Raw genomic sequence first — 41,914 nt, forward strand, 5'->3', positions numbered from 1 at the left:
TTTCTACATCAGCGATTGCGTCATCCGATTTGATTGCGTCCCCAACTTTGAAATTCCACTGAGCAATCACACCTTCAGTCATCGTATCACTCAACAAAGGCATCGTGATTACCGTTACGCCTAAGTCTTCAGCAGTTACTGAAGAAGAAGCATCAGCTGCTGGTTCTTCTGAAGAATTTCCAGAATCCTTTTTTTTAGAATCTTTCTCTTCTTTTTTATCGTTCGATTTCTGGTCATCAGCTTTGGAATCACCTGCTCCTTCAGCTAATAACGCTTGATAATCTTCACCTTCTTCACCCAAAACTGCGATTACTGCATCAATTGCTACAGCTTCGCCTTCTTTTGGGCCAATATATAATAAAGTTCCTTCTTGGTAAGATTCAAAATCCATGGTTGCTTTATCTGTTTCGATTTCTGCAACTAGGTCACCCGAATTTACTTTGTCACCTACTTTTTTGTGCCATTTTGCAATAACACCTTCTGTCATGGTGTCACTCATTTTGGGCATTTTTACTACTTCAGCCATTGTGTAAAATTTATCTTATTTAGTTAAAGTAATTAAACATTAGTCTTTGACAAACGGATAATCCGCTTGAACATAAACATCTTTGTAAATTTCGTCTGCATCAGGATATGGAGATTCTTCCGCAAATTTAACTGCATTATCTACAGTTTTCTTCACTTCTGCATCTACTTCTGCAAACCAAGCGTCATCCGCATATTTATTTTCTACAATCGCATGTTTTGTAGCCAATAATGGGTCACGACCTTTAAACTCTTCTAATTCTTCTTTCGTACGGTATTTAGCCGGGTCAGACATCGAGTGTCCTTTGTAACGGTAAGTACGGATTTCTAAAAACGTTGGACCTTCACCTGCACGAGCACGTTGAACAGCTTCGTCCATTGCGTTATGCACAGCAACAACATCCATTCCATCTACAGGAGCAGAAGGCATATCGAAACCTAATCCCATTTTGTAAATATCCTGCATGTTAGTCGTACGTTTTACAGAAGTTCCCATCGCGTAACCATTGTTCTCACAAACAAAAATTACTGGAAGTTTCCATAACATCGCCATATTTAGGGTTTCGTTAAAAGCTCCTTGACGAACAGCACCATCACCCATGTAACAGATGTTCACATTGTTTGTGCCTAAATATTTTTCAGCAAAAGCAATACCAGCACCTAAAGGAATTTGACCTCCAACGATACCGTGTCCACCCATCATCTTGTGTTCTTTAGAGAAAAAGTGCATTGAACCACCTTTACCTTTTGAACATCCAGTGATTTTTCCAAACATCTCAGCCATACATGCGTCCGCAGAAACACCTTTTGCTAAGGCATGCGCGTGGTCACGATAAGCTGTAATCAATGAATCTTCAGGTTTGATGACCGACATTGTTCCAGCAACTACTGCTTCTTGACCAATGTATAAGTGACAAAAACCACGAATTTTTTGTTGGCCATAAAGCTGACCTGTTTTTTCTTCAAACTTACGCATGAGTAGCATTGATTTATACCACTCTAAATATGTTTCTTTTGTTATAGGTGTTGAACTCATTTCTAAGTGTTGATTTTCTGTCTAAAATGACTACAAATCTACTAATTAATAACGACAATTTTCAGAAAACGAAGCGAGTATTTAACTCGATTGTGTAACAAAAACGAAAATTTTCTGATTCTTTAATGTTAAAATTTACAGATTTATTTAAAATATATTTTGTGCTAGGAATTATTTTTTACCAAAAAGCTAAGCAATTCAGACTTTGTCAGTTTATGCTGTTCTCCAGATTTCATGTCTTTCAATGAAAGCAATCCTGTATTCATCTCTTCCTCGCCCACTAGCAATACATAAGGGATTTTTTTATTGTCTGCATAAGTCATTTGCTTCTTTAGCTTGACTGAAGATGGATACAGTTCGCTGGCGATTCCCTGCTCCCGCAATTCCTGAACGATCGGCAAACTATAAAGCTCAGACTGCTCATCAAAATTGCAAATCAACACTAGTGTCGATGAAGATGTAGATTCCGGGAAAAGATTTAATTCTTCCAGCACATCATAAATCCGATCCGCCCCAAATGAAACGCCGACTCCAGTTAAATCTTTAAGGCCAAACATTCCCGTCAGGTCATCATAACGGCCTCCACCGCCAATGCTGCCCATAGCTACTTCATTTGTTTTTACTTCGAAAATACATCCCGTATAGTAATTCAATCCGCGAGCTAAGGTAATATCCAATTCAACGATTGACGTAAATAGATCTTCATTGGGAACCAAATGACGAATGATATCAAAAACTTTTTCAATCTCAGCAATTCCAGCTAATCCAGTTTGCGAGGAAGCCAACGTTTGCTTCAGGCTTTCCAATTTTTGTGCTGAAGTTCCTTCGAGCAGAATAATCGGTTGTAGGATGGCTAAATCTTGTTCGGTAAACCCACGTTCCAACAATTCTTTGTTCACTCCTTCCAAACCGATTTTATCCAGCTTATCGATAGCGACCGTCATATCCACGATCAGCTCCGGTTTTCCAATCAGCTCGGCAATACCTGTTAAGATTTTGCGATTATTTAATTTGATGGTAAAATCCTTTAACCCTAAAGCTTGTAACGACTCTTTGTAAATCAGGATAAATTCTGCTTCGTTCAACATTGACGCTGAGCCTACGACATCCACATCGCATTGATAAAACTCTCTATACCGTCCGCGTTGCGGTCTATCCGCGCGCCAAACAGGCTGAATCTGAAAACGCTTGAACGGCAAAGTAATGTCGTTCTGATGCATGACCACGTAACGTGCAAAAGGCACTGTTAGGTCATAACGCAATGCTTTTTCAGAAATATAAGGAATTAACTTTGTTGAATCTTTGCTCGCAAGCAAATCTGGGGACGCTTTAGACAGGTAATCTCCAGAATTTAAAATCTTGAAAATTAATTTATCACCTTCGTCACCATATTTCCCGGTCAATGTAGATAAATTTTCAAACGAGGGCGTTTGAATTTCATTGTACCCGTATTTTTTAAAAACTTTCTTTAACGTATTGAAAATAAAATTTCTCTTCTCCATTTCATCAGAAGAAAAATCACGGGTTCCTTTTGCTAAAGAGGGCTTTACTTGCGCCATGTTATACTAGTCAATTAAGAATTTTTGAACGAATAAAAATACAAAAGCTTGGATGAAAATCAGATTTCCAACACTTTTAAATATTCACAGGCTTTTTCAGCAGCCAATTTTTCTGCACTTTTTTTATTGAAATCACGACCAATCCCACATTCTTCACCGTCGACATACACTTTGATGCTGAACATTTTGGCAGATTCGCCATCTGGATTTTCAGTCTGCATAAATGAAACTTCTTTTCCAGCATGCTGACACCATTCGATCAATCGGCTTTTGAAGTTTGTTTCTGTCATTTCCAACGTATGAATATCTACATGAGGCTTGATAATTCTCGTCTGTAAAAATTCCTTGGTGAACTCGTAGCCTTTGTCTAAATAAACCGCTCCAATCAAAGCTTCAAAAGCATCTCCCAATAACGACCCCTGTTTGTTTTGGTAACCAATCATTCGGGCATCGTATTCGATCAAATCATTGAAACCCAATTTGCGGGACAACTGATTTAAATTAGCACGGGAAACAATTTTGGAACGCATTTCGGTTAAGAAGCCTTCGTCTTTGTAAGGATACAATTTGAATAACAACTCGGCAACAACAGAACCTAAGACCGCATCGCCTAAAAACTCAAGGCGTTCGTTGCTATTTTTGACACCGCTTTTGATTTGAGTGGCAACTGATTTATGCCTGAATGCCATTTTGTAAATCTTGACATTACTTGGAATAAAGCCTAGTAGGTTGTTGAGCTTACGAATGTAAACTCTATCGGGTGATAAATATAGACTATAAAACCGTGTAATTGGCATTAACCTAAAAATAACGAATAGGTAACTGCAGAACAATTACCTATTATTTCATTAAGTAAAAACAAAATGTTAATTACTATATTTTTTTACAATGATGGATGCATTATGACCTCCGAAACCAAACGTGTTACTTAAAGCGACATCCACTGTGCGTTTTTGAGGCGTATTAAAAGTAAAGTTTAGATTATTATCCAACTCCGGATCATCCGTAAAGTGATTAATCGTTGGAGGAACAATGTCATTTTGCACAGATAAAATTGAAGCGATTGCTTCGACAGCTCCCGCAGCTCCCAATAAATGACCTGTCATTGATTTTGTCGAACTGATGTTCAAATCGTACGCATGATCTCCAAAAAGTTCTTTGATGGCTTTTGTCTCACTGATATCTCCTACAGGAGTAGAAGTTCCGTGAACATTGATATAATCAATATCCCCAAATTGCAATTTAGCATCTGCGATTGCCTTGCTCATCGCAAGTTTCGCTCCCAAACCTTCTGGATGAGAAGCAGTAATATGATATGCATCCGCACTCATACCCCCACCACCGATTTCGGCATATATTTTTGCTCCACGAGCTAAAGCATGTTCTAAGCTTTCCACGATAATCGTTCCCGATCCCTCGCCAGCTACGAATCCATCACGATCTTTGTCGAATGGACGAGAGGCTGTTTTAGGGTCATCATTTCTCGTAGATAAAGCATGCATGGCATTAAAGCCACCGATACCTGCTTCATTAATGATCGCTTCAGAACCACCTGCAATGATAATATCAGCAATGCCCAATCGGATGTAATTAAATGCATCGATTATAGCATTTGTTGCAGAAGCACATGCAGAAACTGCGGAAAAATTTGGACCGTGCAGACCATATTTCATTGAAATATGACCCGGCGCGATGTCGACGATCATTTTCGGAATAAAAAACGGATTGAAGCGAGGAGTTCCATCGCCATTAGCGAATGCTGCAACTTCCTCATAAAATGTTTTTAAACCGCCGATACCCGACCCCCAAATTACACCTATGCGATTTCTATCTAATTTCTCGAAATTCAGATTAGCATCTTTAACTGCTTCATCTGTTGATGCGAGCGCGTACTGAACAAAAGGATCCACTTTTCTAGCTTCTTTTCGATCCATGAAATCATGAGGATCAAAACCTTTTACTTCACACGCAAACTGAGTTTTGAACTTTGATGCGTCAAATCTAGTAATAGGAGCAGCACCGCTTACACCATTCAATAAACCTTCCCAGTAAGCTGGGACCGTGTTACCTAATGGTGTAAGAGCGCCTAATCCTGTTACAACTACTCTTTTAAGCTCCATTTATAAATTTTGGCCTAATAAAATAAGTTAGTTAACGTTTTTTTCTAAATAAGCGATTGCTTGACCTACAGTACTGATGTTTTCAGCTTGGTCATCAGGAATTGCAACATTGAATTCTTTTTCGAATTCCATGATCAACTCAACTGTATCAAGTGAGTCTGCACCTAAATCATTCGTGAAAGATGCTTCAGGCGTTACTTCATTTTCATCAACACCTAATTTTTCTACGATAATTGCTTTTACTCTTGATGCGATATCTGACATGATTTTATAGTTTAATAGTTTAATAAATCTGTGCAAAGAAAAATAAATTTAACCAAAAAACCAATCTTTTTGATTTTTAGGTTGAATTAATAACACATTATTTTTAAAATTGTTCTTTTAAAAAGCCGTATGTCCTTAATCTTCATCCAATAATAGCAAAACAAAAACGCATTTACAAATTATTATTTCTTTAATAACAATTTAATATTGAGATTAGTGAATTCTATCATTTATTTGTAAATTCGTACTCAATCAATAAACGCAGACTTGAATAAAGTTACTTTCAAATTAGAGACAGACTTCGACCTAGAACTGGATTTTACCCTCATTGGCATCAGCACTATTTTACGCGATTATAGGTTGTGTCATTTCATAAATAAGCATACCGGATTAAAGTTTATTTATGGAAAAGAGGACCATGTTGACCATAAAGGACAACAAAAAACTAAACTTAGAGAAGAGCTTGATTTCCATATTATTTTTGAAAGAAAGAAAAATAAACCAACCGTAAAACATCATTTTACCATGTATAGGTTTTGCAGTCAGACTTTTGAATACGAGTTTTATTTATTGAACAACCGAAGCCTAGAAGGAGGAGTATTAATTCCCGAAGCTGCAAACTTTGATTACTTTTTGATGATCAAACATTATATGGATGAAGAAGACATCCAAAAATTAGTGGATGACATCCGAAAAGTGAATGATATTTTATTGATTAAGGAAATCGATCCAATCATTTTGAAGTCGAAAGAAAATCTAATATTTTAAGTTATAATTAACTTAGTGTATATTTGACACATGAAGTTATTATGACTCTGTGTTAACAAACTAAAATTTGTTACAAAATAATCAGGTTATAAGAACATAAATTAAATATAATTACATGAAGAAAATTCAAAAGCGGACAAAAATTGTTGCAACATTAGGTCCTGCTTCCTCCAACAAAGATGTATTAACGCGCATGATTGCGAAAGGTGTTGATGTTTGTCGTTTAAACTTTTCCCATGGAAGCCAAGAGGATCATCTTAAAGTTATTGAGACTATAAAAGAAATTAATGCCGAAAACCCTTTCAACGTTGGTATTCTTGCCGATTTACAAGGTCCTAAAATCCGGATTGGTAAAATGATCGAAGGTGGCGCTATTTTAATCAATGGCACTACAGTCAACATCACGACAAAAGAGTTGATCGGGGACGATAAAAATATTTACATCACTTACCCTAATTTTCCAAACGATGTCAAAGAAGATGAGATTATCCTTTTAGATGACGGAAAATTACAATTGCGCGTAATCAATACCAATCATTTGGACACTGTAACATGTGAAGTTGTTCACGGTGGTATTTTGACTTCTCGTAAAGGTGTTAACCTTCCAAACACAAAAGTTTCTATCCCTTCATTAACAGAAGAAGATTTAGACAATTTGCATTTTGCTTTGGATCATGGAGCTGATTGGATCGCGATGTCTTTCGTTCGTTCAGCAGAAGACATTGTTCAATGTAAACAAATTTTAGCCGAAAGAGGTTCTGATGCCAAAATCATTGCTAAAATTGAAAAACCTGAAGCGATTGAAAACATCGATGCGATTATCGAAGCTACGGATGCAATTATGGTTGCTCGTGGTGATTTAGGTGTTGAGATGCCAATGGAAGAAGTTCCGGGATTACAGAAAATCATTGTTCAAAAATGCCGTAACCTTTCTAAGCCAGTAATTATTGCTACGCAAATGCTTGAAAGCATGATCACAACTCCTCGCCCGACTCGCGCAGAGGTTAATGATGTTGCGAATTCGGTAATTGATGGTGCTGATGCAGTGATGTTGAGCGGTGAAACTTCAGTAGGGAGTTTTCCTGAAATCGTTATTGAGACAATGGCGAAAGTAATTACTAAAGTTGAATCATCTTCTTATCCTTATTATAGCGACAAACAAGATGTGTACACAGACTTAACTCGTATTCCGGATGCAATCTGTGGTTCGTCGATTTACTTGGCTGAGAAAACAAAAGCTGCAGCAATTGCTGTCATGACTTCTTCAGGTTACACAGCTTTTGAAACATCAAGTTATAGACCAGATGCTGACATCTATGTTTTCACTGGAAACAAACGTTTATTGACTTCATTGAGTTTAGTATGGGGTGTAACAACATTTGTTTACGAAAAATTTGAGAGTACAGATGGAACAATCCAAGATGTAAATGATTTATTGAAAGAACATGCGTCATTAGCGCCTGGACAAATCGTTATCAACACATCTTCTACTCCATTGCATGAAAAAGGTAGAACAAATACAATTCGCGTTTCTGAAGTAAAATAATTTCAGCAATTGCACAAAATAAAAAACGCTGTCCTTGGAAACAAAGACAGCGTTTTTGCTTAGTATAGCCTACTTGTCTTTCAAAGAATCTTGAAGATTTTTGGGTTCAATAAATTGAATACGTTCTTGATTTTCTAGCTTATTTAACGCCTCTGTCCCTGGCATAGGAGCCAAGTTTGCACCTGATAATTTTTTAATCGGCATAGTATAATGGTAAGAATTGAGTTCGCTCAAGCGTTGAAATGCATTCGGAATTTCTACAGATGTGTCATCAATCCTATTCAAAGTATCAAACTTTAACACCGGTGGCTGAACCTTTCTTGATGAAATGCTATCGGAACTGCTCGCGTACAATTTTGATGTAGCTAATAAAACTGAAACATTTAGTTGCTGGGCAGAGGAAGCCGAAGAAAGACCTAAGATAAATAAGGCTAAACTAAAAAGAAGCTTGATCATAGATTCTGATATTTATACCCAAATATAATAATTTGATGAAATTTAAGAAAATTTCGCTGTTAAATTCTGTTAAACTAAACAGTTAAGCTAATTACAATAGTATTTTTGTAAAAATGAAAAAACGAAGTATTACCCTTATCATCTGGTTAATGTCCATCGCGCTTATTGGTGTAATGGCGATGCAGTACTACTTCATCCGTGAATCTTACAAGCAAAAATCACAGCTTTTTGACGAAGCGGTCGGTGCATCCTTGGCAAAAGTAGCAGGGAAAATCGAAACCCAAGAAGTCGTTGATTTCGTGCGCATTCAGCAGAAATCGAATCAAGAACAATCTAGAAAAGATTTAGAAAAGCAAGCTGCTTTGGCTAAACAAGTCGCTCTGCAACAGCGAATTCAGAAATTAAGAAACGAGCAGTATGATTTCGAAGAAAATTACAGAGCCGCAGAGCAACAGTTAAGAACAGGATATCCTGACGCTGTGGAAATTGAAAATTCATTTTACGAAACATACATTCGCAGACATCAATTTATTCACTTGGTTAGGGTTTATTGGAACCAGGAAATCGACCCAAACTTACAAAGAGTGGGAACTTATGTACAAGTTGATGCTACGCAACCCGTAAAAATGGTTAGCTCCAAAGATGACAGCACACGATTTATTATTGGAAGTTTTTACATTGGAGAAAAATATGCTTACGAATTTAGAACAGCAACCTTACCTCCAAAATCAAGATCTGATATCGCCTTTTCAATTTACGAATTAGAAAAACAGCTTTCGCTTTTGCAAAGCCAAAACTTGGCCAAAGCAACAAACTTAATGGATACCATTGTTGCGATCGGAGGTAAAACATCTGGCTTAGTTGAAGACGTTGCTATCGGCATGGAACTTTCGAAAAAACCATTAGGCGATCGATTGAAGAATCAAAGAGCTTATCTAGTTCCCTTAATCGCTAGCGAACTAGCTTCACGAGATATCTATTCTCCTTTTATTGTCGAGATTATCGACAATACATCACGTAGTGTGATTTTAGATATGCAGTCCGTTCCTAATCTTAAAAAAGATGATAAACTGACAAAGTATTCTACCTCATTATTCCAAAGCGATGTTGGCCGCCCGCCTGGACAATTAGCTATTTTATTTCCCAACAAATCCGAAATTATCCGCGACACGATGGGCTACATGCTTTTCCCAATGGCCGCTTTGCTGATCTTATTGATTGGAGCATTTACTTACACGCTAAAGATTATTTTCCGCCAGAAAAAAGTTTCTGAGATGAAAACAGATTTCATCAATAACATGACGCATGAATTTAAAACACCGGTAGCGACGATCATGATCGCGAGCGAGTCGCTTAAAGATCCAGAAATATCCGCGGATGAAAACAGGGTGAATCGTCTGGCGAATATTATTTATGACGAAAATGTTCGTTTAGGAAGCCATATCGAACGGGTTTTGAATATTGCAAAATTAGAAAAGGAAACCATTAAGATTGAGCGCGTAAACGTTCATATCAACGATACGGTTTCGGATGTTTTGGAAAGCATGCATCTGCAGCTCGAAAAAGCCAACGGTCAATTGATCATTGACCTGTCAGCAAAAGAGGACTTGGTCACTGGCGATGAATTGCATCTATCAAATGTATTCTTTAATTTAGTTGATAATGCCATAAAATATAGTAAAGAAAATCCAATCATTACGGTAAAGACAACCAATCTAAAAGGAAAAATCATTGTAAGTGTGTCCGACAATGGGATGGGGATGACAAAAGATCAGCAAGAGAAGATTTTTGACCAATTCTACCGCATTCCAACAGGAAATATCCATAATGTAAAGGGGTTTGGTTTGGGGCTAAGTTATGTTAGCGATATAATTAAACGATTGAACGGAAAAATTCAGGTGAAAAGCGAAAAGGATAAAGGAACGCAATTTGATGTTACCTTCCCTTTGAAGGGCAACAAGCTTGATTAATTTAAATATAAACAACATGCAGAAAATATTATTAGCTGAAGATGATCCTAACTTGGGAGAACTTCTAAGAGATTATTTAGAACTAAAAGGAAAATTCGAAGTTACGCTTGCCCAAAATGGTGATGAAGCTTTGGAACAATTCAGAAAAGGTCAGTATGATTTATGTATTTTGGATGTGATGATGCCGAAAAAAGATGGATTTACCTTAGGTAGAGACATCCGTAAAACGGACAAGACAGTGCCCATTATTTTTGCAACTGCAAAAGGAATGATGGAAGATAAAACGCAAGCGTTTGAACTAGGTGGCGACGATTACATTACAAAACCTTTCCGCGTAGAGGAATTGTTATTGCGTATCCACGCTTTATTAAAACGCTCTTCAAAAGACAAAGAGGAAGAACTGGCTGATAAATTCGAAATCGGCGATTACTTTTTTGACTATACCTCCCAAGTTATTTCGTATAAAGGACAACAGCAGAAATTATCTACGAAAGAAGCCGAATTATTGCGTTTGTTATGTTTGAAGAAAAATGATGTATTGACTCGCGAAGAAGCTTTGGTAAAAATCTGGCATGATGACAATTACTTCACAGGACGAAGCATGGATGTTTTCTTGAGCAAATTAAGAAAATATTTGCGTGAGGATTCTTCAGTAGAAATAGTCAATGTTCATGGAAAAGGCTATAAGCTGTTGGTAAGCTAGTTTTTTTGAGCAAAGAATAAAGAGTAAGGAATAAGGATTGGTTTCGATAATTAGTATCTCCTAATTTTAATGAATTAGGAGATTTTTTTGTTGTAACTTTAGTAGACTTATATGAAGGTTTTTCTAAGAAAACACTGCATTTTTTTGATTCTTCCATTTGCACTTGGATGTACGGGAGCGCATACAGACCAAAAGGGCAACGACAGAAACCGAGAAGCTCGTATCGACACGGCTGAAGCGCTTATGGCTCTAGTGGATTCAATCACAAAATTACCTTTCGATAAATTTAATGAAAACGGACTGTTGCATATCCAGAAATTATTTGAGGATCAGTTTCCAATTGAAATTTTTAATAAAAATGACAATAGCATTTCCGATCCATTTGTGATATCATCTTCAAAAGCGGATGACCAAATGCTGGCAGATATTTCAATTTATTTAAACGAGCCGTATTCGAATGCTACGCGAATAGCAGATTTTTCTAACTACTTTGGGCCGATCGAAGAAAAACATCGGCTTTCTCGCGCCATGAAAGTGCCTCTTCCAGAAACGATAGAAATAGACAATCGCACAAGCTTACAAATAAGACATTTAGATCGATTGGGCGAAGACGAAAAATTAGTATTTCAAATAGTCATATCAAAAGAAAAATAAAATAAATTGCATTTTTAGACATTTTTCTATAAATTTGCCATCGCTTATAGAGAAAGGCAGAGGGATTAGACCCGAAGAAGCCTTAGCAACCTGTCACTAGACAAGGTGCTACATTCTACTCCAGCATTAATGAACTGGGGAAAGATAAGCTGAAATCACTTAATCAAGTGTCCTTCTCTTAGCAACAAGTTTCAAGTAAATTTTATAATTATCATAGTATTATGTTATTAACAAACAATTTAGGGTACCCTCGCGTAGGCGCTTTCCGTGAATTAAAAAAAGCTAACGAGTCGTATTGGGCAAAGAAAATTTCTGCAGAAGAACTATTAAATGTTGCTGCTGAGATCCGCAAAGGAAATTGGAAAACTCAAAAAGATGCAGGAATTGATTTGATTCCTTCGAATGATTTTTCTTTTTATGATCAAGTATTAGACTTCACATTAACGGTTGGAGCGATTCCTGCCCGTTACAATTCTTTGTTGAACAAAATCGACCGCAAGTACAACTTGGATCTTTACTTTGCTTTGGCACGTGGATTCCAAGAAGACGGTGTAGATGTGACAGCACAAGAAATGACTAAATGGTTTGATACCAACTACCACTATTTAGTTCCTGAATTCACTAAAAATCAAGAATTCAAATTAACATCTGAAAAATTCTTAAACGAATATAACGAGGCTAAAGGATTAGGAATCGAAACGAAACCTGTTGTTTTAGGCCCAATCACTTACCTATTATTAGGTAAAGAAAAAGAAGAAGGTTTTAACCGCATCGATTTAATCGACAAGTTGATTCCTGTTTATGAAGAAATTTTAGGAAAATTAGCTGCTGCTGGCGCGAAATACATTCAAATCGATGAGCCTTTCTTGGCTTTGGATATTGATGAGAAAACGAAAAGCTTGTATGCTTCAGTTTTTGAAAAATTAAAAGCTGCTGCAAATGGCACTAAATTGATCGTTGCGACTTATTTTGAAGCATTGCGCGACAACGAAGATACTGCCCTTAATTTGCCAGTTGATGTTTTGCATTTAGATTTAGTTCGTGGCGAAAACCACTTGGATACCGTTCTTGCTAAAGTTCCTGCTTCATTGACACTTTCTTTAGGTGTTGTTGAAGGCCGTAACATTTGGAAAAACGATTACGAAAAATCATTGGGATTAATCAAAAAAGCTGTGGATGCATTAGGAAAAGACCGCGTTTGGGTTGCTCCTTCTTCATCTTTATTGCATGTTCCTTTTGATTTAGATAATGAGGACAACGAAGAATCATTGCCTGCGGAAGTTAAAAATTGGTTGGCATTCGCGAAGCAAAAATTAGCGGAAGTAAAAGATTTAGCGATCTTAGCTGAAGGCGAAGTAGATGCTAAAACTGCTGAGCGTTTTGAAGCAAACAAACAAGCTGCAGAAAGCCGCCGCACATCTCCATTGATCCACAAACCAGAAGTGAAAGAACGTACTGCAAACATCACAGATGATGATGCTACGCGTACTTCTAAATTTGCTTCTCGTAAAGAAGCTCAAAAAGCTAAATTTGGTTTACCCGATTTTGCTACAACGACTATCGGATCATTCCCTCAAACAAAAGATGTACGTAAATGGCGTGCTGATTTGAAAAAAGGAGCAATTACGCAAGAGCAATACGATAAAGAAATTGCTGAAGAAACAGAACGTACTATTCGTTTGCAAGAGCAATTGGATATCGACGTTTTGGTTCACGGTGAATTCGAGCGTAATGACATGGTTGAATACTTCGGTGAGCAATTGGCAGGATACGCATTCACTAAAAATGGATGGGTTCAGTCTTATGGATCTCGTTGTGTAAAACCTCCGATTATTTTCGGTGATGTTTACCGTCCATCAGATATGACTGTGCGTTGGTCAGCTTATGCGCAATCATTAACTGGACGCCCTGTAAAAGGAATGTTAACTGGTCCAGTTACGATTTTACAATGGTCATTCGTTCGTAACGATCAGCCTCGTTCGACAACAACATACCAAATCGCATTAGCTATTTTGGATGAAGTTCAAGCTTTAGAAAAAGCTGGAATTAAAATTATCCAAATTGATGAGCCTGCAATTCGCGAAGGTCTTCCATTGCGCAAAGCAGATCAAAAAGACTACTTGAATTGGGCAGTTCGTTCATTCCGTGTTTCTTCTTCAAACGTAGATGACGATACGCAGATCCACACGCACATGTGTTATTCTGAGTTCAATGATATTATCGAAGATATCGCTGCGATGGACGCTGATGTGATCACGATTGAAACTTCTCGTTCTCAAATGGAATTGTTAGATGCATTTGCCGCAGATTTCAAATATCCAAATGATATCGGACCTGGAGTTTATGACATCCACTCGCCTCGCGTACCAAGTACAGAGGAAATGGTTGACTTATTGCGCAAAGCAAAAGCGGTAGTTCCAGCTGAACAATTATGGGTAAATCCTGACTGTGGATTAAAAACTCGTGCTTGGCCAGAAACAAAAGCTGCACTAGAATCTATGGTAGAAGCTGCAAAAATCTTGCGTGCTGAAGCATAAGGATTAATAAATCATTATACTAAAAACCCCCTTCGATGAAAATCGAAGGGGGTTTTGTTTTGTACTATTTTTACAAAAGATTATTAATATCATCTATATCTTTTGGTCTATTGCTGTGTCTTTTAGCCTCTAAAAGTTGGTTTTTATGAAGTGTTCTAATTTTTAAACCGTCATCTTCAAATTCGACAGCTGAAGAAAAATTCTCATCAAAAACAAGCCCTTTAACTTGAACCATGATATCAATAGCTACTGGTGGAACTCCAAATGTAAAAACATCCCATTCTATATGATTTAGAAAATTTTCTTCAGTCATATCAAATGTAGGCATCCCAAATTCTTGAAAGGCCTTAACTAAATTTAAATAATTTTCTTTTGTTCGATCCACCCAAATATCCATATCACCAGTAGTACGCGAGTATCCATGCATGATTACTGCAAAACCACCAACTAAAATATAACGTACCTTATTATTATTTAAAGCTTGTATGAATTCTCTAAAATCTTCTTGAAAAATATTTCCCATGCCTACTATCCTTACCTTGCTCGAACACTAAATTTTGTCTTATCCATTCTAGGAGGATTATCTAAAGGAAAATTAAAAGCAATGCTATTTAAGTAGTTTGCTATAACCAATCTTTCTTGCCAAGTTAATTTTGAATAATAAAATTTATGATCTGCTGCCTGCTCTGCAGTTTGTGCTTTAAAAGCTGTCCTATCCAAACGAAATGATTTCATTACTTGAAATTACAAAAACAACATCAATTTACCCAAACCTTTCCTCAAACATCTTCTCCATAGCGAACATTTCATCGCGCAACTTAGCAGCTTCTAAGAAATCCATCTCTTTGGCGGCTTTTTCCATGCGTTTGCGAACCGTTTCTATCGCTTTGCGCATATCCTTTTCCCCTATGTATTCCAATACCGGATCCGCAGCGATAATTGATTTCGCATCGGGTTCGATATACGCTTTCGCCTCCCCTGGTTTAAAGTCAGCAACTGAAGTTTGTTCGATAATTTCTTCACGTGTTTTTCCTACAGTTCTCGGCGTAATGCCATGCAAGGTATTATACTCAATCTGTTTGTCGCGGCGGCGATCGGTTTCTTCAATGGTAACCCGCATGCTGTCAGTCATTTTATCCGCGTACATAATCACTTTCCCTTTATCATTCCTCGCCGCGCGGCCGATTGTTTGAATTAAGGAGCGTTCCGAACGAAGAAATCCTTCCTTATCTGCATCCAAAATAGCCACCAACGTCACTTCTGGTAAATCCAGACCCTCTCTCAACAAATTCACACCAACTAGCACATCAAATTCGCCTAAACGCAATCCGCGAAGGATTTCTACACGTTCCAATGTTTTTATTTCCGAATGGATATAATTGACCTTGATATTTAATCGACTCATGTATTTCGTCAATTCCTCAGCCATACGCTTCGTCAATGTCGTAGCTAGAATACGTCCACCTTCTTTAATCGTTTTATCTACTTCTTCCAAGAAATCATCGACTTGGTTAATTGCCGGACGCACTTCGATGATCGGATCCAACAAACCTGTCGGCCGAATAACTTGTTCGACAACGACTCCTTCCGTCTGCTGCAATTCATAATCTCCTGGCGTTGCCGAAACATACACCGTTTGATTGGTCAATGATTCAAATTCCGGAAAATTCAATGGACGGTTGTCCAAAGCAGCTGGTAAACGAAAACCATATTCGACTAACGAAATTTTTCTTGAACGGTCACCTCCATACATTGCTCTAATCTGAGGGATAGTTACGTGGCTTTCATCAATTACCATCAGATAATCTTCTGGGAAATAATCCAACAAACAGAAGGGCCGCATTCCCGGTGTCCGTCCATCAAAGAATCTAGAATAATTTTCAATACCAGAACAGTATCCCAACTCGCGCATCATTTCCAGATCGTAATTCACACGCTCCTCCAGACGTTTCGCCTCCAGCATCTTTCCTTCTTCCTCCAGCTGTGTTTTGCGTTGCATCAGTTCATCTTGTATCTGAAAAATAGAAGAAGTAAATTTCTCTTTTGGAGTCACAAAAAGATTGGCCGGAAACAAAGCCATTGACTCCGTCTTATTCAATGTTTTTCCAGAAACAGGATCGATTTCACTCAGCTCATCGATTTCATCTCCGAAAAATGAAATTCGGTAAGCATGATCCAAATAGGCTGGGTAAATATCAACTGTATCTCCTTTTACACGGAAAGTTCCTCGCTTAAAATCAGCTGTTGTCCTAGAGTAAAGAATTTCAACCAGGCGATGTAAAAATGCATTTCGACTGATGGTGTTGCCTACGGCAAAGCGAAAGATCGATCGAGAAAAATCTTCTGGATTTCCCATACCATAAATACAGGAAACTGACGAAACGACAATAACGTCCCTTCGACCTGACATTAAGGACGAAGTCGTCGCTAACCGCAGCTTTTCGATTTCTTCATTAATCGCCAAATCCTTTTCTATATAGGTATTCGATGAAGCAATAAAAGCCTCGGGCTGATAATAATCGTAATAAGACACAAAATAATTGACCGCATTTTCAGGAAAGAACTGCTTAAATTCCCCATAGAGTTGAGCCGCCAATGTTTTATTGTGGCTCAAAATCAAGGTAGGACGCTGTGTTTCTTGAATTAAATTTGCTACGGTAAAGGTTTTTCCCGATCCGGTCACACCCAATAGCGTTTGGTACATTTCTCCAGCTTCTACACCGGTTACTAATTCTTTTATCGCTTGTGGTTGATCTCCAGTGGGCTTATATTCTGAGGTTAAATTAAATTTCATCTACTGTCTTTCTCCAAACTATAAATCTACCAAAAATTATGCTAGGTCTTCATATCCGATCCGATTATTACTATTCTTAAACTTTTATAGGTTTTTATTGTTAAATTGTAAACAAATATTGTCTTGCCATGATCACTATTCTCACCAAAGAAAATTCAATAGTCAATCATTTTGTAGCAGAATTGCGCGATGTGAATATTCAAAAAGACAGATTAAGATTTCGGAGAAATCTCGAACGCTTAGGGGAAATTACGGCTTATGAAATCAGCAAAACTCTTTCTTACGATGCGCTGGATGTAGAAACACCGTTAGGCATAGCGCCTTCCCAAGTTTTGGTCGAACAGCCGATTTTACTAACAATTATTCGCGCTGGCTTGCCTTATCATCAAGGTATGCTCAATATTTTCGACCAAGCGGATAGCGGCTTTATCGCTGCATATCGACACACGAAGAAAAGCGGTGAATTTGAAGTCCATAAGAAATATGCAAGCACGCCCAATCTCGACGACAAAATAGTTATCCTTTCAGATCCGATGTTAGCAACAGGAAAAAGCTTGGTCTTGGTCTGCAAAGATTTATTGAGCAATTATTCCATTAAAGAGTTGCATATCGCCGTGGTTATTGCTTCTGAAGAAGGGATTCAGCATGTACAGGCTTTTGTCCCTCAAGCTAATCTTTGGATTGGAGCAGTGGATAATGAATTGACAAGTAAAGCGTATATTGTTCCTGGATTAGGGGATGCAGGCGATTTGGCCTTCGGAAATAAAGAGTAAGGAATAAAGAACAGGGAAATGGCTATTCGCCTAAAGCCTACTGCCTAAGGCCTACCGGTTAAAGTAATAAAAACTTAATAGTAAAGAAATACAACATGTTAAAAAGTAAAGTAAATTTAAATAAAAATCAACAAGATGAATCAATGGCAAAAGTACAATGGCGAAATCATTCATGCCTCCATCAGTGAAGAAGTTGAATGCATTTTAAAAAAAGAGTCTGAATTAGGGAACAAACTCAAGGTGTATATCGGAACCGATTCCCAAGTCAAACGAAGGGTTGTGGAATTTGCGACCGTAATCGTTTTCTTACGGGAGCATAAAGGCGGTTTTATGTATATCCATAAAGACCGGATTTTCCACCAAATGAGCATCAAAGAAAGAATGCTCACCGAGGTACAAAAGTCAATCGACATCGCTTACCTCCTCTGCCCCCTCCTCGAACAAAACCAAATAGACCTAGAAATTCACGCCGACATCAACACCAATCCCAACTTCCAATCCAACGTAGCACTTAAAGAAGCCATGGGCTACATCATGGGTATGGGATTTATTTTTAAAGCAAAACCAGAATCATTTGCAAGCACAAACTGTGCAAATAAAATGGTTCAGTAATAGGTCTTAAAACCGCTTTCATTTTTTTGTATCTTTAAATCCATTAAAGATGCAAGAATTCTTCACCTCTTTTTTTCAGCAGTTGCTACACACTTCCCTCTTGGAATGGATCGCATCCATTAGCGGATTTTTGTGCGTTTATCTTGCTGCAAAGCAGAATATCCTGAATTGGCCGATTAGCATAATCAGCGTTGGAATCTACGCCTATCTTTTCTACCAAAGCAAATTATTCGGCGACGCCGTGCTACAGATCTATTTTCTGGGAACTGCCATATACGGCTGGTACTATTGGATCAATCGGAAAGAAGAAAAACCAAGAGCCATCGTTTCTTTTTCGGCAAAGCAAATGGGCTTGACGGTAGCAATTATTGCTTCATTAACTTTTGCACTTGGGTATTACCTGGACAACTTCACGCCTTCTGACGTTCCCTATATCGACGGATTTTGTACAGCAATCAGTTTTGTCGCACAATTTTTAATGACGCGCAAAGTCGTCCAGAATTGGTTGCTTTGGGTTTTTGTCGACATCTGTTACATTCCCTTGTACATTCATAAAGACTTAGCATTAACTTCGCTATTGTATCTAGCTTTTGCTATTATTGCATGGAGAGGATACGTGGATTGGAAAAATGAATATCAAAAGAAACAGCATGCCATTGGATAGATTAGCAAAAATTGCCATCGTTGGTCCTGAATCGACTGGAAAATCGACTTTAGCTCAATTTTTAGGAGAAGAATTTGACAGCATCTGCGTGCCCGAATACGCTCGCTATTATTGCCAAAATTTAAATAACCAATACACACTTCAAGATGAAGTGAACATGTTCTATGGCCAAATGGCGTTAGAAGAAGCGTTGATTCCGCTTGCGAAGCACAACCTCCTTTTCTGCGACGTTACCATCTTAACCATAAAAATCTGGTGCGACCATCTTTTCGGTGATACGCCTAATGAGGTGAAAGAAGAAATCAAAAACAGAAAATACGATTTATACCTATTAATGGATATTGATTTACCTTGGCAGGATGATCCTTTGCGAGATTTTCCAAAAGATCGGGAATATTTCTTGGAGGTTTGGAAAAAAGAATTGGCCGACTTGAATGCGAATTACAAAATTATCTCAGGATTGGGTGAAGAAAGAATTGAAAATGGCAAAATGGCTGTCAGCGAATTTTTAAATCTTCATAAGTAAAAACTTACTTTTCGAATTCATTCAATCGGGCAATCATGTCACTCCACGTTTCCTCGGAGATAATGGATTCATAATGGCTTTTATCCGGATTTATTTTTTCTGATAAATATTCAGAGCGATCTATTCCGTCAGGATGTGTACTTAGCCAAGAATACAAAGACAATCCTTCTTCCTTTTGAATAGAATCCAATTTGACCATAAAATTCACAAAAGCTGCAGGATTTACCTTTGCCTTTTCCAAATAAGCAAGGCCAATCAAATCTGCTTCCTTTTCCATATCTCGGCTAAACGCATTCGTTGACAAAAATTGGGTAACGGAAGAAAATGCTTCGGCAGCATTTCCGCTCACTGCTGAAAACAGAAACTGCAATCCGAATTGCTGAACAAGTGATTTCATCACATGATTTTGTTTGATATGCGCAAGCTCGTGCGCCATAACGCCCGCAACTTCATCTGCATTCTCAGCTTCAGTGATTAACGCGCTATAAAAAACCATTTTATTCCCCGGCAAAGCGAAGGCATTGACTTCATCCGAGTGCAATACATGCAATTCGATAGTATTCTCCAAATTATTTGCTTCGCAAAGTTTGTGCAGCATACTATCTAATGCGGCATTAGCGCCATGGATTTCATCCGCATCTAGCCTCAGGCTATTAAAGACTCGGTCGCCGAGAGACTCCTCTAGCTTTTGCAAAGAACTTTCCACATGGAGCATCTTCATCCAGTTGATCTGCGTTAAGCAAAAAATAGCAATCGCAAATGTTGCGAGCACAATAAATCCTTGAACGATTGCCTTACTCATGACTTATTCTTTACTAGTTGTTGGGTTAATGTCCCGAAGAAATACCATTGCACATGCACACCTTTCCGAACTTGAATAGCGGAGTAGACGGTTAGAATAAATTCGGAAATATTGACGACGATTAAAAAGATCAGGTAGCCGATATATGCATTTGACAACTCGTTTTTTTGAAGAAAAATCGATAAAGACCACCAGAATCCAAATGAATTGAAAAAGAACAAAAACAATTGCGAAAGCAAAAATTGGGTGGTATGCCAGCGCACAAAATAAGTCGATTTCCTTGTTCCGAAGTAAAAGATTATCGAGGCTAATAAATTAAAAATCGGAATCGGCAAACCCGCAACTACCGCTAATAAAGAGATAACATACGCATTCGAAGCGCCCTCTAGTTCTGATTCGTAAGGTGTATAAGCAAATGCTTCTTTAGTTTTCATAATCCCTTTTCGATGTTCCAAATCCAATTTGCCATAATCAGCAAGATGAATGGAAGATAAATGATCGGTTTCCGAAAAAGGCTTTCCATTTTTCGGAATGCAAAAAAAGCTGATTTCTTATTTGAAACCCAATCATAGATTATCCAAAATGGAATAACCAACATAGCAACTGCCAACACTATCCCTAACGGATTGGTCTGTATGGATTCGTTGATATTTCCATCAATCAAACAATGCATCGACCGCGTGGATCCGCAAGAAGGACAGGGCAATCCAGTCACTAATTTAAACGGGCAAAGTGTGACCGATTCGCCAATTACAGAATTTCCATATTTGGTAGAAAAAAGCCAAACATAAGCAACTGCACATGCACTAAACAGAAATAGATATAATTTTCTAGCTTGATGCATGACAGCCCATTTAGTACATTAATACTTGCTGGATCTTTTCTAGATTTTTTTGACGGGTTGCTTCTTGAATTAAGAACCAATCCACTATTGCCCAAATCCCTAACCCTCCACATGTAATTAGCTTTCCAATTCCCATACCTACATCGCCGATCAAAAACCGATCTATCCCTAGACTTCCGCCGACAACAGAAACAATGAGAATAGTGGAAGGGTCTTTGAATTGCAAAGAACTTAGCAACGGCCACATTGAATCGTCTGCAGCCATTAATTGATCCCTGATCGTCATCAAATAAGAACCTTCAAAATATTTTCCATTGCTCATGATGAACATATCAACCTTTTGTGCCTCCATTTACTTAAGTAATTTATTAATAACTGATTAAAATAGTATATTCCAATTTTACAAATAAAAGTTAATAATACCTTCTATTTTCGAAATTAATTTGAAAATTAATTAAAAAAGCCCTGCAGTTTTAACTGCAAGGCTAATCAATTATAAAACAACATTTCCTTTTAACCGTTGATTCTACAAAGCTGGATTACTGGCATATTTTGCCCACAAATCATCTACATTTTTACCTGTGTTTGCTTGCCAGAATGCTTCTGTATACGTTTTATTCCGAATTGCCTGATCTACATCTTTTACAAATCCAGGCTTCACATGCTTTTCAATCCATGCTAAAAAACGAGCTGTGACACGGTACGCGTCGGTATAAGACTGATTGGATTGAAAATTAGGCAATGACCATCCGGCTCCAGCATTGTCCAATCCATAGGCGTAACGGACGTAATCAGCTATCCCTTCGGAAAGCCAGCCTGGCGCACCCCCCGAATAGGCTTGGATATGATGCATGATTTCATGTGTGACTACGTCAATGTCTTTCGGATTCGACTGCATGTAATTGTAACTGTAGACCACGACCTTTCCTATCGCATAGGCAACGCCATCATAGGTTGGATCCACAATAAAATAAAGGCTTTTTTGTGCATTCGGATTGAAATCATTCAATAGCTTCGGGTAATTAGTGAAAAATGTTTCAATCATTTTCTCCTGATAAGCAAGCTGCTGACTTCCAGTTTTATTGATGAAATGCAGGGTTAATCCGTCTTTGCTGATGCTATCTACATAGGTGATAGGCTTAAGCTCTTGTTGTTCCCGAGGAACTTCCAAAAGCCTGAATTCCGATGCTTGGAATACATCCCCATAGTAAACGGATGTAATGTTCCATCGGTAATATTTGAATTTTTTGCTGTTCTTAAAATCAAAACGCTTCGTCAGTTTTCTTGAGCGCAATTGCTCTCCAATCTGCCGATCAACGACTTCCCAGTTTGTTCCATCGTTCGAACCCGTAATTGTCCAATCCATTGGATCTCTTCCATCCGCATCATTCCCTGTCGTGAATTCATAAGCTCCGATTAATCGAGCGGAATCCAATTCCAATTGAATATAAAAATCTGGCTTAAAATCGAAAATTAGAAATTTTGTATCCTTATTATTGTCAATCAATTTTGATGAACCTTCATTTCCTTGAGCACCGGAAGGATTTTCCTGACTAACAGTCAATATTCCTTTACTAGTTACATCGTTAACCGAAATGGGGTCTTTAGCAGCATTTTCTGGCTCTTCTATCTCTTCTTCTGGAATAATAGGTTTTTCATTTTTTACACAGCTAGATGTGCTAAAAACTAAAAATAGGACAACCAAGGCGTTGGCAATTGGCGCAAGTAAAATTCTCATTCTTTAGAATTGTTTAAGTTTATAGAGTGGTCAATAAAGCTATTGACATGGATTACTATCTACTAAAATAGAACAATAATCTTACTTTAACAAATTTTAAATCGGTTTAGCAATTTTTAAAAAATTTAAGTAAGAAGTTCGCTCTATTGCTAGTCCTTCGTCTTTTGTGAACATCTCCTTATGTTCTGCGGCCTTCTTTCCAAAATTTATTCCGCAAAGAAAAAGGCTAGATTTTACACCTAGCTCTGTGTCTTCTGTGAACTTCTCTGCGTCTTCTGCGATCTCCTCCCAAAAAATTAATCCGCAGAGTTTCACGGAGAAGACCCGGAGTATCGCAGAGAAAAAGCCTAGATTTTACACCTAGCTCTGTGTCTTCTGTGAACTTCTCTGCGTCTTCTGCGGTCTCCTCCCAAAAAATTATTCCGCAGAGTTTCACAAAGAAGACACGGAGTTTCGCAGAGAAAAGTCTAGGTTTTACACCTAGCTCTGTGTATTCTGTGGCCTTCTTTCCAAGAATTTATTCCGCAGAGTTTCACAAAGAAGACACGGAGTTTCGCAGAGAAAAGTCTAAATTTTACACCTAGCTCTGTGTCTTCTGCGATTTTCTCTGCGTCTTCTGCGATCCTTAACTCAAAAAATCTTTCACTACTTTCAAATTTTTAATTAAAAAAGCCCTGCAATTTATACACTGCAAGGCTTTTGAATTTTTACTTTTGAATTTTGAATTTAATACCGGTACGCCTCAGCTTTGTAAGGACCGTCTACAGTAACTCCGATATAAGCTGCTTGATCTTCTGTTAACACATCCAATTCAACGCCAATCTTCGCCAAATGCAAGCGAGCAACTTTCTCATCTAAATGCTTAGGCAATGTGTATACTTGATTTTCGTATTGATCAGTATTCAACCACAGTTCCAATTGTGCTAATGTTTGATTTGTAAACGAGTTAGACATCACAAATGAAGGGTGTCCTGTTGCACAGCCTAAATTCACTAAACGTCCTTCTGCAAGCAAAATAACATCTTTGCCATCAATTGTATATTTATCAACCTGAGGTTTAATTTCTACTTTAGTTGATCCATAGTTGCTATTTAACCAAGCAACATCAATTTCGTTATCAAAGTGACCAATGTTACAAACTACCGCTTTGTCTTTCATTGTTTTGAAATGCTCACCGCGAACGATGTCTTTATTTCCCGTTGTAGTCACAATGATATCCGCTTCCTGAACAGCTGTTGCAAATTTCTTCACTTCAAAACCTTCCATCGCCGCTTGTAAAGCACAGATTGGATCGATTTCAGTTACAATTACACGAACACCTGCTGAGCGCAAAGATTCTGCAGAACCTTTACCGACATCTCCGTAACCAGCAACTACACCAACTTTACCCGCCAACATTAAATCTGTTGCGCGACGGATCGCATCAACCAATGATTCACGGCATCCGTATTTGTTATCAAATTTTGATTTCGTAACCGAATCATTCACGTTGATTGCTGGCAAATGCAATGTACCGTTTTTCATACGGTCATATAAGCGATGAACACCCGTAGTTGTTTCTTCTGAAAGACCTTTAATTCCTGCAATTAATTCAGGATATTGATCAAAGACCATGTTCGTTAAATCACCTCCATCATCTAAAATCATATTTAAAGGCTGACGGTCTTCTCCGAAATACAAAGTCTGTTCGATACACCAGTTAAATTCTTCTTCTGTCAATCCTTTCCATGCGTAAACAGGAATTCCAGCCGCCGCAATAGCTGCTGCTGCGTGGTCTTGCGTTGAGAAAATATTACATGACGACCAAGTTACATCTGCACCCAATTCTACCAAAGTCTCAATTAAAACGGCCGTTTGGATTGTCATATGCAGACATCCTGCAATGCGAGCGCCCTTTAATGGTTTCGAGGCACCAAACTCCTCGCGTAAACTCATTAAGCCAGGCATTTCAGCTTCCGCCAATTCAATTTCTTTGCGACCCCATTCTGCCAAGCTAATATCTTTTACCTTGTACGGAATGTATGATGTTTGTGTTGATGACATAGTTTTAAATATTAAAATTTCCACAAAAATACTTGAAACCCAACTCATATCAAAACTTAGCTAAAAATTAAACAGTAATTCTGACATTCAATTAAGAGAATGCGCTTGACAAGCGTAAAAAGTTGAGGTATATTTGTATAAATAAAATTGAAGAACGTATGTATCCAGAATATTTAGTAGCACCGATGCGTCAAGAGTTAGTTGACGCGGGTTTTCAAGAATTAAAATCATCAGAAGAAGTAGACACTGCAATTCCTTCTGAAGGAACTGTTTTTGTTGTCGTTAATTCGGTATGTGGTTGCGCTGCCGCGAATGCTAGACCAGCAGCAAAAGCAGCAGTTAAAAATGAAAAACATCCTGATAAATTAGTAACTGTTTTTGCAGGGATGGAAACGGATGCCGTAAACAAAGCACGTCAGTACATGTTGCCTTATCCTCCATCTTCACCAGCGATGGCATTATTCAAAGATGGCAAATTGGTCCACATGATTGAAAGACACAATATCGAAGGACGTCCAGCACAAATGATTGCCGACAACCTTGTTGCAGCTTTTGACGAATATTGTTAATTGTTTTTTAATATTTTTTTTAAAGGCTTTCCAAATCATGGAAAGCCTTTTTTGTTAGTATGCGTATCCCAAAATCATTTTAATAATCGTATTTTTGATAGTATCAAATGATACTATCAAATCATGAAACCTCCATACGACATTACTGCAAAAATTGTAAAACAGATTAGTGAGATTTCTCAAAAAATCGGAGAGGTTAATTCCAAAAACCTAAGCAAGCAAAATCCTAAGCTCAGAAAACAGAATAAAATCCGAACCATTCAATCCTCTTTGGCAATTGAAGGGAATACATTATCCGAAGAGCAGATTACGGCAATCATAGAAAACAAGAAAGTTATCGGTCCTCAAAAAGATATTCAAGAAGTTTTAAATGCTTTGGATGTATATCAAAAAATCAATGAGTTTAACTATACATCCGAAAAGGATTTTTTTAAAGCCCATAAGCTTTTGATGAAAAACCTGATTGAATCATCGGGAAAGTATAGAACAAGTGGAGTCGGCATAATTCAAGGCTCCAAAGTAAAACATTTGGCTCCGCCAGCTTCGAATGTATCGTTTTTGATGAAAGATTTATTTAACTATCTCAAAGACAAGTCAGAATTGGTATTCATCAAAAGCTGTGTGTTTCACTATGAGATGGAATTCATTCATCCGTTTTTGGATGGGAACGGCAGGATGGGCAGATTATGGCAGACTTTAATTTTAATGAACGAATTTCCCTTATTCGAATTCTTGCCTTTCGAATCGTTGATTTCAAAAAATCAAAAGAAATATTACAGCGCTCTATCGGAAGCTGATAAAGAAGGAAAGTCAACGAAATTCATCGAATATATGCTCGACATTATTAATAGGTCTTTAGACGAACTTCTTGATAACAGACCTATAAAATTAAAAGCATCGGATAGATTGACGCTGTTTTTAGAATCGCACACAGGTAAATTCACCAGAAAGGACTACTTAAAGAATTACGTTGACATTTCAACTGCGACAGCAAGCAGAGACCTGAAGAGCGCTGTGGAAAATGGATTGATTGAAAAAATCGGAGATAAGAAAACTACCGTTTACCAAAAGAAACCCGCTCGCTAAAGCTAACGGAAAATCTGTCTTGAAGGTCATAAGAACTGCGATTCTAAAACTATTATTTTAATCTCCTAAAAATCATTCGTAAATTAGAATCATTAAACCAACAGCATGCGAATCAGTATACTATTTCTTTCAGTCATTTTATTTTTTAGTTGCACCACAAATAAAGAGGTTGATTTAATCGTGTACAATGCAAAAGTATATACGGTGGATTCGGCTTTTTCGACGGTCGATGCATTCGCAATAAACAATGGCGTATTTATAGAACTTGGCGAGTCGGAAGATTTGCTTCAGAAATATAACGCGAAAGAAAAAATAGATGCACAACAGAAAGCCGTTTATCCAGGATTTTATGATTCCCATGTGCATTTCTTCGGATTGGCAAACTTAATTGACGAGGTTGATTTAAAAGGCTCAGCTTCTTTCGAAGAAGTGATTGAAAGACTGCAGGACTATCATAAAGCCTATCCAGATAAAAAATGGTTAGTCGCCGGTGGTTGGGACCAAAACCTTTGGGCAGACAAAAATTACCCCACAAAAGATTCATTGGACAAATATTTTCCCGAAGTACCTGTATTTCTTTCACGCGTGGATTATCATGCTGCTGTGGTCAACACAAAAGCATTGCATCTCGCTACTTTAGATAGTGCGTATGTTGTGGAAGGCGGTTTTATTGCTGTCGATAGTTTAGGCAAGCCCAATGGACTACTGATTGATAATGCCGTCGAATTGGTTGCACAATACATTCCAATTCCTGAAGAGAAAGCCTTGTACCACATGCTTAGAAAAGCACAGGATTCGTTAGTGTCAGTCGGATTGACAAGTATTGTCGATGCTGGATTGTCCGATGAAGAAATTGATATTTTGAAAAAATTCTATAATCAAGATTCGCTACAAATCCGGAATTACGCGATGTTGGCTGCCAATCCTGAAAACATTAATCGCGTACTTCGCTTTACGCCGTTCGAGTCCGAAAAATTGACGATTAAGTCTGTGAAATTAATGGCTGATGGGGCATTGGGTTCTCGGGGAGCTTGTTTGTTGAGCGACTATTCGGATGAGCCTACGAAAGGATTTCTGCTGTATTCTCCACAGGAATTGGATAACATTATACGCTTGCTGGCGAATAGTTCGTTTCAGGTAAGCACACACGCTATTGGAGATTCTGCAAATCGCGTTATTCTAGATTTATACGGCAAATACATAAAAGACAAGCCCGAAAGAAGATGGCGCATAGAACATGCGCAGGTTGTCGATTCAGCCGATTTCAGCAAATTCAAGCTGTTTTCCATCATTCCTTCCGTGCAACCTGTACACGCAACTTCAGATATGTATTGGGCAGAAGAACGTTTGGGCGAGAAGCGGATTAAATACGCATATGCCTACAAAGAACTGCTTAATCAATATGGTAAGCTTGCATTGGGCAGCGATTTCCCAGTAGAACATTTTAATCCTTTATATGGATTTCATGCGGCTGTTGCGCGAGTAGACGATGCTGGATTTCCAAAAGGTGGATTTCAACCAGAAAATGCGATTTCAAGAGAAGATGCGCTTCGCGGAATGACAATCTGGGCGGCCTACTCTTGCTTTCAAGAGAAAAAACGAGGAAGCATTGAAAAAGGCAAAGATGCTGATTTTGTAATTTTGGACGATGATATTATGCAGGTAGCTGCAGAAAAATTAAGGTCGGTTAAAACATTGCGAACAGTCATCGCCGGAGAAACTGTTTTTCTAAGAAATTAATTTCTGTGCATTAAACTTGTGGAAGCTCGTGACAATAAAGAATTGGAAATAAAAAGCAATTAATTTTCTTTTAAAGCCTAGTTAGAAGCTGAACGTTTGTAGAAATAGCTAAGAGAATCAATGCGCGCCGTAGGTCGCAGTTCAATCACAAGAATTTTAGATAATGTTAAAGTAAATTGTTGCGTACCTACGGCACGCTGCTATTATTTCAGATTGTTTGGCTACAACTATTTTCGCTACAAATATTTTGCTCCTACGGATCAATCTTATTTTCTAAATCTCAAATCTATGCTCAAATAATCAATTTCCTATGCTTAGGCAAAACACATTTCTAAAAGGAGCGTACCTACGGCACGCAATTGTTAATACAATAAATAGGACTACAAAGCGGTAGCTCCTACGGAGCAATTTTATTCTCAAATCTCAAATCTAGACTCTCACATCTAGACTCTAATAATCCTGGATTCCAATCCATTAAAATCAGGGAACAATTCCGATTTAGAGGAAATCCCTAAATGCTCTTGAGCAACATTTGAAAATACCGAACGAAAATCAGTAGTCACTGGCAAATCACGACCATCTTCTAAGTTCTCTTTGGCTAAAACTGGAACATCTCCATGCACCTTTCCTCCATCCACAGCATTTCCTAAAATAAAATTGCAAGATGCACGTCCGTGGTCAGTTCCTTTTGTACCATTCTGATGGACAGTGCGTCCAAATTCAGTCATCGTCATGACAACAACGTGGTCTTGATAAGCTTCTAAATCTTCCCAGAAAGAAATCATTGATTTCGACAGGTCTTCAACATTTCGGGCAAAAATCCCAGTTGATGCGCCTTGATTGTAATGCGTATCCCAACCTGTAGATTCCGTAAAGGCAACTTCTAATCCGATATCCAATTTGATTAATTGCGCAATTTGTTTGAGCGATTTACCTAAATTCGAATTCGGATATTCGACCTGATTAGCTGGTTTATAATTTTTAATCAAATCACTTTGAAGCAATTTCATCGCTTCGAAACTATCTTTCCCTGTTTCCTTTAATAAATCATTCGACGTCTGGTCATACAGTTCTTCAAAACTTTTGCCTGTTTGATTCAATGCTATTCCAGAGTTTTGTAATTTAAAATTCTTTAAATCCTGAATAGCTAAAGCTTCATGTTCGCCATACAATGAACGAGGCAATGCAGAAGTCATACTGACCGCTGAAAATGGTGTGATGGCATCATGTCCGGACAATCCTACTGCCCTGTTTAACCAGCCACTGCTTGTGTTTTTTGAAAATGGCGTTCCAGATTCCATGTAATCTTGCGCATCAAAATGCGAACGCGTAGTATTCGGAGACCCAATTCCATGCACAATGGCTAATCGGTTATCTCTAAAATACCGCTCAAAGCTTTTCATGCTTGGATGAAGGCCAAATCGTCCATCCAAATCGATTGAAGAAACTGAATTCGCATTTTTTACTGGCGAAATAAACAGGTCTGGTCGTGCGGTTTGCAAAAAAGTATCTTCAAAAGGTGTGACCGCCATTAAACCATCCATAGCGCCGCGCTGAAAAATGCATACCAAAACTTTCTTTTTGCTATATAAAGCACGCAACTTTTCTTGTGCTACGGCTTCCGCCAAAAAAGATGGAATTCCTCCGATTAAGTTTATACCAAATAAACCGATGCAAGATGATTTTAAAAATGCTCTGCGTGATACCATAACCTTCTATTTTATCTTCTTTGAAACTCTGGTGAACCAATTAATAACCCGACGACTTGAGCCAGCACTTTATTATTTACAGAATTTTTCACAGCTGTTCGTCTAACCTCTTCGCTGTTTTCATCCGTTTTCTTATCGACTTTTTGATTAATTTTTGCCTGTAGATTTTGTTCCGTCAGCAAAGGACTCAATCGCTTATCCAACAATTCATAATTAGCCTCAGGTAACAAATATTCGCTGTAAGCCTCTAACGCATCTTGAGGACTTTCAGGCTCCTTGAAATCCAACACTTCTAACAAATCAATCGCAACGCCTGAAGAATTTTGATTGGCAAAGGATAAACCAAAATTCATCCGGTTTAACAATGACCCTGTATTAATCCAATAAGATGAGTAATCTGGAAATCCAGTAGGCGCAATGTAATAATATTTCTTTTCGCCCATGCGCGTAATCCAATTATTCAATTTCACAGGATTTTCTATTGTCGCATCCAAAGCCCTTACCGAACTAATTGCCAATTCGAAAGGCGTTTTTATTTTCGTGTATAGCACATCTTTCGACCAAAAATCTCTTGAGTTGACCATGGCAACCAACACGTTTTTTATCTCGCCGTTCGACTTGATAAAAGCCTGTTGCATGCGCTCCATAATCGCTGCTGAAGGTGTATCGGCAACAAATCGAACCGCTAGTTTCTTTGAAATGAACAGCGCTGTTTTAGGGTTAGTCGATAACAGCTTCATAAGCTTGAGTCCCTCGTTGTATCCTTCATTTTTAAATGATACGCCCAACACTTCCTTATCTCCCGAATCATGATTATTTGCCTGAAACAGAAAATCACCCTGATGTATATTTTTCCTATTCTTGCTTAACGCGGCAATTCGTTCTTCAGAAATTTTGCCCATCGGGTAATAAGTCCAACCCGTCAGCACACGAGCGGCCTCGGTCACATCTTGTTGGGTATATCCGGCGTCCACACCCAGCGTATGCAATTCCAATAACTCACGTGCATAATTTTCATTTAGCCCACGATTTCCATTCTTCTTTGTTCCGACACTGGTTGCATTATCCAAATACAGCAACATCGCTGGTGATTGAGCGGTAGCAACTAACAATTCTTCAAAATTGCCCAGCGCATTCGGACGAATAACAGCAGCTTCATAATTTGGAATGAACGTAGAACTTTGTCCCTTTGAAAAAGATACATTAAAATGGTTGAACCAAAAATCAGTCATCACTTCGCGTAACTGATTTTCGGAATACGCTGCTCGGATTAATTTCGACGACAGAAATTGTCGAATCAATTCATTTTCGTACTTGTAACCCTTAGAAGACATGTACTCTTTCAACAACTCTTGGTGAGCTCGACTTGTCCCGAGCGAATCTTTATTGACGACGCCTGCTTGTACTGCTTCTCTTCGAACCCTAAAATTTTTGGGGTAAATTTCAAAAAGTTCTTGATTGCTTTTTGAGATATCATCAAACTGCTTTAAACGAGCTTGTTCTTCGCTGCTTTCCGAAATACCTTCAAGTTGTGCGGCGAACCAATTCTCAAGACCGATGCTTTCGATATAATCGATATCCTGCTGGTTAAAACCATAAGTAAAGCGGTTCAATAAATGAATGATGGCTTGTCTTTCTGTTAATCCTTCTTTCTTGTAAGGAAATTTCAACTTCTCTTTCTGCTGCGCGTAAAGGTTAGGTAAAAATAACAGTTGAGCAAAAGCAAAAAATAAGATGAAACAAGCAACTTTTTTCATGATAGCGTTTCGATTAACTCCTTAAAATTAGCTATTTACTGTTAAAATAACGTGAAATTAAATTATTTATTTTAAAAGCTAAGCTTGGTAAGGATTGCCGTGGCTGTCGGAATGATTTGTTCTAACAAACAAACTGCTCACGATTAATAGCGGAATAATAACAAAGATAAAATAGTAGAGAAATTGCCGAACATAATATTGAGCCCATAAATCGCGGTCGGTATCCATCCCCTGATAAATATTTATGTAGCCACTTTGAAAATAGGAATGTGTTCGAGCCAATTCCGTATACACTCGTTTGAGCGTATTTTCCGGATACGATTCAAAATACCGAAATGCCCTAACATTGATTTTCTTAAAATGGCTCAAAAATTCATCGTATTGCTTTTTGCCATTCGTTTCCACAAATTCTTCGAAGGGCATGCTGCTGCTGTAGTCAAACGCCAGCCAAGCTTTTGCACCTGATTCGTAGGCCTTTTCTTTCGAGAATACAGGAAGCAAGAATAAGGTCTTGACATATACCTTATCTGAATTAAACAACGAACCCCGTTCAAAAGTATGAAGTGGAATTGCTCGTTGCCTATCGGCATACCAATCTCCCAACTCCAAAAATGGTGGTTGCGTATACTTTGGCAATTCATCTATCGTATTTAGGTATAAAACATTCGCCAGATTAAAATAAAGACTTTTAGAAAGCTGTGAAAAACCGATTAGTAAACAAAAAATAAACACCGCTATAAACTGTATATCTACAACTCTGAATCGAAAAATATATCTTCCATTCTCCACATTTTTTAAAACTTTTCCTCTAGCGAAAAAAGCAATTGCAGCTCCTATAATTAATGGAATGAATATCGTAAATAATTTCGTCGGAAGAATGTTCTCAGTTTTTAGGAGAAATAAAATGTAAATAGATGCACAGAGCAGATAGGCTAAAAATAACCATCCTAAAAAAGGCAAAATATATGTTTTAAGTTTCTTCAAATTTACAACCGTTGCCTAAAAATACAAAAACCTGATAGCAAACTACCAGGTTTCAATATTTTATCGAATAAAAGATTAGCAATAAGCACTCTTTTGGAATCTTTACTTCTTATTGCATATCGAACAAATGTTTTTCAGCATGGTACGAAGAGCGAACCAATGGTCCAGATTCTACGTATTTGAAACCCATTTTCAATCCAATTTCTTTATATTTTTCAAATTGCTGAGGCGTTACCCATTCAACAACCGGATGATGCGCTTTTGTTGGTTGCAGATATTGACCAATAGTCAAAATATGAACACCCACGTTATACAAATCTTGCATGGCTTCAATCACATCTTCTTCAGTTTCTCCAAAACCAAGCATAATCCCAGATTTTGTACGAATTCCAGCTTCAGAAATACGGCGAAGACATTCCAAAGAGCGGTCATATTTCGCTTGGATACGAACCTCTCTTGTCAGACGGCGAACAGTTTCTAAATTATGAGAAACGACTTCAGGACGCACAGCCAAAACGCGGTCTAAATTATCCCATTGACCTTTGAAATCCGGAATAAGAGTTTCCAGCGTGGTTTCAGGACTTTCCCGGCGAATTGCATTGATTGTTTCAGCCCAAATAATAGAACCACCATCTTTTAAATCATCACGGTCAACCGAAGTAATAACACAATGTTTGACCTGCATTAATTTGACTGAATTTGCCACACGATTTGGCTCGTCTAAATCTACAGACAAAGGACGGCCTGTCGCGACAGCACAGAATGAGCATGAACGCGTACAGATATTTCCCAAAATCATAAACGTAGCCGTACCTGCTCCCCAACATTCACCCATGTTCGGACAGTTACCACTTTCACAAATCGTATGTAATTTATGTTCATCAACCAAACCGCGCACATGGCGATATTCTTTTCCGACAGGCAGTTTTACACGTAACCAATCGGGTTTACGCTGCGTTTGATTGGCAGAAATAACAGGAAGTTCAATCATAAGACAAAGTTACACATTATTCATAAATTTATAAGGCTGGAATGTTTTCGGATTATCATAAAATACCGCATTTTATCACATTCGTATGAAAAGCTTTAAGAATATTGTGATATTTGTAAAAAAATTAACCTCTTAAAAATGAAGTTATTTCGTTCATTACTTTCACTCGTCTTGATTTTCTTGATTGGAAATCAATCCATAGCGCAAGATTTGGAGATAAATCTAATTCCAAGACCCAATAAATTTTCTCAGCAAATCGGACAATATACACTCCCTTCCAATGTGGAGGTATTTGTTTCTGAAGAATTTTCTTCTCTTGCGGAATTGCTCTATGAATACCCTTCCATCAATTCATTGAAAGTCGAAGTGGTGAAGAAGTTAAAGAAATCCCAACATTATGGCATCCGCATATTGAAAGCGGAAGAATCAGATAAAGTTGCCAAAAATGGCTATAAGCTTTCGGTTGATGACAAAGGAATTGTATTGATAGCACATGAAGACAAAGTCATGATTAACGCTTTATATACATTCATTCAGTTGGGCTATTTATCAGAAAACCCGAATGTAATCCCAGGAATTTTGATTGAAGACGCACCCCGCTTCGGCTATCGCGGACTTCATCTTGATGTTTCTCGCCACTTTATGCCATTCCCATTTTTGAAGAAATACATCGACTTGATGGCAATCTATAAACTCAATACCTTCCATTGGCATTTGACAGATGGAGCTGGATGGCGTTTAGAAATAAAAAAATATCCTGAACTAACGAATAAAGCAGCTTGGCGTTCACATACAAATTGGCTAGACTGGAAAAACAATGGAGAGCAGTATGTTGAGCCCGGTTCGCCAAATGCAAGCGGCGGGTTTTACACGCAAGAACAAGCTAGAGAATTAGTTAGTTATGCTGTGAGAAAAGGAATCACGATTATTCCTGAAATCGAAATGCCCGGACATTCTGAAGAGGTTTTAGCTGTATATCCCGAATTATCTTGTACTGGAGTTCCATATACTCAAGATGAATTTTGTATCGGAAATGAAAAGACGTTTGAATTTTTAAAGAACGTATTGGATGAGGTCCTAGAAATTTTTCCATCGACTTACATTCACATAGGTGGCGATGAAGCGGATAAATCGCATTGGAAAAGCTGTCCAAAATGTCAGGCACTTAAAGAAAAAGAAGGTTTTAAAACAGAAGACGAATTGCAGAGCTATGCAATTAAACAAATGGATGAATATTTGCAATCCAAAGGTCGCAAGCTGATTGGCTGGGACGAAATATTGCAAGGTGGCCTGACTAAAGGGGCGACGGTGATGAGCTGGCAAGGAGAAGATGGAGGAATCAAAGCAGCAAACATGGGACACGATGTGATTATGACGCCGGGTTCTCACCTTTATTTTGATTATTACCAAACCGACCCTCGTACACAACCCCAAGCGATGAGCGGATTTGTGACGCTGGATAAGGTCTATTCTTACAATCCGATTCCTAAAGAAATTAATGCTGAGAAAGCAAAGCATGTTTTAGGCGCACAAGCAAATGTGTGGACTGAATATATGCCGACCTATCAACACGTCGAATACATGGTTTTTCCAAGGGCATTGGCACTTGCAGAAGTGGTATGGACAAACCAAGAATTAAGAAATTGGCGGGATTTTCAAACACGTCTGCAACAACACTATAAGATTTTACAAAAATTAGATGTCAATTATTACCGTCCTTCATTTCATGTAAAATCCAAAGTAGATTTTAATCCTGCTAAAAAAACGAACAGCATCAACCTGACTTCAGAGCAATTAAATCCAGTAATTCGGTACAGCACGGACGGAACTAATCCTACTAAAAATTCAACGCTATACACGTTGCCGATAGAATTGTCATCAAGCAAAATCGTGAAAGCGGCATCTTTTTTAGATTCAGCGAGAGTGAGTCCAGTTGAAGAAATTGAAATTGATATTCATAAAGGAATTGGAAAAACAGTTCATTACTCTTCAAAATGGGAAAAATATCCTGCTAAAGAAGAACTGACCTTGACCAATGGAGTAAAAGGTACGTTGAGCTATCAAGATGGCGAATGGCAAGGTTTCACAAGCACTTTCGATGTGATGCTTGATTTTGAACGAAGAGAAGAAATCAAATCGATTTCCATGAATTTCATGCAGGTTCCTGGGCCAGGGGTATTCTTTCCCGGCGAATTCACTGTATATCTATCAGACAATGGAAAGAATTTCCGAGAAATTCAAACGATTAAAAACTACGACAACACAACCGACCCGCAATTAAAATTCAAGAAATTTGAAGTGGTTTTAGAAAAACCACAAATGGCGCGTTACGTCAAAGTGGTCGCGACGAATCCGATGAAAGGATTTATGTTTACGGATGAATTAGTAATTTATTAGTTCTATATCGTTCCAAAAAAAAATGGGTTTGCAAAAAATTGCAAACCCCATTTTTTAATTATGCTGTTGTCTTAGAATGTAAAACGTGCACTGATACCGCCGTTAGCATAAAATCCATTGTAACGGTCGAATCCTTCTACTACGTGAATAGTTGGGCGAACATCCGCTGAAAATACAATAGGCGCAGCTTTAAGTTTGTACTCAACACCACCTGTAGGGAAAATACCAGCATTAAAACCTCTGTAATCGTCGTAGTCAGAAAATGTATTTGACAATACTAATCCACCACCTACAAACCATTTAAATCCTTGGATATTTCCAATTGGGAAATGGTGTTGGTAACTACCTGAAAAAGAAACATTGTTTACTCTATTTCCGCTAAATTTATCTGGGTTAAAACCTAAATCAAATTCTAAAGCTCCAGGAGCAGTGATAAATGTTTTGAACGCTACACCGATTACATCATAATGTCCGTTTCCTAAACGCAAACCGATTGAGTTTTTGTAATCTTGAGCAAATGAAGCCGCAACGAAAAATAATGCGACTAGGGTTAAGGTAAGTTTTTTCATGTGAATGATATTTAATAAAATTTTTAAGTGTTATGCTATTGAAAGCAAAAAACATACCATTTCACTAATGCGCATCCACAAAATCACTTTCTGCCTAGAGAAATGATTCGTTTTGCTGATAATTTTTTCTAGTTTTAATTTTTCTCAGCAAAACAATTATTTTCTGATTAATCATGTTTAGTTAGAAACAAGCAAGTTATATTACTAGATAGAAAAAATGTGTGGCGAATTATCTGATAAATATCATGATTTTATCAATCTAAAACTTTTATAATTTTCAATTGTCTATCAGTACAAATTGTATATATTATCAATAAAAAATGGCTAGAATACTCCCAATAATAATCCTCCTTTGGTTTTTTACCGACCTCTATTTTTTTCAAGCTGTATTGACTCTCTCCCCTCCTCCAATTTATTTATGGGCGTATTGGATGTTGGATGGTATCGTAATGGCATTTTTAGCTGGAATCGCATTTTTAAAAATTGGTTCCGAAGCACAGCAACGATTAATTCCATGGCTAATGGGATGCATGCTTTTATTATTTATTCCGCGCTTATTTTCTCTTCCGATATTATTGGTTGAAGACATCACACGTTTATTTCGTGGATTTCCAAGTCGGAATGTCTACGTCAGTGAATTCGTTTTGTTCTTTGCATCCATCTTATTTCTGATTATCCTGTTCGGAATTACCCGGGGAAGGCATTTTTATCGAGTTCGGCGAGAAACCATTTATTTCCCGGATTTGCCAGAAGCATTCGATGGCTTTACAATTACGCAGATTACCGATGTACATTCTGGAAGTTTTACCAATGCAGCCGGTGTGCAAAAAGGATTGGATTTGGTAAATGCACAGAAAAGTGATATTATTCTATTCACGGGAGATTTGGTTAATAACCGCGCCTCAGAAATGGACAGATGGATTCCCGCTTTTTCTAAATTGGCAGCACCGTTAGGAAAATTTTCTATTCTAGGAAATCATGATTATGGCGATTATGTTCAATGGGAAAGTCCAGAAATTAAGCGGGAAAATTTGGCGAGATTAAAGCTGATTCATTCGGAGATTGGTTTTCGCTTGTTATTGGATGAGTCCGTTACCATCACGAAAGATGGACAATCTATTGTTTTGCTTGGCGTGGAGAATTGGGGCGCACGTGGCGGATTTCAGCAATATGGCGACCTCAAGAAGGCGACTTTGGGTGTTCCAGATGATGCGTTCAAAATACTCATGTCACACGACCCATCGCATTGGGAAGGTGTCACATTGCATCATCAGCAAGCCATCCAGCTAACGCTTTCGGGGCATACGCATGGCATGCAGTTTGGCATTGATTTTTTAGGGTTCAAATGGAGCCCTATCCAATACTTTTACAAACAATGGGCTGGTCTTTATGAGAATGCAGGAAAGTATTTATACGTCAATCGCGGTTTCGGATTTTTAGGTTTGAAAGGAAGAATAGGCATGTGGCCTGAAGTCGCGGTGATTACTTTAAAACGCAAACAAAGAAACTAGATTAGTAAACAATTAAATTTAGTACCTCTATTGGTTTTTTAATTATGAATTTTTCCTTTTTAATTAAATCTAATTGCATAATTTACCATATAAAATGCTGATTAGTTAAAATATTTCTATAACTTTGCACTCCGACAAAGCAGTCGGAATTCCACCTCCTTCAAAGGCAATTTCCTTTGCTCTGATCACAAAAAAATGATAATTTAATTTTGAAAGCAAAATAGAATGCCTAGAAACTCTTCCATCAATTCTGTCTTAATTATTGGTTCTGGCCCGATTGTAATTGGTCAAGCCTGCGAATTTGATTATTCCGGTTCTCAAGCGTCTCTTTCCTTAAAAGAAGAAGGCATAAAAGTTTCGATAATCAATTCTAATCCAGCAACCATCATGACTGATAAGGTTGTTGCCGACCATGTCTATTTATTACCCTTAACCTGCGAGAGTATTGAGCAGATTTTGCAAGAGCAAAATATTGATGCCGTGTTGCCAACTATGGGTGGTCAAACAGCATTAAATTTATGTATTGAAGCTTCGGAAAGAGGTTTGTGGGAAAAATACAATGTACAAGTAATTGGAGTAGATGTTGCTGCAATTGAAAAAACGGAAAATCGTGAGGCATTTCGCCAGTTGATGGTGGATATCGGTGTGGGTGTTGCCCCATCAAAAATTGCCAACTCGTTTCTAGAAGGTAAAGAAGCTGCTCAGCAAATCGGATTTCCTCTGGTAATCCGCCCTTCATATACACTTGCTGGTACAGGCGGTGGATTCGTTCACAAAAAAGAAGATTTTGATGTTGCGCTAAACCGTGGCCTTCATGCTTCACCAACCCATGAGGTTTTGGTAGAAAAAGCAGTATTAGGTTGGAAAGAATTTGAGTTAGAATTATTACGTGATACGAATGATAATGTAATCATCATCTGTACAATTGAGAATTTTGACCCAATGGGAATTCATACCGGAGATTCAATAACTGTGGCTCCGGGAATGACTTTAAGTGACAAATGTTTCCAAGACATGCGTAATCAAGCCATCAAAATGATGCGCTCTATTGGTAATTTTGCTGGAGGCTGTAATGTGCAGTTCTCTGTAAATCCTGAAAACGAAGATATCATCGCGATTGAAATCAATCCGCGCGTATCTCGCTCTTCAGCTTTGGCTTCGAAAGCAACTGGTTATCCAATTGCAAAAATCGCTGCTAAATTAGCTATTGGTTATAACCTGGACGAACTTCAAAACCAAATCACGAAAACAACGTCTGCTTATTTTGAGCCGACATTGGATTATGTGATTGTTAAAGTTCCTCGTTTCAATTTCGATAAATTTAAGGGAGCAAATAAGGAACTTGGTTTGCAAATGAAAGCAGTAGGTGAGGTAATGGCTATCGGCCGTACATTTATCGAAGCATTGCAAAAAGCTTGTCAGTCATTAGAAACTAGCCGTTGGGGTTTAGGTGCTGATGGCCGTCAGCTAAGAAACTTAGAAGAAATTATGGATAGCTTGGAGCACCCTAGTGCTGATCGCTTATTCCACATAAAAGATGCTTTCGAATTAGGTGTTCCTTTGGAATCAGTTCGTAAAGTAACGCATATCGACAAATGGTTTTTGGTACAGATTCAAGAGCTTGTTCATTTAGAAACAGAGCTACGCAGATATCAGTTGAATAATATCCCAAGAGACTTCTTTATGACCCTGAAACAAAAAGGGTATTCAGATGCTCAAATATCTTGGTTATTAGGAAATGTGACTGAAGATCAAGTGTACGATCGCCGTAAAGAATTAGGAATCAATCGCGTCTACAAAATGGTGGACACTTGTGCAGCAGAATTCCCGGCTCAAACTCCATACTATTATTCTACATTTGAAGATGAAAATGAATCCATTCCTTCTGACAAGAAAAAAATCGTTGTTTTAGGTTCAGGACCTAATCGCATCGGTCAGGGAATTGAATTTGATTATTCATGTGTACACGGATTATTAGCCGCGAAAGAATGTGGTTACGAATCCATCATGATCAACTGTAATCCAGAAACTGTTTCCACAGATTTCAACATGGCCGACAAATTATATTTCGAGCCGGTATTCTGGGAGCATGTCCGTGAGATCATTGAGCTAGAAAAGCCAGTTGGTGTAATTGTTCAGTTAGGTGGACAGACAGCTTTGAAAATGGCTGAGAAATTAGAACAAATCGGTGTTAAAATTATCGGGACAAGTTTCGAAAACATGGATTTAGCGGAAGACCGCGGCCGTTTCTCTGATTTGTTAAAATCTTTAGATATTCCTTATCCAAAATACGGCGTAGCTGAATCAGCAGAAGAGGCTATCAAAGTTGCTAATGAAGTCGGTTACCCAGTTTTGGTTCGTCCTTCGTATGTGTTGGGTGGACAAGGAATGAGCATTGTGATCAATGATGAAGACTTGGAAAAAGCAGTTGTGAATCTATTGAAAAACCTTCCTGGAAACCGCGTTTTAATTGACCATTTCTTAGACCGTGCCGAAGAAGCAGAATCCGATTCCATCTGTGATGGAGAAGATGTCCATATTATTGGGATGATGGAGCACATTGAACCTGCCGGAATACACTCAGGCGATTCATATGCTGTATTGCCTCCATTTACGCTATCTGAGACCGTTCAAAATAAAATGGAAGAATATTCCATCAAATTAGCAAAGGCATTAAATGTAAGTGGCCTATTGAATATTCAATTCGCAGTTAAGGATGAGAATGTATATGTCATTGAAGCGAATCCAAGAGCTTCTCGTACAGTTCCGTTTATCGCGAAGGCTTACGATGTTCCTTACATCAATATTGCGACTAAGGTGATGTTAGGAGAGAATAAATTAAAAGACTTTAGCATTGAACGCAAGCTGCAAGGATGGGCGATTAAAGAACCTGTATTCTCGTTCTCTAAATTCCCAGAAGTTGATAAGCAATTAGGTCCTGAAATGAAATCTACAGGTGAAGCGATCCGCTTTATCAAAGACTTAAATGATTCATACTTTAGAGATTTAGTCGCTAAGAAATCGATGTTCTTGTCGAAATAATAAAGTTTCAGCTAATAAAGAAAAAGCTCAACCAATAATTTGGTTGAGCTTTTTCTTTGGAATATAAATTGAGCTGCTTAAAATAATAAAGGGAGCCGAGAAGCTCCCTCTAAATCACCTATTTTAAAACAAACTAAACAGTCAAATTGAAATCTAAAAACTTACTTCTTATAGCTTATTTGGTTACGATAAAATCTATTGCGACTTTATAGTGATACAAGTATAAAATATAAAATCAGTATAAAAAAACGAAAACAAAACGCAAACGTTTGTTCAATTTTCAAAAAGTTGCTTTTGGGGTAAAACCTAATCATTAGGAAAGAATTGCGCATGGTTTTGAGCGTACACACATCTTAAATTTCAAATCTTCAAGAAATGGAAGCTTTCTAATTATCGATACGTTAGAAGTCTTTATTTATTGCTTATACGCAAGATACTATTCAGTTGGTAGTTGGCTAATCAAGCATCTTTTGGAACAGCTTGCTTAACAAGATAAGAAATAAAACAAGGCCATCTTTAAATGGAACAATAAACTTTATAAAGTATCCCAAGGATTCCTTGCTCCTTATTCTTTATTCCTTGCTCCCTCCAAAAAACTCTGTTACAGCAAAAAGCCCTTGTCTGT

The 41,914-nt window shown here is 37.9% G+C and carries 37 protein-coding genes and 1 riboswitch (1 of these 38 running past the window's edge); of the genes, 16 read left to right on the plus strand and 21 right to left on the minus strand.

Annotation, left to right across the window (positions count from 1 at the left end):
* From C4F49_RS08870 to C4F49_RS08895, 6 genes are all read right to left on the minus strand, one after another.
* Nucleotides 1-526: the 5' end (the start) of a pyruvate dehydrogenase complex dihydrolipoamide acetyltransferase gene (locus C4F49_RS08870; RefSeq protein WP_196935508.1), read on the minus strand. 1,154 nt of this gene lie to the left of the window's left edge; only the first 526 of its 1,680 coding nucleotides appear in the window; the start codon lies at nt 524-526; its stop codon lies beyond the left edge, outside the window.
* A 39-nt stretch (nt 527-565) separates the two neighbouring features.
* Nucleotides 566-1,561, minus strand: a complete 996-nt coding sequence (pdhA, locus tag C4F49_RS08875; protein WP_196935509.1) for a pyruvate dehydrogenase (acetyl-transferring) E1 component subunit alpha — start codon at nt 1,559-1,561, stop codon at nt 566-568.
* 164 nt (nt 1,562-1,725) lie between these two features.
* Nucleotides 1,726-3,120 carry a histidine--tRNA ligase gene (gene hisS, locus C4F49_RS08880; RefSeq protein WP_196935510.1) on the minus strand — a complete coding sequence of 465 codons (1,395 nt, stop codon included), beginning with the start codon at nt 3,118-3,120 and terminating at the stop codon, nt 1,726-1,728.
* A gap of 59 nt (nt 3,121-3,179) precedes the next feature.
* A complete protein-coding gene (gene rnc / locus C4F49_RS08885) occupies nt 3,180-3,917 on the minus strand; it encodes a ribonuclease III (protein ID WP_196935511.1) in 738 nt (245 codons plus the stop codon).
* A gap of 69 nt (nt 3,918-3,986) precedes the next feature.
* Nucleotides 3,987-5,240 carry a beta-ketoacyl-ACP synthase II gene (fabF, locus tag C4F49_RS08890; protein ID WP_196935512.1) on the minus strand — a complete coding sequence of 418 codons (1,254 nt, stop codon included), beginning with the start codon at nt 5,238-5,240 and terminating at the stop codon, nt 3,987-3,989.
* Between the two features lie 27 nt (nt 5,241-5,267).
* Nucleotides 5,268-5,504 (minus strand): acyl carrier protein, encoded by a 237-nt coding sequence (locus tag C4F49_RS08895; RefSeq protein WP_079643602.1) that lies wholly within the window; start codon nt 5,502-5,504, stop codon nt 5,268-5,270.
* A gap of 267 nt (nt 5,505-5,771) precedes the next feature.
* On the opposite strand from C4F49_RS08895, the gene C4F49_RS08900 reads away from it, so the two are divergent.
* Entirely contained in the window at nt 5,772-6,272 is a 501-nt protein-coding gene (locus tag C4F49_RS08900) for an IPExxxVDY family protein (RefSeq protein ID WP_196935513.1), read from the plus strand.
* 115 nt (nt 6,273-6,387) lie between these two features.
* Nucleotides 6,388-7,818, plus strand: coding sequence for a pyruvate kinase (gene pyk, locus C4F49_RS08905; protein WP_196935514.1), 1,431 nt, complete (start codon nt 6,388-6,390; stop codon nt 7,816-7,818).
* A 69-nt stretch (nt 7,819-7,887) separates the two neighbouring features.
* Here the strand turns inward: pyk and C4F49_RS08910 are convergent, their stop codons facing one another.
* The gene (locus C4F49_RS08910) at nt 7,888-8,274 is read right to left on the minus strand and encodes a hypothetical protein (protein WP_196935515.1); all 387 of its coding nucleotides are present in this window, start codon (nt 8,272-8,274) and stop codon (nt 7,888-7,890) included.
* A gap of 113 nt (nt 8,275-8,387) precedes the next feature.
* Here C4F49_RS08910 and C4F49_RS08915 point away from each other — a divergent pair, with 113 nt between their 5' ends.
* From C4F49_RS08915 to metE, 4 genes are all read left to right on the plus strand, one after another.
* The gene (locus tag C4F49_RS08915) at nt 8,388-10,244 is read left to right on the plus strand and encodes a sensor histidine kinase (protein ID WP_196935516.1); all 1,857 of its coding nucleotides are present in this window, start codon (nt 8,388-8,390) and stop codon (nt 10,242-10,244) included.
* Nucleotides 10,245-10,260: 16 nt separating this feature from the next.
* Nucleotides 10,261-10,947 (plus strand): response regulator transcription factor, encoded by a 687-nt coding sequence (locus tag C4F49_RS08920; protein ID WP_196935517.1) that lies wholly within the window; start codon nt 10,261-10,263, stop codon nt 10,945-10,947.
* Nucleotides 10,948-11,058: 111 nt separating this feature from the next.
* Nucleotides 11,059-11,601, plus strand: a complete 543-nt coding sequence (locus C4F49_RS08925; RefSeq protein WP_196935518.1) for a hypothetical protein — start codon at nt 11,059-11,061, stop codon at nt 11,599-11,601.
* Between the two features lie 41 nt (nt 11,602-11,642).
* Nucleotides 11,643-11,752: riboswitch (SAM riboswitch) on the plus strand.
* A 70-nt stretch (nt 11,753-11,822) separates the two neighbouring features.
* Nucleotides 11,823-14,138, plus strand: a complete 2,316-nt coding sequence (metE, locus tag C4F49_RS08930; protein ID WP_196935519.1) for a 5-methyltetrahydropteroyltriglutamate--homocysteine S-methyltransferase — start codon at nt 11,823-11,825, stop codon at nt 14,136-14,138.
* A gap of 70 nt (nt 14,139-14,208) precedes the next feature.
* On the opposite strand, the gene C4F49_RS08935 is transcribed toward metE, so the two are convergent.
* From C4F49_RS08935 to uvrB, 3 genes are read right to left on the minus strand one after another with little or no spacing between them, the layout of a single operon-like run.
* The gene (locus C4F49_RS08935; RefSeq protein WP_196935520.1) at nt 14,209-14,661 is read right to left on the minus strand and encodes a nucleotidyltransferase; all 453 of its coding nucleotides are present in this window, start codon (nt 14,659-14,661) and stop codon (nt 14,209-14,211) included.
* 11 nt (nt 14,662-14,672) lie between these two features.
* Entirely contained in the window at nt 14,673-14,873 is a 201-nt protein-coding gene (locus C4F49_RS08940; protein ID WP_196935521.1) for a hypothetical protein, read from the minus strand.
* Nucleotides 14,874-14,901: 28 nt separating this feature from the next.
* On the minus strand, nt 14,902-16,932 hold the full coding sequence (gene uvrB / locus C4F49_RS08945) for an excinuclease ABC subunit UvrB (protein WP_196935522.1): 2,031 nt from the start codon (nt 16,930-16,932) through the stop codon (nt 14,902-14,904).
* Between the two features lie 128 nt (nt 16,933-17,060).
* Here uvrB and upp point away from each other — a divergent pair, with 128 nt between their 5' ends.
* The 4 genes from upp to C4F49_RS08965 all read left to right on the plus strand — a co-directional run bounded on the left by upp (nt 17,061) and on the right by C4F49_RS08965 (nt 19,507).
* On the plus strand, nt 17,061-17,705 hold the full coding sequence (gene upp, locus C4F49_RS08950; RefSeq protein ID WP_196935523.1) for a uracil phosphoribosyltransferase: 645 nt from the start codon (nt 17,061-17,063) through the stop codon (nt 17,703-17,705).
* Nucleotides 17,706-17,840: 135 nt separating this feature from the next.
* Nucleotides 17,841-18,317: a ribonuclease H-like YkuK family protein gene (locus C4F49_RS08955; RefSeq protein WP_196935524.1), complete on the plus strand. Its 477-nt coding sequence runs from the start codon at nt 17,841-17,843 to the stop codon at nt 18,315-18,317.
* Nucleotides 18,318-18,366: 49 nt separating this feature from the next.
* The gene (gene pnuC, locus C4F49_RS08960; RefSeq protein WP_196935525.1) at nt 18,367-18,981 is read left to right on the plus strand and encodes a nicotinamide riboside transporter PnuC; all 615 of its coding nucleotides are present in this window, start codon (nt 18,367-18,369) and stop codon (nt 18,979-18,981) included.
* On the plus strand, nt 18,968-19,507 hold the full coding sequence (locus C4F49_RS08965; protein WP_196937236.1) for an AAA family ATPase: 540 nt from the start codon (nt 18,968-18,970) through the stop codon (nt 19,505-19,507). Before pnuC ends, C4F49_RS08965 begins: the two co-directional genes overlap by 14 nt.
* A gap of 4 nt (nt 19,508-19,511) precedes the next feature.
* On the opposite strand, the gene C4F49_RS08970 is transcribed toward C4F49_RS08965, so the two are convergent.
* From C4F49_RS08970 to ahcY, 6 genes are all read right to left on the minus strand, one after another.
* Entirely contained in the window at nt 19,512-20,309 is a 798-nt protein-coding gene (locus C4F49_RS08970) for a M48 family metallopeptidase (protein ID WP_196935526.1), read from the minus strand.
* Entirely contained in the window at nt 20,306-20,743 is a 438-nt protein-coding gene (locus C4F49_RS08975) for a magnetosome magnetite crystal formation protein family (RefSeq protein WP_196935527.1), read from the minus strand. Before C4F49_RS08975 ends, C4F49_RS08970 begins: the two co-directional genes overlap by 4 nt.
* Complete coding sequence (locus C4F49_RS08980; protein WP_196935528.1) at nt 20,740-21,153, minus strand: DUF2752 domain-containing protein; 414 nt, start codon at nt 21,151-21,153, stop codon at nt 20,740-20,742. Before C4F49_RS08980 ends, C4F49_RS08975 begins: the two co-directional genes overlap by 4 nt.
* Before the next feature lie 10 nt (nt 21,154-21,163).
* On the minus strand, nt 21,164-21,505 hold the full coding sequence (locus tag C4F49_RS08985; protein ID WP_196935529.1) for a TM2 domain-containing protein: 342 nt from the start codon (nt 21,503-21,505) through the stop codon (nt 21,164-21,166).
* A gap of 174 nt (nt 21,506-21,679) precedes the next feature.
* Nucleotides 21,680-22,891: a basic secretory protein-like protein gene (locus C4F49_RS08990; RefSeq protein WP_196935530.1), complete on the minus strand. Its 1,212-nt coding sequence runs from the start codon at nt 22,889-22,891 to the stop codon at nt 21,680-21,682.
* Nucleotides 22,892-23,617: 726 nt separating this feature from the next.
* Entirely contained in the window at nt 23,618-24,934 is a 1,317-nt protein-coding gene (gene ahcY, locus C4F49_RS08995; RefSeq protein ID WP_196935531.1) for an adenosylhomocysteinase, read from the minus strand.
* 158 nt (nt 24,935-25,092) lie between these two features.
* Between ahcY and C4F49_RS09000 the strand changes: the two genes are divergently transcribed.
* From C4F49_RS09000 to C4F49_RS09010, 3 genes are all read left to right on the plus strand, one after another.
* On the plus strand, nt 25,093-25,503 hold the full coding sequence (locus tag C4F49_RS09000) for a BrxA/BrxB family bacilliredoxin (protein ID WP_196935532.1): 411 nt from the start codon (nt 25,093-25,095) through the stop codon (nt 25,501-25,503).
* Between the two features lie 123 nt (nt 25,504-25,626).
* Nucleotides 25,627-26,589 carry a Fic family protein gene (locus C4F49_RS09005; RefSeq protein WP_231388249.1) on the plus strand — a complete coding sequence of 321 codons (963 nt, stop codon included), beginning with the start codon at nt 25,627-25,629 and terminating at the stop codon, nt 26,587-26,589.
* 105 nt (nt 26,590-26,694) lie between these two features.
* Entirely contained in the window at nt 26,695-28,329 is a 1,635-nt protein-coding gene (locus tag C4F49_RS09010) for an amidohydrolase (protein ID WP_196935533.1), read from the plus strand.
* Between the two features lie 443 nt (nt 28,330-28,772).
* Here C4F49_RS09010 and C4F49_RS09015 read toward each other — a convergent pair whose 3' ends face one another.
* The 4 genes from C4F49_RS09015 to lipA all read right to left on the minus strand — a co-directional run bounded on the left by C4F49_RS09015 (nt 28,773) and on the right by lipA (nt 33,770).
* Nucleotides 28,773-30,038: a DUF1501 domain-containing protein gene (locus tag C4F49_RS09015; RefSeq protein ID WP_196935534.1), complete on the minus strand. Its 1,266-nt coding sequence runs from the start codon at nt 30,036-30,038 to the stop codon at nt 28,773-28,775.
* Nucleotides 30,039-30,049: 11 nt separating this feature from the next.
* Entirely contained in the window at nt 30,050-31,795 is a 1,746-nt protein-coding gene (locus tag C4F49_RS09020; RefSeq protein ID WP_196935535.1) for a DUF1800 domain-containing protein, read from the minus strand.
* Nucleotides 31,796-31,873: 78 nt separating this feature from the next.
* The gene (locus tag C4F49_RS09025; protein ID WP_196935536.1) at nt 31,874-32,779 is read right to left on the minus strand and encodes a hypothetical protein; all 906 of its coding nucleotides are present in this window, start codon (nt 32,777-32,779) and stop codon (nt 31,874-31,876) included.
* Nucleotides 32,780-32,888: 109 nt separating this feature from the next.
* Entirely contained in the window at nt 32,889-33,770 is an 882-nt protein-coding gene (lipA, locus tag C4F49_RS09030; RefSeq protein ID WP_196935537.1) for a lipoyl synthase, read from the minus strand.
* 138 nt (nt 33,771-33,908) lie between these two features.
* Between lipA and C4F49_RS09035 the strand changes: the two genes are divergently transcribed.
* On the plus strand, nt 33,909-36,167 hold the full coding sequence (locus tag C4F49_RS09035) for a glycoside hydrolase family 20 protein (protein WP_196935538.1): 2,259 nt from the start codon (nt 33,909-33,911) through the stop codon (nt 36,165-36,167).
* A gap of 71 nt (nt 36,168-36,238) precedes the next feature.
* On the opposite strand, the gene C4F49_RS09040 is transcribed toward C4F49_RS09035, so the two are convergent.
* Nucleotides 36,239-36,736, minus strand: coding sequence for a hypothetical protein (locus C4F49_RS09040; protein WP_196935539.1), 498 nt, complete (start codon nt 36,734-36,736; stop codon nt 36,239-36,241).
* 320 nt (nt 36,737-37,056) lie between these two features.
* Between C4F49_RS09040 and C4F49_RS09045 the strand changes: the two genes are divergently transcribed.
* On the plus strand, nt 37,057-38,247 hold the full coding sequence (locus C4F49_RS09045; protein WP_196935540.1) for a metallophosphoesterase: 1,191 nt from the start codon (nt 37,057-37,059) through the stop codon (nt 38,245-38,247).
* Between the two features lie 225 nt (nt 38,248-38,472).
* Entirely contained in the window at nt 38,473-41,289 is a 2,817-nt protein-coding gene (gene carB, locus C4F49_RS09050) for a carbamoyl-phosphate synthase large subunit (RefSeq protein WP_196935541.1), read from the plus strand.
* Nucleotides 41,290-41,914: the final 625 nt, after the last annotated feature.

Source organism: Sphingobacterium hungaricum (assembly GCF_015210005.1).
Lineage (GTDB): Bacteria > Bacteroidota > Bacteroidia > Sphingobacteriales > Sphingobacteriaceae > Sphingobacterium > Sphingobacterium hungaricum.

Excerpts from the sequence above, each read along its gene's own strand:
- pdhA (WP_196935509.1), bottom strand. The coding sequence starts at position 1,561 with ATGAGTTCAACACCTATAACAAAAGAAACATATTTAGAGTGGTATAAA.
- hisS (WP_196935510.1), bottom strand. The coding sequence starts at position 3,120 with ATGGCGCAAGTAAAGCCCTCTTTAGCAAAAGGAACCCGTGATTTTTCT.
- rnc (WP_196935511.1), bottom strand. The coding sequence starts at position 3,917 with ATGCCAATTACACGGTTTTATAGTCTATATTTATCACCCGATAGAGTT.
- fabF (WP_196935512.1), bottom strand. The coding sequence starts at position 5,240 with ATGGAGCTTAAAAGAGTAGTTGTAACAGGATTAGGCGCTCTTACACCA.
- C4F49_RS08895 (WP_079643602.1), bottom strand. The coding sequence starts at position 5,504 with ATGTCAGATATCGCATCAAGAGTAAAAGCAATTATCGTAGAAAAATTA.
- pyk (WP_196935514.1), top strand. The coding sequence starts at position 6,388 with ATGAAGAAAATTCAAAAGCGGACAAAAATTGTTGCAACATTAGGTCCT.
- C4F49_RS08910 (WP_196935515.1), bottom strand. The coding sequence starts at position 8,274 with ATGATCAAGCTTCTTTTTAGTTTAGCCTTATTTATCTTAGGTCTTTCT.
- C4F49_RS08915 (WP_196935516.1), top strand. The coding sequence starts at position 8,388 with ATGAAAAAACGAAGTATTACCCTTATCATCTGGTTAATGTCCATCGCG.
- C4F49_RS08920 (WP_196935517.1), top strand. The coding sequence starts at position 10,261 with ATGCAGAAAATATTATTAGCTGAAGATGATCCTAACTTGGGAGAACTT.
- C4F49_RS08925 (WP_196935518.1), top strand. The coding sequence starts at position 11,059 with ATGAAGGTTTTTCTAAGAAAACACTGCATTTTTTTGATTCTTCCATTT.
- metE (WP_196935519.1), top strand. The coding sequence starts at position 11,823 with ATGTTATTAACAAACAATTTAGGGTACCCTCGCGTAGGCGCTTTCCGT.
- C4F49_RS08935 (WP_196935520.1), bottom strand. The coding sequence starts at position 14,661 with ATGGGAAATATTTTTCAAGAAGATTTTAGAGAATTCATACAAGCTTTA.
- C4F49_RS08940 (WP_196935521.1), bottom strand. The coding sequence starts at position 14,873 with ATGAAATCATTTCGTTTGGATAGGACAGCTTTTAAAGCACAAACTGCA.
- uvrB (WP_196935522.1), bottom strand. The coding sequence starts at position 16,932 with ATGAAATTTAATTTAACCTCAGAATATAAGCCCACTGGAGATCAACCA.
- upp (WP_196935523.1), top strand. The coding sequence starts at position 17,061 with ATGATCACTATTCTCACCAAAGAAAATTCAATAGTCAATCATTTTGTA.
- C4F49_RS08955 (WP_196935524.1), top strand. The coding sequence starts at position 17,841 with ATGAATCAATGGCAAAAGTACAATGGCGAAATCATTCATGCCTCCATC.
- pnuC (WP_196935525.1), top strand. The coding sequence starts at position 18,367 with ATGCAAGAATTCTTCACCTCTTTTTTTCAGCAGTTGCTACACACTTCC.
- C4F49_RS08965 (WP_196937236.1), top strand. The coding sequence starts at position 18,968 with ATGCCATTGGATAGATTAGCAAAAATTGCCATCGTTGGTCCTGAATCG.
- C4F49_RS08970 (WP_196935526.1), bottom strand. The coding sequence starts at position 20,309 with ATGAGTAAGGCAATCGTTCAAGGATTTATTGTGCTCGCAACATTTGCG.
- C4F49_RS08975 (WP_196935527.1), bottom strand. The coding sequence starts at position 20,743 with ATGAAAACTAAAGAAGCATTTGCTTATACACCTTACGAATCAGAACTA.
- C4F49_RS08980 (WP_196935528.1), bottom strand. The coding sequence starts at position 21,153 with ATGCATCAAGCTAGAAAATTATATCTATTTCTGTTTAGTGCATGTGCA.
- C4F49_RS08985 (WP_196935529.1), bottom strand. The coding sequence starts at position 21,505 with ATGGAGGCACAAAAGGTTGATATGTTCATCATGAGCAATGGAAAATAT.
- C4F49_RS08990 (WP_196935530.1), bottom strand. The coding sequence starts at position 22,891 with ATGAGAATTTTACTTGCGCCAATTGCCAACGCCTTGGTTGTCCTATTT.
- ahcY (WP_196935531.1), bottom strand. The coding sequence starts at position 24,934 with ATGTCATCAACACAAACATCATACATTCCGTACAAGGTAAAAGATATT.
- C4F49_RS09000 (WP_196935532.1), top strand. The coding sequence starts at position 25,093 with ATGTATCCAGAATATTTAGTAGCACCGATGCGTCAAGAGTTAGTTGAC.
- C4F49_RS09005 (WP_231388249.1), top strand. The coding sequence starts at position 25,627 with ATGAAACCTCCATACGACATTACTGCAAAAATTGTAAAACAGATTAGT.
- C4F49_RS09010 (WP_196935533.1), top strand. The coding sequence starts at position 26,695 with ATGCGAATCAGTATACTATTTCTTTCAGTCATTTTATTTTTTAGTTGC.
- C4F49_RS09015 (WP_196935534.1), bottom strand. The coding sequence starts at position 30,038 with ATGGTATCACGCAGAGCATTTTTAAAATCATCTTGCATCGGTTTATTT.
- C4F49_RS09020 (WP_196935535.1), bottom strand. The coding sequence starts at position 31,795 with ATGAAAAAAGTTGCTTGTTTCATCTTATTTTTTGCTTTTGCTCAACTG.
- lipA (WP_196935537.1), bottom strand. The coding sequence starts at position 33,770 with ATGATTGAACTTCCTGTTATTTCTGCCAATCAAACGCAGCGTAAACCC.
- C4F49_RS09035 (WP_196935538.1), top strand. The coding sequence starts at position 33,909 with ATGAAGTTATTTCGTTCATTACTTTCACTCGTCTTGATTTTCTTGATT.
- C4F49_RS09040 (WP_196935539.1), bottom strand. The coding sequence starts at position 36,736 with ATGAAAAAACTTACCTTAACCCTAGTCGCATTATTTTTCGTTGCGGCT.
- C4F49_RS09045 (WP_196935540.1), top strand. The coding sequence starts at position 37,057 with ATGGCTAGAATACTCCCAATAATAATCCTCCTTTGGTTTTTTACCGAC.
- carB (WP_196935541.1), top strand. The coding sequence starts at position 38,473 with ATGCCTAGAAACTCTTCCATCAATTCTGTCTTAATTATTGGTTCTGGC.